At 67.0% G+C, this 54468-nt stretch carries 55 protein-coding genes, 6 tRNA genes and 4 pseudogenes (1 of these 65 only partly in view); 26 read left to right on the forward strand and 39 right to left on the reverse strand.

All coding sequences use genetic code 11. The annotated features are described in order from the left end of the window. The 3 genes from ACP7AS_RS11685 to ACP7AS_RS11695 all read right to left on the reverse strand — a co-directional run. Positions 1-119 (reverse strand): GTP-binding protein (locus ACP7AS_RS11685; RefSeq protein WP_426028911.1); only part of this gene is annotated, 119 nt, incomplete at its 3' end. A gap of 51 nt (positions 120-170) precedes the next feature. Continuing rightward, a tRNA-Gly gene (locus ACP7AS_RS11690) sits at positions 171-244 on the reverse strand. Between the two features lie 76 nt (positions 245-320). Next, positions 321-404, reverse strand: a tRNA-Tyr gene (locus ACP7AS_RS11695). A gap of 146 nt (positions 405-550) precedes the next feature. On the opposite strand from ACP7AS_RS11695, the gene rlmB reads away from it, so the two are divergent. Together rlmB and ACP7AS_RS11705 are read left to right on the forward strand one after the other, a co-directional pair. Next, positions 551-1468, forward strand: coding sequence for a 23S rRNA (guanosine(2251)-2'-O)-methyltransferase RlmB (rlmB, locus tag ACP7AS_RS11700; protein WP_426029043.1), 918 nt, complete (start codon positions 551-553; stop codon positions 1466-1468). Positions 1469-1539: 71 nt separating this feature from the next. Next, on the forward strand, positions 1540-2391 hold the full coding sequence (locus ACP7AS_RS11705) for a YjbE family putative metal transport protein (RefSeq protein WP_426029044.1): 852 nt from the start codon (positions 1540-1542) through the stop codon (positions 2389-2391). Here the strand turns inward: ACP7AS_RS11705 and ACP7AS_RS11710 are convergent. From ACP7AS_RS11710 to ACP7AS_RS11725, 4 genes are all read right to left on the reverse strand, one after another. After that, on the reverse strand, positions 2348-2797 hold the full coding sequence (locus ACP7AS_RS11710; RefSeq protein ID WP_426029045.1) for a hypothetical protein: 450 nt from the start codon (positions 2795-2797) through the stop codon (positions 2348-2350). The two genes, ACP7AS_RS11705 and ACP7AS_RS11710, sit on opposite strands and share 44 nt — an antisense overlap. Then, complete coding sequence (locus tag ACP7AS_RS11715; RefSeq protein WP_426029046.1) at positions 2754-2897, reverse strand: hypothetical protein; 144 nt, start codon at positions 2895-2897, stop codon at positions 2754-2756. Before ACP7AS_RS11715 ends, ACP7AS_RS11710 begins: the two co-directional genes overlap by 44 nt. A 2-nt stretch (positions 2898-2899) precedes the next feature. Then, a complete protein-coding gene (metG, locus tag ACP7AS_RS11720; RefSeq protein ID WP_426029047.1) occupies positions 2900-4606 on the reverse strand; it encodes a methionine--tRNA ligase in 1707 nt (568 codons plus the stop codon). A 186-nt stretch (positions 4607-4792) separates the two neighbouring features. Next, entirely contained in the window at positions 4793-6166 is a 1374-nt protein-coding gene (locus ACP7AS_RS11725) for an MATE family efflux transporter (protein ID WP_426029048.1), read from the reverse strand. 267 nt (positions 6167-6433) lie between these two features. On the opposite strand from ACP7AS_RS11725, the gene ACP7AS_RS11730 reads away from it, so the two are divergent. Continuing rightward, complete coding sequence (locus tag ACP7AS_RS11730) at positions 6434-8026, forward strand: carboxyl transferase domain-containing protein (protein WP_426029049.1); 1593 nt, start codon at positions 6434-6436, stop codon at positions 8024-8026. A 228-nt stretch (positions 8027-8254) separates the two neighbouring features. Here the strand turns inward: ACP7AS_RS11730 and ACP7AS_RS11735 are convergent. Then, positions 8255-8578 (reverse strand): annotated as a pseudogene (locus tag ACP7AS_RS11735) (DUF2200 domain-containing protein). Between the two features lie 33 nt (positions 8579-8611). Beyond that, positions 8612-8935 carry a hypothetical protein gene (locus tag ACP7AS_RS11740; RefSeq protein ID WP_426029050.1) on the reverse strand — a complete coding sequence of 108 codons (324 nt, stop codon included), beginning with the start codon at positions 8933-8935 and terminating at the stop codon, positions 8612-8614. A gap of 143 nt (positions 8936-9078) precedes the next feature. On the opposite strand from ACP7AS_RS11740, the gene ACP7AS_RS11745 reads away from it, so the two are divergent. Together ACP7AS_RS11745 and ACP7AS_RS11750 are read left to right on the forward strand one after the other, a co-directional pair. Further along, positions 9079-9975, forward strand: coding sequence for an enoyl-CoA hydratase-related protein (locus ACP7AS_RS11745; protein ID WP_426029051.1), 897 nt, complete (start codon positions 9079-9081; stop codon positions 9973-9975). A 116-nt stretch (positions 9976-10091) separates the two neighbouring features. Next, complete coding sequence (locus ACP7AS_RS11750) at positions 10092-11999, forward strand: acetyl/propionyl/methylcrotonyl-CoA carboxylase subunit alpha (RefSeq protein ID WP_426029052.1); 1908 nt, start codon at positions 10092-10094, stop codon at positions 11997-11999. On the opposite strand, the gene ACP7AS_RS11755 is transcribed toward ACP7AS_RS11750, so the two are convergent. Next, complete coding sequence (locus ACP7AS_RS11755; RefSeq protein WP_426029053.1) at positions 11945-12289, reverse strand: antibiotic biosynthesis monooxygenase family protein; 345 nt, start codon at positions 12287-12289, stop codon at positions 11945-11947. The genes ACP7AS_RS11750 and ACP7AS_RS11755 overlap by 55 nt on opposite strands. Positions 12290-12361: 72 nt before the next feature. Between ACP7AS_RS11755 and ACP7AS_RS11760 the strand changes: the two genes are divergently transcribed. Continuing rightward, complete coding sequence (locus ACP7AS_RS11760; protein WP_426029054.1) at positions 12362-12760, forward strand: DUF1489 domain-containing protein; 399 nt, start codon at positions 12362-12364, stop codon at positions 12758-12760. Between the two features lie 103 nt (positions 12761-12863). Continuing rightward, positions 12864-14714, forward strand: a complete 1851-nt coding sequence (locus ACP7AS_RS11765; RefSeq protein ID WP_426029055.1) for a patatin-like phospholipase family protein — start codon at positions 12864-12866, stop codon at positions 14712-14714. A gap of 130 nt (positions 14715-14844) precedes the next feature. On the opposite strand, the pseudogene ACP7AS_RS11770 reads toward ACP7AS_RS11765, so the two are convergent. From ACP7AS_RS11770 to murA, 14 genes and pseudogenes are all read right to left on the reverse strand, one after another. Next, a pseudogene (locus ACP7AS_RS11770) lies at positions 14845-15402 on the reverse strand (methyltransferase domain-containing protein); the annotation flags it as partial. 29 nt (positions 15403-15431) lie between these two features. Next, positions 15432-15508: transfer RNA gene (locus ACP7AS_RS11775), tRNA-His, on the reverse strand. Positions 15509-15613: 105 nt separating this feature from the next. Beyond that, a complete protein-coding gene (locus ACP7AS_RS11780) occupies positions 15614-16360 on the reverse strand; it encodes a M48 family metallopeptidase (protein WP_426029056.1) in 747 nt (248 codons plus the stop codon). A gap of 114 nt (positions 16361-16474) precedes the next feature. After that, positions 16475-17191 (reverse strand): TonB family protein, encoded by a 717-nt coding sequence (locus ACP7AS_RS11785; protein WP_426029057.1) that lies wholly within the window; start codon positions 17189-17191, stop codon positions 16475-16477. A gap of 12 nt (positions 17192-17203) precedes the next feature. Further along, positions 17204-17641 carry an ExbD/TolR family protein gene (locus tag ACP7AS_RS11790; protein WP_426029058.1) on the reverse strand — a complete coding sequence of 146 codons (438 nt, stop codon included), beginning with the start codon at positions 17639-17641 and terminating at the stop codon, positions 17204-17206. 5 nt (positions 17642-17646) lie between these two features. Next, positions 17647-18537 (reverse strand): tonB-system energizer ExbB, encoded by an 891-nt coding sequence (exbB, locus tag ACP7AS_RS11795; protein WP_426029059.1) that lies wholly within the window; start codon positions 18535-18537, stop codon positions 17647-17649. 382 nt (positions 18538-18919) lie between these two features. Then, positions 18920-18995, reverse strand: a tRNA-Phe gene (locus ACP7AS_RS11800). A 64-nt stretch (positions 18996-19059) separates the two neighbouring features. Continuing rightward, positions 19060-19224, reverse strand: coding sequence for a DNA gyrase inhibitor YacG (locus ACP7AS_RS11805; protein WP_426029104.1), 165 nt, complete (start codon positions 19222-19224; stop codon positions 19060-19062). Between the two features lie 2 nt (positions 19225-19226). After that, positions 19227-20261 (reverse strand): ribonuclease E/G, encoded by a 1035-nt coding sequence (locus ACP7AS_RS11810; protein ID WP_426029060.1) that lies wholly within the window; start codon positions 20259-20261, stop codon positions 19227-19229. Beyond that, a complete protein-coding gene (locus ACP7AS_RS11815; protein ID WP_426029061.1) occupies positions 20258-20833 on the reverse strand; it encodes a Maf family protein in 576 nt (191 codons plus the stop codon). The genes ACP7AS_RS11810 and ACP7AS_RS11815 overlap by 4 nt, the downstream gene beginning before the upstream one ends. Positions 20834-20845: 12 nt before the next feature. Continuing rightward, the gene (gene infA / locus ACP7AS_RS11820) at positions 20846-21067 is read right to left on the reverse strand and encodes a translation initiation factor IF-1 (RefSeq protein ID WP_013269122.1); all 222 of its coding nucleotides are present in this window, start codon (positions 21065-21067) and stop codon (positions 20846-20848) included. A 226-nt stretch (positions 21068-21293) separates the two neighbouring features. Then, a complete protein-coding gene (locus tag ACP7AS_RS11825; protein ID WP_426029062.1) occupies positions 21294-21773 on the reverse strand; it encodes a UPF0262 family protein in 480 nt (159 codons plus the stop codon). Then, complete coding sequence (locus tag ACP7AS_RS11830; protein ID WP_426029063.1) at positions 21770-22246, reverse strand: DUF2948 family protein; 477 nt, start codon at positions 22244-22246, stop codon at positions 21770-21772. The genes ACP7AS_RS11825 and ACP7AS_RS11830 overlap by 4 nt, the downstream gene beginning before the upstream one ends. Further along, entirely contained in the window at positions 22236-23525 is a 1290-nt protein-coding gene (murA, locus tag ACP7AS_RS11835) for a UDP-N-acetylglucosamine 1-carboxyvinyltransferase (RefSeq protein WP_426029064.1), read from the reverse strand. The genes ACP7AS_RS11830 and murA overlap by 11 nt, the downstream gene beginning before the upstream one ends. A gap of 480 nt (positions 23526-24005) precedes the next feature. Here murA and ACP7AS_RS11840 point away from each other — a divergent pair. Then, positions 24006-24080: transfer RNA gene (locus ACP7AS_RS11840), tRNA-Thr, on the forward strand. A gap of 135 nt (positions 24081-24215) precedes the next feature. Here the strand turns inward: ACP7AS_RS11840 and ACP7AS_RS11845 are convergent. From ACP7AS_RS11845 to msrB, 3 genes are all read right to left on the reverse strand, one after another. Then, positions 24216-24440 (reverse strand): hypothetical protein, encoded by a 225-nt coding sequence (locus ACP7AS_RS11845; RefSeq protein WP_426029065.1) that lies wholly within the window; start codon positions 24438-24440, stop codon positions 24216-24218. Between the two features lie 224 nt (positions 24441-24664). Continuing rightward, on the reverse strand, positions 24665-25276 hold the full coding sequence (locus ACP7AS_RS11850) for a hypothetical protein (protein ID WP_426029066.1): 612 nt from the start codon (positions 25274-25276) through the stop codon (positions 24665-24667). A gap of 49 nt (positions 25277-25325) precedes the next feature. Then, positions 25326-25817, reverse strand: coding sequence for a peptide-methionine (R)-S-oxide reductase MsrB (gene msrB, locus ACP7AS_RS11855; RefSeq protein ID WP_426029067.1), 492 nt, complete (start codon positions 25815-25817; stop codon positions 25326-25328). Between the two features lie 78 nt (positions 25818-25895). Between msrB and ACP7AS_RS11860 the strand changes: the two genes are divergently transcribed. Continuing rightward, positions 25896-26072: a hypothetical protein gene (locus ACP7AS_RS11860; protein ID WP_426029068.1), complete on the forward strand. Its 177-nt coding sequence runs from the start codon at positions 25896-25898 to the stop codon at positions 26070-26072. A gap of 307 nt (positions 26073-26379) precedes the next feature. Here the strand turns inward: ACP7AS_RS11860 and ACP7AS_RS11865 are convergent, their stop codons facing one another. Next, complete coding sequence (locus ACP7AS_RS11865; RefSeq protein ID WP_426029069.1) at positions 26380-27873, reverse strand: hypothetical protein; 1494 nt, start codon at positions 27871-27873, stop codon at positions 26380-26382. 221 nt (positions 27874-28094) lie between these two features. Between ACP7AS_RS11865 and ACP7AS_RS11870 the strand changes: the two genes are divergently transcribed. After that, positions 28095-30107, forward strand: coding sequence for an acetyl-CoA carboxylase biotin carboxylase subunit (locus ACP7AS_RS11870; RefSeq protein WP_426029070.1), 2013 nt, complete (start codon positions 28095-28097; stop codon positions 30105-30107). Between the two features lie 117 nt (positions 30108-30224). Further along, on the forward strand, positions 30225-31457 hold the full coding sequence (locus ACP7AS_RS11875) for a sensor histidine kinase (protein ID WP_426029071.1): 1233 nt from the start codon (positions 30225-30227) through the stop codon (positions 31455-31457). Here ACP7AS_RS11875 and ACP7AS_RS11880 read toward each other — a convergent pair. Then, a complete protein-coding gene (locus tag ACP7AS_RS11880; protein WP_426029072.1) occupies positions 31384-33018 on the reverse strand; it encodes an ATP-binding protein in 1635 nt (544 codons plus the stop codon). The genes ACP7AS_RS11875 and ACP7AS_RS11880 overlap by 74 nt on opposite strands. A 145-nt stretch (positions 33019-33163) precedes the next feature. Here ACP7AS_RS11880 and ACP7AS_RS11885 point away from each other — a divergent pair, with 145 nt between their 5' ends. Next, entirely contained in the window at positions 33164-33640 is a 477-nt protein-coding gene (locus tag ACP7AS_RS11885; RefSeq protein WP_426029073.1) for a DUF805 domain-containing protein, read from the forward strand. A 20-nt stretch (positions 33641-33660) separates the two neighbouring features. On the opposite strand, the gene lipB is transcribed toward ACP7AS_RS11885, so the two are convergent. Further along, on the reverse strand, positions 33661-34377 hold the full coding sequence (gene lipB / locus ACP7AS_RS11890) for a lipoyl(octanoyl) transferase LipB (protein WP_426029074.1): 717 nt from the start codon (positions 34375-34377) through the stop codon (positions 33661-33663). A 30-nt stretch (positions 34378-34407) separates the two neighbouring features. On the opposite strand from lipB, the gene ACP7AS_RS11895 reads away from it, so the two are divergent. From ACP7AS_RS11895 to ACP7AS_RS11930, 8 genes and pseudogenes are all read left to right on the forward strand, one after another. Beyond that, the gene (locus tag ACP7AS_RS11895) at positions 34408-34704 is read left to right on the forward strand and encodes a FliM/FliN family flagellar motor switch protein (RefSeq protein WP_426029075.1); all 297 of its coding nucleotides are present in this window, start codon (positions 34408-34410) and stop codon (positions 34702-34704) included. A 173-nt stretch (positions 34705-34877) separates the two neighbouring features. Then, positions 34878-34964: transfer RNA gene (locus ACP7AS_RS11900), tRNA-Leu, on the forward strand. A gap of 61 nt (positions 34965-35025) precedes the next feature. Continuing rightward, on the forward strand, positions 35026-36438 hold the full coding sequence (gene mgtE, locus ACP7AS_RS11905) for a magnesium transporter (protein WP_426029076.1): 1413 nt from the start codon (positions 35026-35028) through the stop codon (positions 36436-36438). A gap of 176 nt (positions 36439-36614) precedes the next feature. Next, entirely contained in the window at positions 36615-37988 is a 1374-nt protein-coding gene (locus ACP7AS_RS11910; protein ID WP_426029077.1) for a glycoside hydrolase family protein, read from the forward strand. Between the two features lie 46 nt (positions 37989-38034). Next, complete coding sequence (locus ACP7AS_RS11915; RefSeq protein ID WP_426029078.1) at positions 38035-39198, forward strand: isovaleryl-CoA dehydrogenase; 1164 nt, start codon at positions 38035-38037, stop codon at positions 39196-39198. Positions 39199-39311: 113 nt separating this feature from the next. Next, the gene (locus tag ACP7AS_RS11920; RefSeq protein WP_426029079.1) at positions 39312-39944 is read left to right on the forward strand and encodes an exopolysaccharide biosynthesis protein; all 633 of its coding nucleotides are present in this window, start codon (positions 39312-39314) and stop codon (positions 39942-39944) included. A gap of 25 nt (positions 39945-39969) precedes the next feature. Next, a pseudogene (locus tag ACP7AS_RS11925) lies at positions 39970-40186 on the forward strand (hypothetical protein); the annotation flags it as partial. A gap of 24 nt (positions 40187-40210) precedes the next feature. After that, positions 40211-40357, forward strand: a pseudogene (locus ACP7AS_RS11930) (hypothetical protein); the annotation flags it as partial. 55 nt (positions 40358-40412) lie between these two features. Here the strand turns inward: ACP7AS_RS11930 and ACP7AS_RS11935 are convergent. From ACP7AS_RS11935 to flbT, 3 genes are all read right to left on the reverse strand, one after another. Beyond that, complete coding sequence (locus ACP7AS_RS11935; RefSeq protein ID WP_426029080.1) at positions 40413-41243, reverse strand: flagellin; 831 nt, start codon at positions 41241-41243, stop codon at positions 40413-40415. A gap of 200 nt (positions 41244-41443) precedes the next feature. After that, complete coding sequence (gene flaF, locus ACP7AS_RS11940) at positions 41444-41812, reverse strand: flagellar biosynthesis regulator FlaF (protein WP_426029081.1); 369 nt, start codon at positions 41810-41812, stop codon at positions 41444-41446. After that, positions 41772-42194, reverse strand: a complete 423-nt coding sequence (flbT, locus tag ACP7AS_RS11945) for a flagellar biosynthesis repressor FlbT (protein WP_426029082.1) — start codon at positions 42192-42194, stop codon at positions 41772-41774. The genes flaF and flbT overlap by 41 nt, the downstream gene beginning before the upstream one ends. 130 nt (positions 42195-42324) lie before the next feature. On the opposite strand from flbT, the gene ACP7AS_RS11950 reads away from it, so the two are divergent. Genes ACP7AS_RS11950 through ACP7AS_RS11960 form a run of 3 tightly spaced genes read left to right on the forward strand, consistent with a single transcriptional unit; the run spans position 42325 to position 44824 of the window. Beyond that, positions 42325-44112, forward strand: coding sequence for a tetratricopeptide repeat protein (locus ACP7AS_RS11950; RefSeq protein ID WP_426029083.1), 1788 nt, complete (start codon positions 42325-42327; stop codon positions 44110-44112). Positions 44113-44150: 38 nt separating this feature from the next. Beyond that, a complete protein-coding gene (locus tag ACP7AS_RS11955; RefSeq protein ID WP_426029084.1) occupies positions 44151-44612 on the forward strand; it encodes a hypothetical protein in 462 nt (153 codons plus the stop codon). Continuing rightward, positions 44609-44824, forward strand: coding sequence for a hypothetical protein (locus tag ACP7AS_RS11960; RefSeq protein WP_426029085.1), 216 nt, complete (start codon positions 44609-44611; stop codon positions 44822-44824). The genes ACP7AS_RS11955 and ACP7AS_RS11960 overlap by 4 nt, the downstream gene beginning before the upstream one ends. 308 nt (positions 44825-45132) lie before the next feature. Here ACP7AS_RS11960 and ACP7AS_RS11965 read toward each other — a convergent pair whose 3' ends face one another. Both ACP7AS_RS11965 and cysS read right to left on the reverse strand, forming a co-directional pair. Then, the gene (locus ACP7AS_RS11965) at positions 45133-45861 is read right to left on the reverse strand and encodes a hypothetical protein (protein ID WP_426029086.1); all 729 of its coding nucleotides are present in this window, start codon (positions 45859-45861) and stop codon (positions 45133-45135) included. Between the two features lie 1745 nt (positions 45862-47606). Then, the gene (cysS, locus tag ACP7AS_RS11970; RefSeq protein WP_426029087.1) at positions 47607-49016 is read right to left on the reverse strand and encodes a cysteine--tRNA ligase; all 1410 of its coding nucleotides are present in this window, start codon (positions 49014-49016) and stop codon (positions 47607-47609) included. A gap of 92 nt (positions 49017-49108) precedes the next feature. On the opposite strand from cysS, the gene folE reads away from it, so the two are divergent. Together folE and ACP7AS_RS11980 are read left to right on the forward strand one after the other, a co-directional pair. Next, positions 49109-49726 carry a GTP cyclohydrolase I FolE gene (folE, locus tag ACP7AS_RS11975; RefSeq protein WP_426029088.1) on the forward strand — a complete coding sequence of 206 codons (618 nt, stop codon included), beginning with the start codon at positions 49109-49111 and terminating at the stop codon, positions 49724-49726. 163 nt (positions 49727-49889) lie between these two features. Then, the gene (locus ACP7AS_RS11980) at positions 49890-50330 is read left to right on the forward strand and encodes a biopolymer transporter ExbD (RefSeq protein ID WP_426029089.1); all 441 of its coding nucleotides are present in this window, start codon (positions 49890-49892) and stop codon (positions 50328-50330) included. Positions 50331-50408: 78 nt separating this feature from the next. Here ACP7AS_RS11980 and ACP7AS_RS11985 read toward each other — a convergent pair whose 3' ends face one another. The 4 genes from ACP7AS_RS11985 to ACP7AS_RS12000 all read right to left on the reverse strand — a co-directional run bounded on the left by ACP7AS_RS11985 (position 50409) and on the right by ACP7AS_RS12000 (position 53746). Beyond that, positions 50409-51386: a MotE family protein gene (locus ACP7AS_RS11985; RefSeq protein ID WP_426029090.1), complete on the reverse strand. Its 978-nt coding sequence runs from the start codon at positions 51384-51386 to the stop codon at positions 50409-50411. A gap of 67 nt (positions 51387-51453) precedes the next feature. Continuing rightward, positions 51454-51999, reverse strand: a complete 546-nt coding sequence (locus ACP7AS_RS11990) for a DUF6468 domain-containing protein (RefSeq protein WP_426029091.1) — start codon at positions 51997-51999, stop codon at positions 51454-51456. Further along, positions 51999-53084, reverse strand: coding sequence for a flagellar motor switch protein FliM (fliM, locus tag ACP7AS_RS11995; protein WP_426029092.1), 1086 nt, complete (start codon positions 53082-53084; stop codon positions 51999-52001). The genes ACP7AS_RS11990 and fliM overlap by 1 nt, the downstream gene beginning before the upstream one ends. A 2-nt stretch (positions 53085-53086) precedes the next feature. Next, complete coding sequence (locus ACP7AS_RS12000) at positions 53087-53746, reverse strand: flagellar basal body-associated FliL family protein (RefSeq protein ID WP_426029093.1); 660 nt, start codon at positions 53744-53746, stop codon at positions 53087-53089. A 175-nt stretch (positions 53747-53921) separates the two neighbouring features. On the opposite strand from ACP7AS_RS12000, the gene flgF reads away from it, so the two are divergent. Then, a protein-coding gene (gene flgF, locus ACP7AS_RS12005; protein ID WP_426029094.1) for a flagellar basal-body rod protein FlgF crosses the window boundary here: on the forward strand, positions 53922-54468 show its 5' portion. Its footprint extends 188 nt past the window's final position; the window shows 547 of its 735 coding nt (coding positions 1-547); it begins with the start codon at positions 53922-53924; its stop codon lies beyond the right edge, outside the window.

The following is a 54468-nucleotide window of genomic DNA, read 5'->3' on the forward strand; positions in this document are numbered from 1 at the left end:
CTCGCCTTGGCCAGCGCCATCGTGATCGCCGCCGTCAGCGTCGTCTTGCCGTGGTCAACGTGACCAATCGTGCCGATGTTGCAGTGAGGCTTGTTACGTTCGAACTTTTCCTTGGCCATGGCCAAACTCCTGATGGCCCGGGTTGAGGGGCGCTGTCTGCTTCAAAAACCTGGAGCGGGTAGACGGAATCGAACCGACATATTCAGCTTGGAAGGCTGCTGTACTACCATTGTACTATACCCGCACGGAGACGGCCTCGGGCCCGAAAGCCGTCGACCGCCGACCCGATATGGGGTCCGGCCCCTCGTTCCGAAAGCGCGTGGTGGGGGAAGCAGGACTCGAACCTGCGAAGCTTACGCAGGGGATTTACAGTCCCCCCCCTTTGCCACTCGGGACATTCCCCCAGCGCGTTTTCGAACCGTCGGACCGATGCCTCGGCAACCTTTCGGTCGTCGAAACAACAAAAGCTCTCGGTGTCCTGCGTCGCCTGGTTTAGGAGGGGCGCCAGACCCGAAAGCCCTCAGGGCTCCAAATCGGAGGGCGTCTTATAGTGTCGAGAAATCCAGAACGCAACGACCGGAAATCGGGCAAAAAACCGGCTTTCGGCGACAAGTCCGCGCCCCGCTCCGGCGGGCCCGGAGCGGGTGCCAAGGGTCCGTCCGCCAGCGGTCCCGACCGGGGCGGCTGGAACCCCAATCCCAAGCCGAAGGCCTTCTCTGATTCTGCCCCGCGTCCATCGCGGGCCAAGGCGGACGCCGACAATTTCGTCTGGGGCCGCCACCCGGTCCTGGCGGCCCTCGCCAACCCGGCCCGCAAGGGCATGGGCCGGCTGCTGGCGACCGCCGACCGCGCCGCCGAGCTGGAGCGCGACAAGGCGGCGAACGGCCACACGATCGAGGTGATCGAGGCCCAGGCGCTGGACCGTATGCTCCCGCCCGGCGCGGTGCATCAAGGCCTGGCCTTCAAGGTTCAGCCGCTGGAAGGCGTGGCGCTTGAGGACATCGCCGGAGACGGCGGAGTCATCGTCATGCTGGACCAGTTGACCGACCCCCAGAACGTCGGGGCCATCTTCCGCTCGGCCCTCGCGTTCGGGGCGAAGGGCATCGTGGTCCAGGACCGGCACTCGCCCGCCCTCGCCGGGGCGCTGGCCAAGGCCTCGGCCGGCGCGACCGAACGCCTGCCCTGTGCGCGGGTCACCAATCTCAGTCGCGCCCTGGAAACCCTGGCCGACATGGGCTGGCGCGCCGTGGGTCTGGACGGCTCGGCCGAACTGACGCTGGAACAGGCGCTCGACGAGCGCCCGACCGTTCTGGTGATGGGCTCGGAAGGCGACGGCATCCGCCGTCTGGTGGCCGAGCACTGCGACGTGCTGGCGAAGATTCCCATGCCCGGCGGCTTCGAGAGCCTGAATGTGTCGAACGCAGCGGCCGTGGCCCTGTATGAGGCGACCCGCAAACAGGCATCGTGACCGTGTCCTGCCGGTCGCTTGTGATGGCGAGGACCCTTGGCGCATCCGCTCTCCCCCGCTAGAGAGCGCCCATGGAATTTCTTTCGTCTCCCGAACTCGCCAGCCAGGCCGCCGCCCTCGGCCAGGTCCTGATGATCGATCTGGTGCTGGCCGGCGACAACGCCGTCGCGGTCGGCCTCGCCGCCGCCGCCCTCGCGCCCGAGCAGCGCAAGAAGGCCATCCTGATTGGTCTCGCCGCCGCGGTCGTGCTGCGCATCGGCTTCGCCCTGATCACCGTGCAGCTGCTGGCCATTATCGGCCTGCTGCTGGCCGGCGGCATCCTGCTGCTGTGGGTGTGCTGGAAGATGTGGCGCGAACTGCAGGAGCAGCGCACCCACGACCAGGCCGAGGCCGAGGCCGAGCTCGAGACCGCCCTGTCCGCCCACCACGGCGGTGGCCCGCCGCCCGAGGCCCTGGGCATCAAGCGCAAGACCTTCGCCGCCGCCCTGATCCAGATCATGATCGCCGACGTGACCATGTCGCTGGACAACGTCCTTGCCGTGGCCGGCGCGGCGCATGAACACCCCTGGATCATGGTCTTCGGCCTGATCCTGTCCATTGCCCTCATGGGTGTGGCCGCGACCTTCATCGCCAAACTGCTGACCAAGCACCGCTGGATCGGCTACGTCGGCCTGGTCATCGTCCTCTATGTGGCCCTGCACATGGTCTGGGACGGCTACCGCGCGACCACGGTGCGGGCCCTGGCCGTGGCCCAGCACAACAGCTTCGCTCCGGCCTTCCTCGACATCGGCGCGGAAGAGATCGGAAAATTCTGCAAGCCCGAGGTCGGTGCCAAACTCACCGTCTGTATGGCGCAGGCCGGACCGGTGCCGGTCGCGGTCACTCCGGCGGCAGCGTCCCCCAGCGGCGCATCGCCCGCCTGAGTGAGTCCGGAGCACCGCCCGGATCGGGCTGCGGGTCGGTGATGGCCGCAGCGCGAGCCTGCATATCAGCCAGGGTCGGCACGTCATTGGCCAGCCGCTCGGCGTCGGTGGTCGCCGGATCGACGTCCCACAGGCGCCAGCCGATCCCATCAGAGACGATGTTCGTGCCGAACTTCTGCGGCCGATCCGCATACATCAACGACCGGTCAAGCGCCGCCGCGGCCAGCCATCGCGCACCGGGGCGGCCCAGTTCCGCAGCGCGGGCCGCCAGCCGGCTGCCCAGCGCCGCTTCTTCCGACAGGTCTCCATGGTTCAGGACCCAGGCGGCGGCGTAGAGGGCGTCGGCGTCCTCGGGCCAGCCGTCAAGCCAGCAGCTCCAGCACCGCCTCCCGGCGAGCACGATCACGCGTACGCAGGGCGACATAGGCAGGCTGTCCGGTCAGCACCGCGCGATCCTCGGCCCGATCTTCGGCCAGCAGCCTGACGAGGGCGGCGGACCGGTCCACGGTCAGGCGTCCGCGCCGCCGAACCGTTCCGACCACTCGGCCACCTGCGTGTCCTCGATCTTGATGAACAGCACCCCCGTCGCCGCCACGGTCTGGCCGCGCGGCAGCACGTCCAGCAGGGGTTCGTCAGCCGCCGGCCAGCTCAGGTCCGTCGCCCCGACGGCGGCTGCGATCTTCACCGCTGAATCCGGCATGACCGGTGCCGCCAGACGGGCGAACAGGGCGACGAGGTTCAACCCCGTTCGCACCCCGACCGCCGAGCGCTCGACATCGGTCTTGTAGGCCGTCCAGGGCGCGGCCTCCTGCAGATACTCATTGCCCAGCACCCAGACGGCGCGCAGGGCCACGGTCGCTTTCCTGAACTCCATCGCCTCGAACTGGGCCGTCGCCTCGGCGATGCCGGCGCGCAGATCGGCCTCCAGCTTCGCTTCCAGCGGCCCGGGCTCGCCCGCGTCCGGCACCACGCCGCCGAATTTGCTCTCGGCGAACTTGACGATGCGGTTGACGAAATTGCCCAGCACATCGGCCAGGTCCTTGTTGGTCGTCGACTGGAACTGCTCCCAGGTGAAGGCCGCGTCGGAATGCTCCGGGCCATAGGCGGTCAGATGCCAGCGCCAGTAGTCCGCGGGCAGCAACTCCAGCGCCTGGTCCATGAAGACGCCGCGCTTCTGGCTGGTCGAGAATTTGCCGCCGTACCAGTTCAGCCAGTTGAAGGCCTTCAGCGTGTCGACCGTCTTCCACGGCTCACCTGATCCCAGAAGAGTCGCAGGGAATACAACCGAGTGGAAGGCGACATTGTCCTTGCCCATGAACTGGACGTAGCGGACGTCGTCCGCCCCCTCATCCGTGCGCCACCAGTCGCGCCAGGTCCTGCCCGTGGCATCGGCCCATTCCTCGGTTGCACCGATGTATTCGATGGGGGCATCGAACCAGACATAGAAGACCTTGCCCTCCATGCCCGGACGCGGTTCGCCGTCAGGCCCGACCACCGGCACGCCCCATTTCAGATCGCGCGTGATTCCGCGGTCGATCAGGCCTTCGTCGAGGTGTTTCAGGGCGATCGACCGGGCCAGCGTCTGCCAGTCGGTCTTCGAGTTGATCCACGTCCGGATACGGTCGGCCAGTTTCGTCTGCAGAAGATAGAGGTGGCGCGTATCCCGCACCTCGAGGTTCTTCGACTCCGAAACGGCCGAGTACGGGTCGATCAGGTCGGTCGGGTCCAGCAGCCGTCCGCAGTTGTCGCACTGGTCGCCGCGCGCGCCGACATGGCCGCAGTGCGGGCAGGTGCCCTCGACATAGCGGTCCGGCAGGAAGCGCGCGTCGTCGACCGAATAGATCATCCGGTCGACCCGCTCCTCGATCAGACCCCTGGCCTCGAGCACGTTCGCGAAATGCTGGGTCAGCCGTCGGTTGGGCGCGTTCGAGGACCGCCCGAACCAGTCGTAGCTGAGGCCGAAGGCCTGACCCGCTGCCCTCTGGACCTCGTGCTGTTCGTCGCAATAGGTCCGCACGTCCTGACCGGCCGCGGCGGCGGCCAGCTCGGCCGGGGTGCCGTGCTCGTCGGTGGCGCAGATGTAGAGGACCTCGTGACCCTGGCCGCGCTTGAAGCGAGCGTAGACATCCGCCGGCAGCATCGAGCCCGCCAGATTCCCCAGATGCTTGATGCCGTTGATGTACGGCAGGGCCGAGGTGATGAGGATGCGGGCCATGCGGAGTCCGGTCGTGAAATGGATGCTGGATATAGAGGCCGAAGCCGCCTGCGGCAAAGCCCGTGTCCTTCCCCCCTTGCGGGAGAAGGTGGCCCGCCAAGCGGGTCGGATGAGGGGTCACGCGGCGGTCACCTCGCCGGGCACCCTCGACCGCTAGCCGGACAGGCGATTGCGACCCCTCATCCGTCAGGCCTGCGGCCTGCCACCCTCTCCCGCAGGGGGAGAAGGGAGGCGTCCGGCCACCCGAACGAACCGCCCGGTCAGCAGCACCGACGACACCAGGCTGGCGATGATCACGGCCCAGACGAGGCCATTGACGCCGATCTCATGCGCGAACCACCAGCCCAGCGGCATCATGATCGCCGTATAGCTGACGAAATGCATGATCGTCGGCCACCAGACGTCGCCGGCGGCGCGGTTGGCCGAGGCCGAGACCACCTGGATGCCGTCGGCGACGAAGAACAGGGTCGTCAGCACGAGGGCCGGGATTACCACCGCCAGCAAGGCCGGATCGCGATTATAGGCACTGGCGATCAGGGGCGCGCCCGGCCACACGACCAGTGCGACCAGCAGCGTCAGGGCCGTCACCACCCCGATTCCGACCAGGCCCGCCCTCAGCACACCGCGTCCGTCGCCCGCGCCATGGGCCCGCCCGACCAGCACCGCCGTCGCCGAGGCCAGCCCCATCGGCAGCATGAAGACCATAGCCGTGACATTCAGCACGATCGCCCAGGCCGAGGTTTCGATGGCCCCGAGCCGGCCGGCGATGAAGGTCATGGCGGCGAACGCCCCGACCTCGATGAAATAGCTGGAGCCTGCGCCGTAGCCGATCTTGCGCTGTTCGCGCTCGGCGGGGAGGTCGCGCTTCGGACGGCTGAAGATCCCCAGCGCCCGCGCCTCGGGCAGTCGCAGGATATAGAGGATCAGGAACACGGCCAGCGAGGTCCGCGCGAAGAAGGTGGCCCAGGCCGAGGCGATGGCTCCGTCGATCCCGAGGCCGAGAATATCGGGCACCAGCAGCAGGTTCAGCGCCAGATTGACGCCGTTGGCGATCCACATGGCCCACATACCCGCACGCGGCCGGTGCAGGGCCTCAAGGAAGAACTGCGCCGCCACGCTGACCAGATAGCCCGGCATCGACAGGGCAAAAACCACCAGCACCGGCGACGCACCCTCGCCCAGCCCCGGAGCCAGTCCCATGTGCTGCAGCGCCCACGGGCCGATCAGGATCAGGCCGATCATCGAGATCAGGCCCAGCTGCAGCGAATAGGCCACGCCGCGCCGCAGCACGCCGCCGACCTCGCTGCGCCGTCCCTGACCGATCAGGCGGGCGGTCAGGACCTGCACCCCCATCATCAGGCCGACGGCCGTGGTGATGATGATGGAGGTCGGTGCCAGCGCCAGCGAACTGTAGGCCAGCTCCAGCCCCGACCAGTTGCCGACCACGATCACATCTGTCAGCCCCATGGTCATGATGCCGATACGGGCCAGCACGACCGGCCATGCCAGATGCAGCAGCTCGCGCAGGGTCGTCCGGGTCTGGATGTTGAAGCCGATCATGGGAGGCGCGTCAGGCCATGGGGACGCCGCGAGGTCAACTGGATTTGCTGTCGGGTGACATAAGGAAAATGCGGTCTCCCTCCCCCTCCGGGGGAGGGTGGTCGCGCAGCGACCGGGTGGGGAGGGCTCGGCGACACAAACACCGGCGTTGTCTCGCCGAAGCGCCCCCACCCCGCCGCCGCTGCGCGGCGCCGACCCTCCCCCGGAGGGGGAGGGAGAACCGCCTGATGACTTTCCCGCGCCCGCGAACACCCCTAAACCTCCCCCATGCCCAAGCTGACGTCCGCCATCGATCCGTACAGCCCCGCCTTCAAGGCGCTGGACGCCCACAACCGCGTCCTTCGTGACGAACTCCACGCCCGGGTCGCCAAGGCCGCGCGCGGCGGTTCCGAGGCCAGCCGCGACCGCCACGTCGCGCGCGGCAAGCTGTTGCCGCGGGACCGCGTCGAACGCCTGCTGGATCCGGGCTCGCCCTTCCTCGAAGTCGGCCAGCTGGCCGCCAACGGCATGTATGGCGATGAGGCCCCCGGCGCGGGCATGATCTGTGGCGTCGGCCGGGTCTCGGGCCGCGAGGTCATGATCGTCGCCAACGATCCGACGGTGAAGGGCGGCGCCTATTTCCCGATGACGGTGAAGAAGCATCTGCGGGCGCAGGAAATCGCCGAACAGAACAACCTGCCCTGCGTCTATCTGGTGGATTCCGGCGGTGCCAACCTGCCCCACCAGGCCGAGGTCTTCCCCGACCGCGACCATTTCGGCCGCATCTTCTTCAACCAGGCCCGGATGTCGGCGAAGTCGATCCCCCAGATCGCCTGTGTCATGGGCTCGTGCACCGCCGGCGGGGCCTATGTCCCGGCGATGTCGGACGAGACCGTCATCGTCCGCAACCACGGCACCATCTTCCTGGCCGGCCCGCCGCTGGTGAAGGCCGCCACCGGAGAGGTCATATCGGCCGAGGAACTGGGCGGGGCCGAGACCCACGGCCGCAAGTCCGGTGTGGTCGACTATGTCGCCGAGAATGACGAGCACGCGCTGGAGATCGTCCGCACCATCGTTGACAGCCTGAACACGGTGAAGTCGGTCGACATCGACGTGCGCGAGCCGCGCGCCCCCGCCTTCGACGCAGAGGACCTGTACGGCCTGATCCCCGACGACGTCCGCGCCCCCTATGACGTGCGCGAGGTCATCGCCAGGCTGGTCGACGGCTCCGAGTTCGACGAGTTCAAGGCCCTGTACGGCACCACCCTTGTCTGCGGCTTCGCCCGCATCTGGGGCTATCCCGTCGCCATCCTAGCCAACAACGGCGTCCTGTTCTCGGAGAGCGCGCTCAAGGGGGCCCACTTCATCGAACTGGCGTGCAGGCGGAAGATCCCGCTGGTCTTCCTGCAGAACATCTCGGGCTTCATGGTCGGCGGCAAATACGAGGCCGAGGGCATCGCCAAGAACGGGGCCAAACTGGTCACCGCCGTCGCCTCGGCCGAGGTGCCCAAATTCACGGTCCTGATCGGCGGCAGTTTCGGGGCCGGCAACTACGGCATGTGCGGCCGCGCCTTCGGCCCGCGCTTCCTGTTCACCTGGCCCAACAGCCGGATCAGCGTCATGGGCGGCGAACAGGCCGCGGCCGTCCTGGCCACCGTCCACCGCGACGCCGACAGCTGGACCCCGGACCAGGCCGAGGCCTTCAAGGCTCCGGTGCGACAGAAATACGAGGACGAGGGCAATCCGTACCACGCCACCGCCCGCCTCTGGGACGATGGCATCATCGACCCGGCCCAGACTCGCGATGTCCTGGGCCTGGCCATCTCGGCCTCACTGAACGCCCCGATCCCGGAGACGACCTTCGGCGTGTTCAGGATGTAGTGCCTTGTCATCCCGGACGCCGCGAAGCGGTGATCCGGGACGACTCAGCAGACAACGAAACTGGCCCGGAAGCTGCGCCAGCAGCTATCCGGGCCACAGGTCAGGTCGGCGCGATGGCCGCCTGTCTCCCGGACAATCGAAGGCGATTTCCGGGAGCCCGCATGAAGCAACGCACTCCGTCCCGGCTCTTCGCTTCGCTTCGGCCGGGATGACAAGCAGCGATCACCCCTACCGCAGCACCTTCTCCATCGCCTTCCCCTTCGCCACCTCGTCGACCAGTTTGTCGAGGTGGCGGATCTCTCGCATGAAGGGGTCCTCGATCTCCTCGACGCGGTATCCGCAGATCATGCCTGTGATCAGGAAGCGGTTCGGATTCATGGCCGGCGCCTCGGCGAAGAAGGTCTCGAAGTCGGTCTTCGCCGCCAGCAGGGCTTCCAGTTGATCCCGAGAATACCCCGTCAGCTAGCGGATCACCTCATCCACCTCGGCCCGTGTCCGGCCCTTGCGTTCAGCCTTGGCGACATAGTGGACGTGGACACTGGCCACGCTCATCCGGCGGACGCGGTCGTTTGAGCTGGCCAGCACTCAGAACGTAATCACCGACCGGACCGGCTCGCCCAGGGCCCAGCGGTAGGACTCCGGCCCGAACGGCAGGTCGAACAGCCGGGGTGCCCCGCTCTCGGGGTCCGGGTCGACATGCAGGTAGAAGGCGGACAGCAGGGCCCGGCGCGCGCGCTCGGCCGCCGGCCCGGTGACACCCTTGCGGTGCAGGATGCTGGAAATGACGACTTCGCGGTGGGCCGCGCCACCCTGGACCAGCAACTGCTGTCGAATTTCAGCCGCCAGTCTGGCCTTGGCCGGCGTCAGCCGGGCGGGCTTGCGGTTTCGGGGGATGGGTGCGTTCGCCATGCGGACCTGGCCACTCTTCGTTAACCACCGCTTTCAAGACCCCGACGACGGCAGTGTCAAGATAACGTCGGTATCCATCGGTCAGGGCGATGCCTTCCATCGGTCCATGCGTTACACATCGGTCAAGCGCCAAGGGAACCACCATGACCGATCCGACCGAAGCCGATCTCAACGCCCTCGACATCACCGATGCGGAAGCCGCCGAGATCAACGCCATCTCGCACCCGCTGCTGGCGGATCCGGCACCCGATGCCAATGACGACCTGGTCCAGATCGACTCCACCGCCGACGGCATCGTCTTCATCACCATCAACCGGCCGGACAGGCGCAACGCCTTCGACGCCCCGACCATCGCGGCCCTGTACGAGGCCTTCGAGACCCTGCACGGGGCCGACAATGTGCGTCTGGTGTTTGTGCGCGGCGCGGGCGGGACCTTCAGCGCCGGGGCCGATCTGCAATGGATGGCCGATGCGGCGGGCTGGTCGGAAAGCGACAACCGCAGCGACGCCATGGGCCTGGCGAAGATGCTCAAGGCCCTGCATGACGTCCCGGCCCTGACCTGTGCCATCGTCGAGGGCGCGGCCATGGGTGGCGGGGCCGGCATCGTCGCCGCCTGCGACATGGCCGTGGCCGTCGAGGGCAGCCGCTTCGCCTTCTCCGAGGTCAAGCTGGGCCTCATCCCGGCGACCATCGCCCCCTATGTCGTCGAGGCCATCGGGGCCCGTCGCGCCCGCCAGCTGTTCCTGTCCGCCAACATCTTCGACGCCGACTATGCCGCCCACGCCGGGCTGATCGACATGGTCCTGCCCGAAGGGTCGGTCGACGAATTCATCTCGATGCTGACAGACAGCATCAGCGCCAATGCGCCGGGCGCGATGGGCGACGCCAAGCGGCTGGTCAACGATGTAGCGGGCCAGAAGATCGACAGCGGCGTGATGGAAGAGACCGCCAAACGCATCGCACGTGCCCGCATCTCTCCCGAGGGGCAGGAGGGGGTGCGCGCCTTCCTCGACAAGCGCAAGCCGCACTGGGCGGAGTGAACAGGGTGAAGAGTGGCGAGTGGCGAGTGACGAGGAAAGACAGGGCGAGACATCCTCCGCCGGAGCCTCACAACTCGCCACTCGCCACTCGTCACTCGTCACTCTAATAAACTCCCATGTTCAAATCCGTCCTGGTCGCCAATCGCGGCGAGATCGCCTGTCGCGTCTTCCGCACCGCCCGCCGCATGGGCATCCGGACCATCGCCGTCTATTCCGAAGCCGATGCCAGGGCGCTGCATGTCCGCGAGGCCGATGAGGCGGTCCTGATCGGCCCGGCGGCCGCCCGCGAATCCTACCTCGACGGCGCGAAGGTACTGGCCGCCGCCAAGGCCACCGGGGCCGAGGCCATCCACCCCGGTTATGGCTTCCTGTCCGAGAACGCCGAATTCGCCGAGGCGGTGACCGCCGCCGGTCTGGTCTGGATCGGCCCGCCCCCGGCCGCCATTCGCGCCATGGGGCTGAAGGACGCGGCCAAGACGCTGATGATCGCGGCCGGCGTGCCCGTCACCCCCGGCTATCTGGGCGAGGACCAGTCCGAAGCGACCCTGACCGCCGAGGCGGCACGCATTGGCTATCCGGTGCTGATCAAGGCCGTCGCCGGCGGTGGCGGCAAGGGCATGAAGCGCGTCGACAAGCCTGAGGATTTCGCCGCCGGTCTCGCCAGCGCCCAGCGCGAGGGCCAGTCGTCCTTCGGCGATCCGCGGGTCCTGATCGAGCGCTACATCACCCGTCCCCGCCACATCGAGGTGCAGGTGTTCGGGGACAAGCACGGCACCGTCGTCCACCTGTATGAGCGCGATTGCTCGCTCCAGCGCCGCCACCAGAAGGTGATCGAGGAGGCTCCCGCCCCCGGCATGGACGCCGCCACCCGCACGGCCGTCACCGACGCCGCTATCAAGGCCGCCAGGGCTGTGAACTACGAGGGTGCGGGCACCATCGAATTCATCGCCGACGCCTCTGACGGGCTCAAGGCCGACCGCATCTGGTTCATGGAGATGAACACCCGGCTGCAGGTCGAACACCCGGTCACCGAGGAGGTCACCGGCGTCGATCTGGTCGAATGGCAGTTCCGCGTCGCCGCGGGCGAGCCGATGCCGCTGAAGCAGGACGAGATCACCCTGACCGGCTGGGCCATGGAGGCCCGGCTCTACGCCGAGGACCCGGCCAACGGCTTCCTGCCCAGTATCGGCAAGCTCGAGCATTTCGTCATGCCCGACGGCATCCGCGTCGACACCGGCGTCGATCAGGGCGGTGAGGTCAGCCAGTTCTACGACCCGATGATCGCCAAGCTGATCGTGCATGCGGAGACGCGGCAAGAGGCGGCCGAGGCGCTGGCCGAGGCGGCCAGCCACGTACAGGTCTGGCCGGTGAAGACCAACGCGGCATTCGTGATGCAATGCCTGGAGCATCCCCGGTTCGTCGCCGGCGACGTTGATACCGGCTTTATCGCCGCTGAAGGGAGCGACCTCGCCGCCGAGCCTCTGTCGGAAATGGGAATCGAGGACGCCGCCCACCGCTTGCGCCACTTCGCGGCCAGATCCGGGGACAGCGCCGACTCGCCATGGCACAGCCTGACCGGTGCGGTCGGCTTCAGAGCCAACGCCCCGACCCGTATCACCCAGGCCGTCGTCGTCGATGGTGAGGCGCATGTCGCCCGAATGCTCGACGACGACGATCATCCGATGACACGCCTGATCGGTCTGTCAGTGACCCGGGTGATCGCCTTCGAGAACGGGTCAGCCTTCGATGTCAGCGCCTTCGCCCGGGGCGGGTCAGGGGCCGGCAACCCCGCCTCCGACGGTTCCCTCCGCGCCCCCATGCCCGGCAAGATCGTCGCCACCCCTGCCAAGGCTGGCGACACCGTCACCAAGGGCCAGCCCATCGTCGTGCTGGAAGCCATGAAGATGGAGCACGCCCTCGTCGCCCCGTTCGACGGGGTGGTCGGCGAGGTCGGGGTTTCGGTCGGCGATCAGGTCGTCGACGGGGCCGTGCTGGCAACCGTCGCAGTGCCCGACGCCCGCTGAGGCAGGCCGACGCCGCCCACGGGTTCGGTGATGATGGGGTCGTGGATGGTGGCGACCCAGGCCAGGGCGTCCGCCACGCCCGCCTTGATATCGGGTCGCTGCAGGGCCGCCCGGTGGGCCTCGGCGTCGGTCCAGACTTCCGTCACCCACAGGACGTCGGCGTCCGTCGGATCGCGCGCGACGACATGGCTAAAGCACCCGTCGGGCGGCTGGCGTCCCGCTACAAGGCGGTCAATGACCGACTCGCGGCGCAGCGGCACGATGGTTAGTTTGGTGATCAGCCCGTACACAACGCCCCTCCACCCGGCCTCGTCTGCTCTCCCATAGCATTTACATGCCTGCACAGGTTGAAATTCCCCCGCATGCCTCTCCACATAATCAAGCTCTGCGTCGGCGTCGCCAAGGTCGAGACGCTGGAGCGCCGCGCGGCCAAGGGCCAGTGGCTGACGGTCGACACCCGGATGACGCCCAAACGCGCGGCCGAGCTGGAAGACGGCGGCTCGATCTACTGGGTCATGAAGGGCTCGGTCACCTGCCGGATGCCCATTCTGGACATCACCACCCATGGCGAGGGCAAGACCTCGCACTGCCGGATCAAACTGTGCCCTGACGTCGTCCGGACCGCGCCCCAGGCCCGTCGCCCCTTCCAGGGCTGGCGCTATCTGGAGCCCAAGGACGCACCGATGGACCTGTCCACCCTAGACGCCGGTGAAGTGCCGGAGGAACTCGCGATGCGGCTGCGCGAGATGGGGGCGTGGTAGAGGTCAGGGAGCAGGGCTTAGGGAATAGGGATTGGGGGGAGATGTGCGACGATCGTTACTGCATCGATTCCCCGAACCTAAGCCCTAAGCCCTCGAACCTCCCATGCCCGCTGTCCGCTCCGACCGGTTGGAAGACGCCCTCGCCCGCATCTTCGAGGGTGGCAGGAACACGCGTGCCAGCTGGTTCGCCCTGACCGGCGGCGAGACTCTGTTCGCCGAGGGTGACGCCGCCGACACCCTGTATCTGTTGCGCAGCGGCCGTCTCGGCGTGTTTCGCAGCGATCCCGACGAGGACCGCCCGCCCCAGTTCGTCGGCGTCATCCGGCCGGGACAACCCGCCGGCGAGATGGCCATGCTGGCGGGCACGACCCATACCGCCGACGTGGTCGCCCTGCGCGACTGCGAGGTGCTGGCCCTGCCCCGCGAGGCCTTCTTCGAGGCCGCCCGCACCGAGCCTGACCTGATGGTCGAGCTGTCACGGCTGATGATCCAGCGCGCGCGTGACCGCCGGTCCGGCGGCGGCGAACCCAGCGTCTTCGGCTTCATCGCCGCCCGGCCCCAACCCATCCGCGCCTTCGTCGAACGGGTCGCCGCCGCGATCGCGGCCGATGGATTCACCTGCCAGGTCATCGACCAGACCGCCCTCGCCTCGGCCGCCGACTGGTTCAGCCGGGTCGAGGACGCCCACGATTTCGTCCTCTATGTCGCCGAACAGGACGAGCCCGCCTGGGCCGCCCTGTGCGCGCGCCAGGTCGACCGGGTGTTCGTGGTCGGCAACGGCCTGCTGGCCCCGCCCAACCGGCCCATGCCCCATGCCGGGGTGCTGGACGCCCAGCGTCGGACGGATCTGATTCTGCTGCGCGACCCGCGGATGTCGCGACCCGCCAACACCGCCGTCTGGCTGGATGCCGTTCAGCCCGGCCGCTGGTTCCAGTGCGTCGAGGGCGACCAGGCCGACGCCGACCGGATGGCGCGGGTCGTGACGGGGTCCGCCGTAGGCATCGTCCTGTCGGGCGGCGGGGCCCGGGCCTATGCCCACATCGGCGCGCTCAGGGCGCTGAAAGAGGCGCGAGTGCCGATCGACTTCGTCGGCGGCTCGTCCATGGGAGCGGTGATCGCCGCCGGCCCCGCGATGGGCTGGTCACAGGAAGAACTCGAGGCGCGGATTCGCAAGGCCTTCGTCGAAAGCGACCCGCTGTCGGACCTGGCCTTCCCCATGCTGGCCATGACCCGGGCACACAAGGTCGACCGGCTGCTGCAGGAAGCCTATGGCGAGACCGATCTGGCGGATCTGACCCGGCCCTTTTTCGCCGTCTCGACCAATCTGACCAGCGGACGGATCGAGGTCCACCGGCGCGGTCTCATGCGGCGGGCGATCCGCGCCTCTATCGCCATTCCAGGCTTGCTGCCGCCCATCGTCATGGACGGCCAGGTGCTGGTCGACGGGGCCGTGCTGAAGAACCTGCCGACCGAGGTCATGCGCCAGATGAACGGCGGCCCGATCATCGGCATCGACATGTCCGAGACCCGCGGCGTCGATCCGGCCCTGATCGAACACCCGCCGTCGATCTGGCGGATGATCGTCACCGGTGCCTGGCGCCGGGGCCCGCCCATTGTCTCGATCCTGATGCGGTCGGCCACCCTGACGACCGACGCGGACATAGAAAGCTCGCGCGCCGCGACCGACATCCTGGTCCAGCCCATGCCGGATGGACTGGATATCCGCGACTGGAAGGGGTTCGAGCCCGGTGTGGCCTCGGGCTACCACGCCACCCATGAGGTCCTGGCGATGCTGGATCGCCCGGTGACGGCCCTGCGCCGGCGCGTGTCGATCAGCGAATCCGCGCAACCAGAAAAAGCCGTGGAAACGGCAACAGCGTCGCTCCGTCCCGACATGCTGGAAATGCTTCGGCGAGGCGCGCGCCGAGGGCGGAAACAAATGCCGCGCCCATAGCGGCATCGTCCGCGAGCACAGACAGGTACGGCCGCAGGGCTGTGCCCTTCATCCACTCCAGCACCGCGTTCGGGCCGGAGAGAACGTGCAGATATCGCGTCGACCAGATGTCGATATCCTCGCAGCTGGCGTCCGACAGCAGCCGGTAATAGGCTTCAGCGGACAGCAGGGGCGCGAGGGTTGGCACACGGGCCAGCCGATCCGACCACGGGCCCTGCCCGGCCACCTCGCGCATCAGCGTGTGATGCGGCGTCTCGTGGGCCATCGGCATCTGCACGGCGATGATGCCGCCGGGTGCGAGCGCACCTGTCAGCCGGGGCAGAAGCGCTGCGTGATCCGGAACCCACTGCAAGGACGCATTGGCGAAGATCAGCTCCGCCGGAACCTCGGGGCTCCAGTCGGCGAGATCGCCGAGCCGCCAGTCGATCCGGGGCTCCGCCAGACGCCCCTGCTCCAGCATGTGCGGGCTTGAATCCAGCCCGTGTACCGCGGCATCCGGAAATCGCCGCTGAAGCTGAATGGCGTGCAGGCCGGTCCCGCAGCCGAGGTCCCAGATCTCTTGCAGGGCCGGTCCTGTCGGCAGACGTGCCATCAGGTCCTGTGCGGCGCGGTCGCGCTCGGCCTCAAACCGCTGATACTGCGAAGGGTCCCAGCCTGGCCGGGCATTCGGGAGGGGCGTATCGGTCATGCCGGACAACGCCCTCCACACAGGGAAGATGGTACCGCCTCTCAGGCTTGAACTGAGGACCTCCGGTTCCACAAACCGGCGCTCTAACCAACTGAGCTAAGGCGGCGCAGAGCCCCGGACCGGGGCGACGCGAGCGGCGTATCTACCGGGCCGCGCGCGCGCGATCAAGCAACCTGTCCGGATTATTGCGCCTGTCGTGGCGTCGGGTCGCTCAGCGCCATCCACGGCTGGCGATATACTGCTCCAGCGCGGCGATGCGGCTGGCGTCGGACGGGTGGGTGGACGCGAACTCCGGGGTCGATCCCTGACGCTGTTGCGACATCAACCGCCACAGGGCGACCGCCTCTGCGGGCCGATAGCCGGCCCCCTGCATATAGTCCACGCCCAGACGGTCGGCCTCGAGCTCGTCGCGCCGGGAGTAGGGCAGCAGCACGCCGTATTGGGCCGCCAGCCCGCCGATCGAACCGACGGCCTGGGCATTGTCGCCGGCCGCCCCGCGCAGAACCTGCAGACCGACACTGGTCAGGGCGGTGTTCGAATAGCGTTCGGCGGCGTGCCGCCCGACGACATGCCCGACCTCGTGGCCGATCACAGTCGCCAGCTGATCGTCATTGCGGACCAGCGCCAGCAGGCCGGTGGTCACGCCGATCTTGCCCGACGGCAGGACGAAGGCGTTGGGACTGTCACTGACGAACAGGGCGTATTCCCAGCGGCGATCCGTGAGACCGGCGGCCTGCACGATCCTGTCGCCGACGCGACGGATGCGGGCATTGCCGGCGGCATCCGACGAGACGCGCTGTGTCCTCAAGGCTTCAGCCCAGGCGGCGTCTGACTGCTGGGTAAGGGCGCTGTCATCGACGATCAGCAGCTGGTTGCGGCCCAGCGTCTCGTTATAGGCGCAGCCGCCCAGCGTGGCGGCAGCACAGGCCGCGAGGGCGGCGGCGGCGAGGATCTTCATGGGGTATCTCCGAAAGCGTCACGGCTTAATGACCGAGTATCCGAAAGGCTCCGCCGCAAACAAAAACGCCCCGGAGGCGGACCTCCGGGACGTCTTGCAGAAGCCGTGAGGCTCCTATTCTTCTGCGGCGCGGAACCGCGTCGTGAACGTGACGCGCGCTCCCGTGGCAGCACCGTCGACCGTACGCGGCGACAGCCGGGCCCGACGGGCCCCCGCTTGCGCGGCCTGGGCGAACCCGGCACCCGCAGGTGTCTCGGAGACCAGGTTGCAGTCCGAAAGGCTTCCGTTCGGGCTGACGAGGCAGTTCAGAACGACGGCACCGCTCTCGATACCGCGCGACATGGCGCGTTCCGGGAACTCACCGACCGGCTGGCGGGACCAGCTGGGGTTGGTGATGACCGACGGCCGCGGCGGAGCCGGCGGAGCCGGCGGCGGCGGCGGTCCGGGGACGATCACGGGCGGACCCGTGTATTCGACCCGGTCCTCCTTCTTCGTCGGCTCGATCGGCAGCGTCACCGGCGGTGGCGGAGCGTTCGGGACGACGACCGGGGGACGCACCTGCAGCTTGGGCGGCGGGGGCGTGTCCGGCGGAGGCGGCGGCGGCGGCGGCGGCGGCGGGGGGATCGGCTCGATGATCTCCACGTCGACCGCGTCGTCGGAGTAGTTGATCTCCTTCAACGTGAACCGTGCGTTGATGAAGTAGAACGCCAGCACGGTGAACAGAAGCGCGACGACCAGAAGGCTGCCCAGAAGGACCCTCGGCGGGACCCCGAACAGACCCTTCGGCTTGGGCGCGTCGTACCTGGAGCGGTGATATTCAATATCAGTCATGATTCACCAACCTCACTTCGGCGCGTTGTCTTCACCCACCAGGGCAACGCTATAGAAGCCGTTGTCCTGCAGCGAGTTCATGACCTGCATGAAATCGCCGTAGCGGGTGCCGCGGTCGGCGCGGATGAAGATCCGCTCGTCCGCAGGATTGCGACGGCCGATCTGCCCCGTGAGTTCGGGACCGATCTCTTCCAGTTCGACCGGGAAGTCGCCGAGATAGGCCCGACCATTGCTCGTGATTGAGATATAGATCGGGACGGGCGGGTTCGTCTGAGGCGGAGCGACAGCCGTTGGCAACTTCACTTCCACGGACGGGGTCGCCAGGGGCGCCGCGACCATGAAGATGATCAGCAGAACAAGCATGATATCAACGAACGGTGTGACGTTGATCTCACTGTTCTGCTCGACCTGATACTTGCCGCCGCCGCCGCCTGAAAGTTTGGCGGCCATCTGGCTTACGCTCCCTTGTCGAGGTTACGCGAGATGGCGTTGGTCAGCTCGGCGCTGAAGCCGTCCGAACGGGTGCCGTACGCCGAGATGCGGGTGTTGAAGTAGTTGTAGAAGATAACCGCGGGAATAGCGGCGAACAGACCGATACCGGTGGCGAGCAGGGCCTCGGCGATGCCGGGGGCGACGACGGCCAGGTTGGTCGTGTTGGTGTTCGCGATACCAATGAACGAGTTCATGATGCCGTAGACGGTGCCGAACAGACCGATGAACGGACCGGTCGAACCCACCGAAGCGAGGAACTGCTGGCCGCCCGAAAGGCGCTTGGCCAGGCCGGCCTGAACGGCGGCAACGGCTTGCTGGGCGCGCATCAGGGCCGAGTCGGCGTGATCGCCGGTGACCGAGAGGCCTGCCTGACGCGACAGCTCGATTTCGTCGGTCGCCGCGGCGGCCATATCGGCCAGCGGGTTGCCGTCGAACTCGTCCGACGTCGCGACCTTGCGCATGTCGGCGATGGTGCGGGTCTGACGGAAGGATTCAAGGAACTGGTCGGTCTTGCGGTTCAGCGAGCTGAACTCGAACAGCTTGATGAGCAGCAGCACCCAGGAGAAGACCGAGGCGAGCAGAAGGCCAACCATGACGACCTTAACGACCGGGTCGGCCGCCATGAACATGCCGGCCGGGGTCAGTTTGCCGTGCTGTTCGCCGCCGACGACGGCGGGCTCGGGCTCGGCGGCGGCATCAGCGGCCGGGGCAGCGGCGGCGGCAGCAGGAGCTGCGGCGGCGGCCGGGTCGGCGGCTGGGGCGGGGGCATCCTGCGCGAGAACCGGCGTGCTGGCCATGAGGACGGCGGCGCCGGCCATGGCCAGGAGGATGTTGGTCTTCTTCATATCGAACATAGTTCGCCAGTTCCTGCTGTTTTAGTCTGACTTGTGGAACCCAAAAGAACGGCCGCAGACGACGACCGTCCTCGATGAAATACTCGCCCTCAGCGACAGGGTTACGGAAACCCTGGTCTGCGGAACGCCTGGTAACGCTTCCGGTTGCCAACTGGCACCCGGCGCGGCGTCGACGAACCGGGAAACCGTTTTCCCTCTCCGCCGACCGCCCGCAAAGGAAAGCGGTCAAGCTCCTTTGGCGAACGCATACCAGAGCGTCAAGTGCGGGACGGTGCTTTTCCCCTCGCGGGGGAGCCAACGTCTCCACAACCGATTCTTCCGGCGCGAAAGCGACATTTTCGTGATGATCGGGGACGGCTTCGACTCTTCGTCAGAAGGGCGATGGTGCCTGGGGGCGGATTCGAACCACCGACACGTGGATTTTCAATCCACTGCTCTACCAACTGAGCTACCCAGGCGCACGCGTCGCGGCGCGGAGGCGGCGTCTATAGGCGAGCACTCCGGGGGTGTCCAGCCGTCAGATCAGTCTTCTTCGGGGTCGTCCCTCGGAACGTCGCCGCCGCTGTCCGGCAGGACATATCCGCCCGTGAACCAGCGCTGCAGATCCACGTCGGCGCAGCGCTTCGAGCAGAACGGCCTGTAGGCCTCGGCCGCGGGGTGGCGGCGGCAGATCGGACAGGTCGCCATGGTCATACCGCCTCCAGCACGAACGCGCCGGGTGCCAGCGCGGCGTCCGCCACAAGATCGGCGCGCGGCCCCAGTTTCGCCACCCCCGGAGTGGCCAGCCCGGCCTCGTCCGGGGCGCAACGGGCGCGGACGCGGGGCGTGGTCGTGTCGGACAGCAGATGGGCCCTCAGTGCGCGCACCACGTCCTGCGCCCGCTGTTCCGGTCGGCGGCGGCCCCCGGGCCCGTTCAGGATTTCTTCCAGCGGCGTCAACCGCCACGGCAGCGACAGCTGCAGCACGCCGAACCGGTTGACCGGACCAAAGGCGACGTCCGGGTCCATTCCGAACGCCTGCCGCGCGGCCCCCAGAATCGCCTCTCCGTCATGTCCCACGCCGATCAGGTCGATCGCCACCAGCCCGCCCCAGCGCTTGAGCCGGATCGAACGCGCCGCCTCGACCAGTCCCTGACGATTGGCTCGCGCCCGCGCCGGTGCCCCGGACGAGACGCCCGGCACCGGCGACAGGTCCAGGTCGACCGCGACCAGGGCGCGCGTGCGCTCGACCCGCAGGTCCAGCCCGGTGTCGGGGAATATCCGTCCGGCCGCCATGGCCTCTTCCTCGGCCTCGAGACCCGCCTCAATTGCGGCCAGGCCCGTGATCACCGGCACCCCGGGAGCGAGCCGGGCCAGCGTGTCCGCCACCGTCGGGCCTTCGACCAGCACGCGCGGGTCGCCCTGCCCCGGCCCCATCAGCCGCAAGGTCGGGCCCTTGCGTTCGCGCGGCTCGGCCACGACCTCGACCTCGACCTTCTGGCCGACCGCGAGCGGGTTCGGACCCCTGAACGGAAGAAAGCCCGGCAGCGGGCCGGTGCCCAGATCGACGAAAGCGCCCTTCAGACCCGGTTGCACGTCGATGATTCGACCGACCGACCGGGTGCCGAGGCGATGGCCGGCGACCGCGTCGTCGCGCTGGAGCAGCAGATGATGGAAACGGCCGTCCCGCGAGACCATGCCCCGGACCTCGCCGGGGGTGTCGTCAAGGAAGACCTCGACGGTCACGCCCGCCAGCCCGCGCCATTCAGAAGATTGACCGCCTCAAACAGGGGCAGGCCCATGACGGCGGGATAGCTGCCGACCAGACGGGTGACGAAGGCCCCTGCCCGGCCCTGGATGCCGTACCCGCCGGCCTTGCCGCGCCATTCGCCCGCGGCGACATAGGCGGCGATCTCGGCGTCGGCCAGGACCTTGAACGACACCCGGGTGTCGACCACCCGGTGCGTGGTCCTCACCCCCGCGGTCACCGCCACACCGGTGAAGACCCGGTGGTTGCGGCCGGACAGCAGTTTCAGGAACCGGACGGCCTCGGCCTCGTCGGCGGGCTTTTCCAGCAGGCGTCGACCGACGGCCACCACCGTGTCGGCGGCCAGCACCACCGCATCGGGCGCCCCGGCCGCCACGGCCTCGGCCTTGGACACGGCCAGACGCGCGGCGAGGCGCGACGGCGTCTCGTCCTTCAGCGGTGTTTCGTCGATGTCGGCGGGTTCGACGCGATCGGGGGTGATCCCGACCAGCGCCAGCAGTTCGATGCGGCGCGGGCTGGCAGAAGCCAGCACGAGTTCCGGACGGCTCATTCGAGCCCGTCCTTACTTGAAGCGATAGGTGATGCGGCCCTTGGTCAGGTCATAGGGCGTCATCTCGACCAGAACCTTGTCGCCGGCCAGCACGCGAATGCGGTTCTTGCGCATCTTGCCGGCGGTGTGGGCGATGATCTCGTGGTCATTGCCTTCGAGCAGCACGCGGAACGTCGCGTTCGGCAGCAGTTCGCTGACGACGCCGGGAAACTCGAGCAGTTCTTCCTTAGCCATGCGGCCTCTCGCGCCCTGCAAATACAGGCTTGTACGCGCGCCGGGCGAAAGCGCGCGTCATTAAGGAGCGGGCCTATGCATGAGATCGCGCCAAAAGTCGAGGTGAAGCAGAAGAGTGGCTAGTGGCTGGTGGCGAGTGATTGAAGCGCACCTGCTTGCGGAAGGTTGACCCTGGCAGTCCGGCTCCGACGGCGTCAGCCAGCCACCAGCCACTAGCCCCTCGGCGTCATCCCCGCCGATAAAGCGCCGTCACCAGGGTGAACAGCCGCCGAGCCGTTTCGTGGTCGATGTCGATCTTGCCGTCCAGGCGCGCCTTCAGAAGCTCGGCCCCTTCGTTGTGCAGGCCGCGGCGGCCCATGTCGACGGCCTCGATCTGGGCGGGAGATGTGCCGCGCAGGGCTTCGTAATAGCTGTCGCAGATGGCGATATAGTCCTTCACCACCTTGTTCAGCGGTGTCAGCGACAGCCCGTGGACCCGGTGAAAATCCGGTCCCGTGATCTCGAACGCCAGCCGTCCGTCCACCATCGCCAGCTTCAGCGCATAGGGACCGCCGGCGGCACCCGCGGGCTCGAAGCTGTTCTTCTCGACCAGGTCAAAGATCGCGACCCGCCGCTCATGCTCGATTTCGGCGGTCGCCGACGACAGGGTCGCGGCGTCCAGATCGATCGAAGTCAGCCAATGTTTTCCGGAATTGGGATCGCTCATGCCGGGTCCGCCTCTTCGCCGGCGTGCGTCGGGGCCAGCCGGGCCGGCCAGCGCTCGGACAGGTCGGTCAGGACCGCGTCGAGGCATTCTACGTCGATCCTCAGGTCGCCGCCGCCCGCGAACATCAGAATGACCCGTCCACCGGGAGCCTCATCTGGCGCGAATTCCATGGCCAGCAATTCCAGCGCGCTTTCCGGCAACCGCGGCAGACGGCGGCTCTTGACCGCCGTCACATCACCGAACTGCATCGCGGCCATCACCCGCGTGCCGCCGCATTCCCAGCAGAACCGGCTCAGCTTCAGCGTCACCCGCCGCGCCGCCGGCTCCCAGACGATATCCACGGGCCGCATGATGGCGTCCTGCAGGGCCGCCGAAATGATATGCAGGTCGTCGGCGTCCTCGGCCAGCAGGCGCAGCGGCTCGGGCGGCGTCACCGCCGCTTCGCTGCCCTGTTCGTGGGCCTCAGTGCTCATTCCCGTCGTCCTTGATCCGGCGGATGTCGGCACCACAGGCGCTGAGCTTTTCTTCCAGCCGCTCGAAGCCGCGGTCCAGATGATAGACGCGTCCGACGGTGGTCTCGCCCTCGGCCGCCAGACCCGCGATCACCAGACTGACCGAGGCCCGCAGGTCGGTGGCCATCACCGGCGCCCCGTGCAGCACCGGCACCCCCCGCACCACCGCCTCACCGGCGTGAACCGAGATGTCGGCTCCCAGCCGCGCCAGCTCGGGCGCGTGCATGAAGCGGTTCTCGAAGATGTTCTCGTGGATGACGCTGTCGCCCTCGGCCGTCGTCATCAGGGCCATGAACTGCGCCTGCAGGTCGGTGGCGAAGCCGGGATAGACCTCTGTCGCCACATTGACGGCCTTCAGCCGCTGCGCCGGGTCGCGCTTGACAATCACGCCATCGGCGGTCGGTGTCACCTCGACCCCGGCCTCGATCATCTTTTCGGTCAGCGCCGTCATCAGCTCGGGCCGCGCCTTCGTCAGCCGCACCTCGCCCCCGGCCATCGCGGCCGCCACGGCGTAAGAGCCCATTTCGATCCGGTCGGGAATCACCGACCAGGTCGCGCCGCCCAGCGACGTCACCCCCGTGATCGTCAGCACGTCGGTGTCGATCCCCTCGATCTTCGCACCCATGGCAGTCAGGCAGCGCGCCAGATCGCCGATCTCGGGCTCGCGGGCGGCCTTGCGCAGGACCGTCGTCCCCTGCGCCAGCACAGCGGCCAGCAAGGCGTGTTCGGTCGCCCCGACCGAGACGAATGGAAACTCGATCTCGGCCCCCTTCAGCCCGCCCGGTGCGCGGGCAGTGACATAGCCCTCGTCCAGCTCGATCTCGGCCCCCAGAGCCGTCAGCGCCTGGAGGTGCAGATCCACCGGACGGGCACCAATGGTACACCCCCCCGGCAGCGAGACCTTGGCCTCGCCCGTCCTTGCCAGCAGCGGGCCCAGCACATTGAAAGACGCCCGCATCTGGCGAACCAGATCATAGGGAGCAAAGGTCGAGGTGATCTGGCCGGCGTGGAACAGCGTCTCCTGGCCGTCGGCCCCGTCGCGCTGATCGACCTCGACGCCCAGCTCACGCAGCAGGCGGCCAAGGAATTTGGTGTCCGCCAGACGCGGCATGTTGGTCAGCAACAGCGGCTGATCGGTCAGGATCGAGGCGGCCATCAGCTTGAGGGCGGAATTCTTGGCGCCGCTGACCGGAATCGATCCGTTCAGGCGGGCGCCCCCGATGATGGCGATACTGTCCATGTCGTCTCTTGCGACCCCTGCGGGAGGCAAGGGGATCGGCTATCTAGCCCGGACGGTTGCGATTGCGAAAGGCCGGCGACGTCTCCGGCGATGACATTCAGTTGCGCGGCGCGGCCGTCTTCCCCGGGTGGCGGGCCGCCTTGCGCCGTCGCAGATTGTCGCGAAGCGCCGTGGACAGCCGTTGGGCCCGCGCCGTGGCCGGGGTTTTCGGCGCGGCCAGCGGGTCCGGCAGACTCGTCGGCAATTCGGGCTTCGGCCCTTCGGTCTTCGACTCATCCATGAGTCGAGGAGAGCCCGCGCCGAACTTTTCCGCAAGCGCCTGAAACGCTTCTGTTATGCCTTGAAGGACGCTGGCCGTCAGGGTTCGGGCCGTTGGCCAATCGGCGTTCGGACCACTTTTGTGGCTTATGCGAAGCAAAAGTCGTTCAAGGGCTTCCCCCGTCGTCCCCGGTTGGCTATATCGCCGCTTCCTCAGAACAGGCCGCCGTAGCTCAGTGGTAGAGCGCATCCTTGGTAAGGCTGAGGTCGTGGGTTCGATTCCCCCCGGCGGCACCACTCTGAAACCCTGACGGGGCCTGACCTTGCGGTCAGGCCCCGTTTGCGTTCGCCTCCTGAGTTTTCACGACCCGCACAACGAAAAAGCCCCGCCGGCTGTACCGGCGGGGCTCTCATCACGCGTTGTCGCGAGAATTAATCGCTCTCGGAATCGTCGTCCGAGGCAACCACGACGGTCGCCACGATGACGGCCGCACCGATGAGCAGCACCGGCAACGGGATACCGGAGAACTCGCTGGCCTCATCAGCCGAGGCGCCCACGCGGTCGCCGACGCGAACGGTCGACACATTATTGGCTGCAGCCGCTTGACCGGCGACCAGCAGCAGACCCGCCGTGACGGCGATGATGGTTTTCTTCATGGCGACTACTCCTGTGGCCGGGTTGGTATTGAACGCCTGAGTTGGCATCAGGCATCATGCCATACAACTCATGGCATTGACGATCTGCGTAACAGCCCAACACGACAGAATTATCAAGCTGAGGCTTTCAGACAACGCCCGACGCGAGAAACCGTTGCCCTGTGTCGAGCCGGTAACGAAATTCCACGCGGTGGCGACGCAATTGCCCCGCGATCCGTCTGCGCTTACCGGGAGTCGGGCAGTTGCGGTTTGACCCGTGGCTGAGGATTCGGCGGCCCCCCGGGCCGCATGACGCGGGCCTCAAACTGGGCTGCAGCCCCCGGGCGATTTCCCGGGAAGGCGTAACCGCTGTCGTCAAAAGCCGCGCCACCGAACGGCTGACCGTCCAATCCACCATAGCCATAGCCGTAGCCGTAGCCGTAGCCATAGCCATAGCCATAGCCACCGTAGGGATAGCCGTTCTCGACCTGACGGTAGCTGAGACTGAACCGGCCGTTCTCGCCGATGGGGCCGGATACCGCCACGCCATAGTCGCGATAGCCGCCCGTTCCGATGGATACGCTGACCTCGCCATGCGGCTTGCCGTCGTCAAGCGCTGGGCGCGACTCACGGTCATAGGGCCTGTCGTCTGCGGAGCGGGTGGCGATCCAACGGTCGATCTGCTCATCGGTCGACAGATTATGTGGCACGCCTGCCTGGGCCGCGCCGACGACCGACGGCACCGAAGGCTGGATGGTGGCGGCCAGATCAACGCTGGTCGCGGGGGCGGTGGTGACGACGCCGTCAGGATCTCCGGACGCGAATGCACCGGCCATCAGCATTGCGGTGATCAGCATGGGCCCAACTCCTGTACGGTCGTCACACTAGCAGCAAATACGGCCAAGATCAGGCGTCTCCATCGCCCCTGCCCAGGGGGTCCGGCAGCGGCGAACCCTCGGGGACGAAGCTCAAGGCCACCGAATTGATGCAGTAGCGCAGGCCGGTCGGCCCCGGTCCGTCGGGAAAGACATGACCCTGATGGCTGTCACAGCGTGCGCAGCGGGTCTCTGTCCGCGACATGCCCCACGAGCGGTCGGTAATCGCCTTGACGTGCGTCGGGTCGACCGGCTCCGTGAAACTCGGCCAGCCTGTCCCGCTCTCGAACTTGGTCTCGGTACGGAACAGCGGCAGCCCGCATTCGCGGCAGCAGAAGACCCCCGGCCGTTTCTCGCCCAGCAAGGTCCCGCAGAACGGCGCCTCGGTGCCATGGGCCAGAAGCACGCGCTTCTCCTCGGCGGACAGATCGGCCTCCAGCGCGACGCGTTGCCCGTCGCTGGGCGGCGTCAGGTCGTAACCGGACGGAGAATGCAGGCCGGGGGCGATGTCTGTTTCAGTCATGTCATCCACTTAGGAACCGGTCGGGTCATGCGCAAACCGGGTGCCGGAACTCGCACGTCCGCAAACCGTTCTGGCTGTATGCGTAAGGATGCCGACAAGGACCTGATCACTCAGCCGCTCACGCCGACGGCGAAGCACGGCATCGTGGTCGTCAAGGATCCGCCGTATGCGGCCATGAGCCTGTCCCCGGACGCGGCCGAGATTTCGGGCCTTCGCCTCGTCGATGCCGCTGACCGGGCGCGCAAGCGCGACTAGGTCCAATCCACATTCGGCCGCTCCGCTGATTATCCATCAAACACCGTCTTTCCGGGGCCGCGGAGCGGAACCCGGAATCCAGGAGACCGGACTCGCCATTGGGCCGTGGGGCGGGCGGCGGCGTCCAGACTCCTGGATTCCGGGTTCTTGCCCCGGCTACCCCGGTCCCAGCCCCGGAATGACGGGGAGTGATAGCGGGGTACCGACGTCTGAATGTCGATTGAACCTCGGCGACTCACATATCCCGAAGAAAAAGGCCGGCCAGGGTTCCCCCTGACCGGCCTTTTCTGTGGTGTTGGCGGCTGGATCAGGAGCCGAACAGGCTTGCGACCCAGGTCCTCACGGCCGTCTCATCAGCCGGGTTGCCGGTGTAAACCAGGCCCTGCGCCGGGGTGTAGGGCTGGTTGTTGGCACGCGGGCGCGAGGTCCACGCCTTGTGGCCGTAGCTGAGGTCCGAATAGTTCGACGGCAGCCGCATCACGGTCGGCTCGACAAAGATCGAGTCCGTGGCCGTAGTCGAACCGACGATGCGCACGTTCGGCAGCTTGGACAGCAGGTCGAGCGTATCGAGGCAACCGCCCGAGCAGCCGGCGTCCACCAGCACAACCACCGGACCGGCGACCGGGTTGGCGGCACCCGTGTCGGCCACCGCGGCGCGTCCCGCCAGGGTGAAAGTCGGCTGGCCGGCGGCGATGGCGGCGTCGAAGGCGGTTACGATCTCGCGGGTCTGCTCGATCACGGGTCCGGCTTCCTGCACGAACTGCGGGTCCGCCTCCATGCGACCCAGCGCGGCGGCGTACCAGTCACGATTCCCCTGGGTAGCGCGGTAGGTCAGTTCGCCGGCGGCCGGTTGACGGCTGACGGTGAACTCCGGCGTCCAGATGCGGTTGGCGAGGCCATAGCCGCGCGCGGTCGAGGAGTTCAGGCCCGAGCCCGAGGCGGCGCGCAGGTCCAGCACGAAGCCCTGGGGTCCGCGCAGGGTCGCGGCCTGACCCTCCACGGCGGCGTTGAACGCCTGCCAGCCGGCGCTGTCCGCGAAGGAATGGACGTGCAGCCACGGGCGACCGTTGACGGTCTCGACCGCCAGCGGGGTTGCGGGCGGCATATAGACGGTCGCGCGGTACGCGGCCTCCAGATCACCAGCGACCAACGGCACCGGACGGATCTGGATGTCGCGCGGACGGCCCCGGCCCGACTGGAAACTGCACATCGACGGCACGCCGGCGGCGAACGGGTTATTCCGGTTCCAGAACAGATAGGGCGCCGAGGTCACACGGCCGGCTTCCGTTTCGAGGTTGCCTTCCCAACGGTCCAGCTTCTTGCGGGCGAATTCCTCGATCGGGGTGAGGTTACACTCAACCACCGTGTCGCCGACCCGGGGCGCACCGCTGACGCCTTGCTTCACATAGGTGACGACATATTTGCCGCCGCGCCAGCCGGTCGTGAAACCGGGCCAGCTGGTGCCGAAATACGGGCCCATCCCCTCGAAGGTCGGGGTGATGGCGATGTTGGAGTCGCGGAAGCCGGCGGCATAGTAGCGCATCAGATAGGCGTGGGCGTCGCCGCTGTTGGCTTGACCGGCGCGGCCCAGGGCATCCTGAAGGCCCGTGTCCAGCCAGCTCCGGAAAGCCTGGCTGGCCGCACCGGGCACGGCGGGGGCGGGATGGTTGGCGGCCAGTTCGTCATGCGCCCTCTGCAGGTCCTGACGGGCGAGAGCGCGGAAGTCCTGGGCCGCAACCGGGCCGGCGCTTGCCGCCAGGGTCAGTGCCGCAGCAGCGGCGAAAGTCAGGAAACGGGACATCAGGTCAGGCTCCGGGCCAAATAAGCGGGACGGGGGAGTGGACGAAAATGATCGGGCGTCGATGAACGGGACTGGAACGGCTTTAACCCCATCGGTACAGGCTTTGCCAAGCCCGAACGCCGGTCGGTTGAACGCGGCCTCGGTTTACTCCCGCCGGAACGCGGCCTAATCGGGGCGAACCCGCCCCGCCGCGATCACGTTCGCTTCAGATTCAAAGACACATGTTCTCAAAGATCCTGATCGCCAATCGCGGCGAAATCGCTGTCCGCATCATCAAGACCTGCCGCAGGATGGGCATCCGGACCGTCCAGGTCTATTCGGAAGCCGACGCCGGCTCGCTGGCCGTCGAGATGGCCGACGAGACCGTCCTGATCGGCCCCGCGCCTGCCGCACAGTCCTATCTGTTGCAGGACAGGATCGTCGAAGCCGTGCGCCAGACGGGTGCCGAGGCCGTCCACCCCGGCTTCGGCTTCCTCAGTGAGAACGCCACCTTCGCGCGTCGGCTCGAACGGGAGAATGTTAGTTTCATCGGTCCCAACCCCCATGCCATCGAGGCCATGGGCGACAAGATCACCTCCAAGAAATTCGCCGCCGAGGCCGGCGTCTCCACCGTTCCCGGTCACATGGGCCTGATCGATACGCCCGCCCACGCCGTCGAGATCGCCAACCAGATCGGCTATCCGGTCATGATCAAGGCCTCGGCCGGCGGCGGCGGCAAGGGCATCCGCGTTGCCCACTCCGACGCCGACATGGCCGAGGGCTTTGCCGCGGTGAAGGCCGAGGCGCTCAACGCCTTCGGCGACGACCGGGTCTTCCTCGAGAAATTCATCATCGACCCGCGCCACATCGAGATTCAGGTGCTGGGCGACAAACACGGCAACATCGTCCACCTGTTCGAGCGCGAATGCTCGATCCAGCGCCGAAATCAGAAGGTCATCGAAGAGGCCCCGTCCCCCCTCCTCGACCCCGAGACCCGCGCCGCCATGGGGGCCCAGGCCGTCGCCTTGGCGCGGGCCGTGAACTACGACAGCGCGGGCACAGTCGAATTCGTGGCCGGGCAGGATAAATCCTTCTTCTTCCTCGAGATGAACACACGTCTTCAGGTCGAACATCCGGTGACGGAACTGATCACCGGCGTGGATCTGGTCGAGCAGATGATCCGTTCGGCCTGGGGCGAAAAACTGGCCTTCGGGCAGGAGGATCTGGCCATCAACGGCTGGGCCATCGAAAGCCGCATCTATGCGGAAGACCCCTACCGCGGCTTCCTGCCCTCGATCGGCCGTCTGGTCCGCTATGAGCAGCCCGAGGAAGGCCCCCATCCCGACGGCTACACCATCCGCAACGATTCCGGCGTCCGCGAGGGCGACGAGATCTCCATGTTCTACGACCCCATGATCGCCAAACTGTGCGCCTGGGGCCCGACCCGCGATGCGGCCCTGACCGGCATGGCCCGCGCGCTGGAGGACACCCATCTGGCCGGCGTCGGCCACAACGTCCCCTTCCTCGCCGCGGTGATGGACCAGCCGCGCTTCCAGAGCGGTAATATCTCGACCAGCTACATCAAGGACGAGTTCCCCGACGGCTTCCACGGCCTGCTGCCCGATCGTCGCCAGACCGACATCCTGATCGCCGCCGCCGCCGCGATGAACGAGATCGCCGCTGAACAGTCCGGCGACCCGTCTGACCGCACCGACTGGATCGTGCTGATCGCCGCCCAGGGCCAGGGCACCTCAGGCCCCGGCGAGGCGCACGGCGTCTCTCTCGGCTATGACGACGACGAGGCCCTGTCGCTGGAGCTGGCGGGCGAAGACCGCGCCCTGCATCTGTCCGACATCGACTGGCGGCCCGGACAGGCCCAGTTCCGCGCCACCCTCGACGGCCAGCCCTTCACCGCCGAGGTCGCCCGGGTCGCCGACGGCTTCGTCATCCGCCACCGCGCGGCCCGCGCCCGCGTCCGCGTCCTGACCCCGGCCATCGCCGCCCTCTACGCCCGCCTGCCCGAAAAGGTCGCTGCCGACACGAGCAAGCTGATCCAGTCCCCCATGCCCGGCCTGGTCGTTGCCATCCCCGTGACCGTCGGCAAGGAGGTCAAGACCGGTGAAACCGTCGCCATCATCGAGGCCATGAAGATGCAGAACATCCTCAAGGCCGAGCGCGACGGGGTCGTAAAGGCGGTCGGTGCCAGGGCCGGTGACCCGGTCGCGGCGGATGACGTCCTAGTGGAATTCGAATAGATTCGGCAGGCTCACAGCGTATTGATTTCCTGACCAAGCGGCGGCTAGTAGGGAAACTTGCTCGCGCGCCACGACGGGTATCGGCTGAGATCTGTTTTGGCTCGTCAGGGGATCGGGTTGACCAAGGACTCCTTCCGCCGGTCGCGCGTGTACGGTTACGGTCTCGCCATCGTGGCGTGGGCCATAGCCTTTGTCGTCCGGTTCCTGCTCTCGGACTGGTTTCCTCAGGGCTTCCCCTATCTGACCTTCTTTCCGGCCGTTGTCGTCGTGGCCTATTTCGCCGGCGTTCGACCCGCCATTCTGACCGCGGTATTGTCTGGCCTGACCGCGTGGTGGTTCTGGATCGGAACAGCGGGTTTTGATCTCGGCCCTGCGACGGCTGTGGCGCTCGGCTTCTATGTGGCCGTAGTGACGGTCGACATCTTCTTCATTGTCGGAATGGACTCCGCGACGCGCAGGCTGGCGGTTGAAGTCGAACGAAGCGCAGCCCTCGCCAACAGCCGGAATCTGCTCCTCAAGGAGGTGCAGCATCGGGTGTCGAACAATATCCAGGTGGTCAGCGCGCTGCTTCGGCTGGAAGCGTCGGCGACCCAGGACCCCGGGGCCCGTCGGGCGCTCGACGAAGCCTCCGCGCGCACCGCCACGATCGCGCGAATCCAGCATGGACTGGCTGACGTCGACGGCCGGGCCACGCCGTTCGACTCGTTCGCCCGACCGATCGTAAGCGACGCACTGGCGGCCGCCGGTCGGACCAACGTCACCTTCGAGATCGCGCCGACCACAATAGCGCTCGACGCCGAGGAGGCGACGCCGGTGATGCTCACCATGCTCGAATGCGTCAACAATGCCCTGGAGCACGGGCTGGCGAACCGCGGCGGGCGCATCTCCATCATCCTCACGGATGACGCAGGGGAACGTCGCCTGCAGGTTGTTGACGACGGGGAAGGGTTGAAGAAGGACTTCGCCCTGGCGACCAGTGGAAGTCTCGGGCTGCGTATCATCGCCGGTATGGCAAGACAGCTGGGCGGGTCCTTTACGCTTGAGGACGCCCATCCCGGTGTTGTGTCGCGGCTGGCCTACCCGTCTCCGGTGACGGCAGGGGTCGGGATGCCGCTCTCGCCACTGCGGTCGCACACGGCAGATCCAGGGCCGCAGCGCGCCACCGAGCCAGGGACGACCACAACCGGACTAGCCATGAGTCCACAGCGCTTGGTAACGCGCTTAGGGCGTTCGAAGGGCGGTGGGGCCCCGGCCTCGTCTCAAGCCGGTCGGTGGGCTACAGCGTCGCCGTCATCGTGTCCGCCGGTTGAACCGCCGCCTCGATGGCCGCCATCAGGGATCCCGGCGTGATCGGCTTGGCCAGATGGCTGTCGGCACCGGCGTCGGCGGCGTCCTGCAGGTGCTGGGCCATGGCATTGGCGCTGAGCATGATCAGGGGCGTGCGCGGGCGGCCCGCGGACTGTTCGGCGGCGCGGATCGCGCGGGTAGCGGTCAGGCCGTCCATGACCGGCATCTGCATGTCCATCAGAATCAGGTCGAACGCGCCCGCGGTGAAGGCCTCGACCGCCTGTGCGCCGTCGCCGACGGTCGTCACCTCCATGCCGCCGCCGGACAGGATGGCCTGGACGACCCGCTGGTTCACGGGATGATCCTCGGCCAGCAGCACTTTCAGCGGTGCGTCCCCGATCCACGGCGTCCGGCCGACGGCGACGGAGACCTGTTCGGCGGCACGCGCCTTTGCGGCGTCGGCGGCGGCGTCGTGGGCGGCGACCGAGCGGGTGCGCGACAGGGGAATGGAGACGGTAAAGCAGCTGCCCTCGCCCGGCTGCGACTGAACCCTGATCTCGCCGCTCATGATCTCGACCAGGGAGCGGCAGATGGACAGGCCCAGGCCGGTGCCGCCGAAGCGGCGGGTGATGGTGCTGTCTGCCTGGCTGAAGCGCTGGAACAGGGTCTCCCCGGCCTCCGCATCGAAGCCGACGCCGGTGTCGCGAACCGCGAGCGTCAGCATGGCGACGCCGGGCTCGGGGGTGTCGTCGGCAACCTCGATCAAGACCGCGATCTCGCCCTCAGGGGTGAATTTGACGGCATTGGACAGGAGATTGGACAGCACCTGTCGAATGCGGGTGGCGTCGCCGAGGAAGTCGCCCCGCGCGCCGGGGCCGCGCTCGACGTGGAAGGCCAGACCCTTGGCCTCGGCCTTGACGCGGGCGGTGCCGATGACGCCGTCCAGCTCGCGCTCGAGATCCATGTCCCCGACCGAGAAGTCCAGATGGCCGGCCTCGATCTTGGCCACGTCGAGGATGTCGGACACCAGCCGCTCGAGGGTCACACCCGACTGTTCGATCAGCTCGACCAGTTCGCGCTGGGCCGATGTCAGCTCGCCCTGGGCCAGCGCGCCGATCAGTCCGATGACCCCGTTCAGCGGCGTGCGGATCTCGTGGCTCATATTGGCCAGAAAGTCCGTCTTGGCCTGGTTGGCGACCTCGGCCGCAGCCTTGGCCTCCAGCAGTTCGCGTTCGGCCGCCACCCGGTCCGTGACGTCGCGCGCCACCCCGTAGATGCGGTCGCCGACCCGGCGCGCCCGCCACTCCAGCGTGCGGTACTCGCCGTTCTTGTGGCGATAGCGGTTGATGAAGCCGGTCACCGGATCGGCCGGACCCCGGTTCTCGACCTCGATGACGCTCGCCTGCGTGGCCGCCTGGTCGTCGGGATGGAGCAGGCGAAGGAGCGGCAGGCCTTCCATCTCATCGGGCCGGTGACCCAGGACGGTCTCCCAGGACGGACTGGCGCGGACCACCCGCCCGTCCAGTTCACGCACCACCAGCAGGTCCAGCGAGACCTCGAAGAAGGTCCCGAGGATGTCCAGCCCGTCGACATCCGGATCGGTTCGTGTCGCGAGCGAGGGCATCGTGCCGGGAACTCCTGCTGCTGTCAGACTCCACCCTTCACACGTCCGGGTTAACAACGGACTGCGTCTGGGCTCGGCAGAGTGAGGCCCAGCACACTTGTGTCTTTGGCGACGTCGGCTACCTTCGGTAGGCACGGAGGTTGCCATGACCCACCACCCATTCCGCGTCGACGGTCGACTCTCGCGCCTGCCTTATTTTCTCTGGCTGCCAGCTTGGGCAATCGCGCTGTTGCTGGCGCAACCGGTGGTTCTGGGTCTATCCGGCTTTGCAGAGAGCGGCCTGATGCTCGACCAGCTTCTGAAGGGCAACTACGAGGCCTATGGTGCCGCTGTGGATCGTGCGGTTCACGCGACCGACGCCTGGGCCATCCGTTATCTTGTTCTGGGTCTCTTGTTTGTCGGCATGTTCGGCACATTCCTCGCCCTGACGGCCCGCCGCCTGCACGACATCGGACGGCCGGGCTACTATGCCTGGATTTCAATCATCCCCTTCGTGGGCGTCCCCGCCGTCTTCGCCGTCCTGATTCTCTTGCCCGGCGACGCCGCTGCAAACCAGTACGCGCCCGCGCCTCGCGGGCGCGGCCTGCAGCCAGCCCGCGGTGCCTCCCCGGCAGAGGCCTGACGTCATCGGTCAGGGCTGTCTCAAATCAGTCCCACGCCATCCACCACAGCCCCGAACACCCGCCCGAAGCTCGCCTTGAGTGCTTCGTCCGCCTCGTCCATCGTCGCCAGCACGCCCAGATCGACCAGGCTGGTCACGCCGTGTTCGGCGATGCCGCACGGCACGATGCCACCGAAATGGCTGAGATCGGGCTCCACGTTCAGGCTGATCCCGTGGAAGCTGACCCATTTGCGGACCTTGACGCCGATGGCGGCGATCTTGTCCTCGCGTGACCAGCCGGGCCCTTTCCGCTCCACCCAGACCCCGACCCGGCTCTCCCGGACATCGGCCGGCACGCCGAACTCGCCCAGGGCACCGATGACCCACTGCTCCAGGCCGCGCACGAAAGCCCGCACATCCTTCCCGCGCGTGTTCAGGTCCAGCATCACATAGGCCACGCGCTGACCGGGCCCGTGATAGGTGAACTGCCCGCCCCGCCCCGTCCGGTGAACCGGAAACCGGGTCGCATCCAGCAGATCGTCGTCCTTCGACGAAACACCGGCGGTGTAGAGCGGCGGATGTTCCAGCAACCAGACCAGTTCGGCCGCCTCGCCCGCGGCGATGGCCGCCGCCCGGGCCTCCATGGCCGCCACGGCCGCCTCGTAGCCGACCAGCCCCTTCGAGACCGCCCATTCGACCGGCCGACCATCGGCGCGAACCAGTTTTGACGCGGCTGAACTTAAGGCTTGGGAAAGCATGATGCCTCCAATGTGGGGACCGGGAGCACCATGCAAGTCCAGACCGCCCAGTCAGAGCCAGTATCAGAGTCCCCCTTGAGCCAGATCGAAGCCGTCGAAGTCGAGATCTCGGTCGTCCTGGGGCGATCCGTACTGCCCATGAGCCAGCTCCTGCGGATGGGCCGCGGGGCCGTGATTCCGCTCGACGCCTCCGAGACGGACGAGGTCTGGATCCTGGCCAACAACCACCCGGTGGCCCGCGGCGAGATCGAGATCCGCGAAGACCGCATCGCCATAACCGTGACGCGGGCAGCGGACGTCTATGATTTCATGGCGGGTGCCGCCTAGTCGTGGCTAGTGGCTAGTGACTAGTGACTAGGTCGGGCCACGAACCAGAATTCCCGTCCAGTCGCCCCTCGGCGAAGCCGGCTCAAACTGGCCACCAGCCACCAGCCACCAGCCACTCACTTCTCCCCTTCCCTTCCCCGCCGACCTCCGCTATCAGCCCCCCTCCGATGCGAGCGGTCGTGGCGGAATTGGTAGACGCGCAGCGTTGAGGTCGCTGTTCCTTAACCGGAGTGGAAGTTCGAGTCTTCTCGACCGCACCATCGAAACAACAGGGCGAATTTCGGCTGGAATTTGAGCTGACATAAACAGGGGAGGCCGAGCGTGATTACCACCGCAACAGCCCCCCTGCCGCCTTCTCCCGACGACGACATCGACCACGACGCCCTCGACGAGGACTACGTCCTGACGGCGTCCTTCGTCGAAAAGGTCGTCGATGCCTCCGACGCCGGCGACGGCCCCAAGCTCCGTTCCCTGCTCGAAGACCTGCACCCGGCCGACGTGGCCGATCTGATGGGCTTCCTGACGGCCGAACACCGCGCGGTCGTGGTGCTGTGGCTGCCGGCAGACCTGCTGGCCGAAACCCTGCCCGAGCTGGACGACAATATCCGCGAGGAGGTGCTCGAGCGGGTTCCGCACCTGATTCTGGCCGAGGCGCTGCAGGAACTGGATTCCGACGACGCCGCCGCCGTGGTCGAAGACCTGGAAGATGACCAGCGCGAGAAGGTGCTGGCGGCCATGCCCGAGGTCGACCGCGCCGCGATCGAAAGCTCGCTGCGCTATGCCGAGGATTCCGCCGGCCGCCTGATGCAGCGCGAGGTCATGGCCGCGCCGTCGTTCTGGAACGTCGGCGACACCATCGACCACATCCGCAAACAGGGCGAGGACCTGCCCGAGCTGTTCTTCGACATCTATGTCGTTGACCCGTCGAACAAGCCCGTGGGCGGCCTGCCGGTCAGCGGCCTGCTGCGCGCCCCACGTTCCGTCGCCCTGGTCGACCTGATGGAGCCGATCAACGAGATCGCCGTCGACCAGGACCAGGAAGAGGTCGCCTACATCTTCGAGAAATACCACCTGATCTCGGCGCCGGTCATCGATGCGGCGGGCCGGCTGGTGGGCCAGATCACCGTCGATGACATCGTCAACATCATCCAGGAAGAGAACCGCGAGGATATCCTGCGTCTGGCCGGCGTGTCTGACGAGGACCGGGGTTCATCGGTGTCGGAAATCGTGCGCGGCCGCGTGCCGTGGCTGGCGATCAACCTCGCGACGGCGGTGCTGGGCTCCATCGTGATCTCGTGGTTCGAGGGGACGATCAAGGACGTCGTCGCCCTTGTCATCCTGCTGCCGATCGTCTCGGCCATCGGCGGCAATGCCGGCACCCAGGCACTGACCGTCACGGTGCGGGCCCTCGCGACCCGCGAGCTGAACAGTTCGAATACCTCGCGCACCTTCCGTCGCGAACTGGTGGTGGGGTTTGCCAACGGGCTGGTGCTGGCACCGCTTATCGGGACAGCGGCGGGACTTTGGTTCCAGGACTGGCGGGTCGGAGCTGTCATCGCGGCGGCCATGGTGCTGAACCTGCTGGTCGCAGCCACCGTCGGCGTGCTGACGCCCGTGACCCTGTCGAAGCTGAAGTTCGACCCGGCCGTGTCCTCGGCGGTGTTCGTGACCGCGACCACGGACTTCTTCGGGTTCCTGATCTTCCTTGGTCTCGCCACGCTTGTCCTGATCTGATCGCGGCCGGAGCGAAATCGGTCGAGCTGGACGTCGTCCAGCTCGGCCCGGATTTCGCTCCAGCATGATGCTGGACCATTTTCCGGGTTCGGGTCCTTCGACCCGAAACAAGCATGGTCCGGCCCTTGCTGGTTCTCTCAACGGGCGAGCAAGCCCGTCTCGATTTGGGTCAATCCGTGTCCGAAGCGACCACGCCACGTCTGAAAGTCTCCCGCGAGGGGGTCGTCCTCATCAAGAGTTTCGAGGGCTTTCGGCCGCACGCCGTGCGCTCCGGGGATGGGCGCTGGGTCATCGGCTATGGCCACACGGCCTCGGCCCGCGAAGGCCTGAGTGTGGGCGAGCAGGACGCGGAACTGCTGTTGCAGTACGACCTGATGCCGGTGGTGAAGGCGCTGAACGAGCGCGCGCCCGTCGGCCTGAACCAGCATCAATTTGACGCCTTGGCCAGTTTCTCCATCTCGGTCGGAGTCGACCGGTTCCTCGGCTCGGACGTCCTTCAGCGGCTGAACGAGGGCCAGGCCGGGCTGGCCGCCGACGCCCTGATCGGCTGGCCCGAGCCGTCGTCACCCGATGCCCGTCTGCGCCGCCGCGCTGCGGAACGTGCCCTGTTCGTGGCCGATCCGGGTGCCGCGGTGACGCTCGCCGACTTGCTGGCCGCGCCGCTGCCGACCCCGCAGATCGCGGCCGGGAGTGGCGATGTGTTCCGCGAGGTCGTGGCCGATCCCGCCCTGCGGACCCCGGTGATCGACGCCGGGAGCGTCGCATCCGATGCGCGCGCCGCGGCTGTCGCCGCACTGCTGGGCGAAACGGGTCAAACCGAATCCTCATCCGGCGAGGAAGGGGTGCCGGAGCCGGCCGGGCTGACACCAACCCTGCCGCTGGCAGGCCCCACCAGCGCTGTCCCGTTCGGCCGCTATTCGCCCTACGGGGCCGCGATCATCGGCCCCCTCCCCGGCTTCGCAGCCCTTGTTGAGGCGCCCGCCGACGAAGCGCCCGTTCCCGCCGCCGTGGACCCCGACGAGCCCGTCCAGGCTGCTGGCGAAGCCGCTGTTGAGGTGCCACCGGCGTTCGAGCACCAGCCGGCAACGGTTGCCTTTGAGCCGGCAGAAACCTCTCCAGTGATTCCGCTGGTGTCTCCGGGTCCGGTGACCTCGCCGTTTCCGCCCATGGACCAGCCGCTGGTCCTGACCCCGCTGACCGAAGCCGACATCGCTGCGACCGAACGTCCCGTCTGGCCCGAAGAAGACCGCGCCGGACCGGCCGCGAACAGGGAAACCGTTCTCTTCGAGGACGAGCCGACGCTGTCGGTTCTGCGTCACGAGATCGAGCCCGCCCAGCCGCGCCGGTTCGACTGGAGCGAGACCGGGGCCTTCCTGATCATGGGCGGCGTGGGCCTGGCGGCCTGCGGCGCATCGGCGGCCGCCTTCCGCCTGGCTGTTGAACAGCCCTCGCCCATGGGCGAGACCACCGTCATCGCCTGGGCCCTGGCCCTGATCGGCGTGATCTGCGTCGGCGTGTCGTCGTGGAACCTCTACGTCCGCTGGGGCTAGCCGGACTGACTTTGCCTCCGGTGCGCGTGGTGCTACGCCCCCCGCCATGAGCATTCCCAACGCCCCCCAATCCATGGAATTCGGCCTCGGCGAAAACGCCGACATGATCCGCGAGACCACCGCCCGCTGGGCGACCGACCGCCTGGCGCCCCTGGCCGCCGAGATCGACGAGACTAACGCCTTCAAGCGCGAGCTGTGGCCCGAGATGGGCGAGCTGGGTCTGCACGGGATCACGGTCGAGGAAGAATACGGCGGCCTCGGCCTCGGCTACCTCGAACACGTGGTGGCGATGGAGGAGGTGTCGCGCGCCTCGGCCTCGATCGGTCTGGCCTACGGGGCCCACTCCAACCTGTGCGTCAACCAGATCCGCCGCTGGGGTACGGAAGAGCAGAAGCGGAAATATCTGCCGAAGCTGATCTCCGGCGAGCACGTCGGCTCGCTGGCCATGTCCGAGGCCGGCTCGGGCTCCGACGTCATGTCGATGCGCACCCAGGCCCGCAAACAGGGCGACCGCTACGTCCTGAACGGCACCAAATTCTGGATCACCAACGCCCCGCACGCCGAGACCCTGGTGGTCTACGCCCGCACCGGCGAAGGCAACGGCGGCGTCACCGCCTTCCTGATCGAAAAGGGCATGAAGGGCTTCAGCGTCTCCAAGAAGCTGGACAAGATGGGTATGCGCGGCTCGGACACGGCCGAACTGGTGTTCGAGGACTGCGAAGTCCCGGAAGAGAACGTCATGGGTCCGGTCGGCGGCGGTGCCGGCGTGCTGATGAGCGGGCTCGATTATGAGCGCGCGGTGCTGGCGGCCGGGCCGCTGGGCATCATGCAGGCGGCCCTCGACGTGGTCCTGCCCTATGTCCGCGAGCGCAAGCAGTTCGGCAAGGCCATCGGCAGCTTCCAGCTGATGCAGGCCAAGGTCGCCGACATGTATGTGGCCCTGAACTCGGCCCGGACCTACGTCTACGCCGTCGCCCGCGCCTGCGACGCCGGCAAGACCACCCGCTATGACGCGGCCGGCGCGATCCTGCTGGCGTCCGAGAACGCGGTAAGGGTCAGCCTCGAGGCGGTGCAGGCCCTCGGCGGTGCAGGCTATACGAAGGAATGGCCGGTCGAACGTCTGGTCCGCGACGCCAAACTGTATGACATCGGGGCGGGGACGAACGAGATCCGACGCTTCCTGATCGGGCGGGAACTGCTGGGCGGCTAGGGAACCGCTCGCGTGTTCCGGGATTGCGCGTGTGTCGATGGACGATTGTTAAGTGGCGCTGTCACAATGTCGTGCCTAGATCGCATCTCACTCCGTCCGGACACCCGTCGCCGATGCCCGACTACGACTACCACAGCGACGCCCGCCCCTTCTCCCGGGTCATTGAGGACCTCGGTGCCAGGGACGAGCCGAAGCTCTACCTCGGCGAACTGGTCAATGCGTTCGGAGAGCGCGGCTTCGGGGCCTTGCTGCTGTTTCTGGGGCTGATCAACGCCCTGCCCCTGCCCCCGGGTTCGACCACCGTTCTCGGTGCGCCGCTGCTTCTGGTGTCATTGCAGGTGCTGGTCAGAAGCGACCAGATCTGGCTGCCCCGATGGGCGCTTAAGGGCTCGATCGACCGTGCGGGCTACCGCAAGGCCAGCGCCCGGATCATCCGGCCGTTGCGCCAGATCGAACGCCTGTCCCGGCCCCGGCTCCTGGCCATGACCGGTCCGACATCGGAAATGGCGATCGGACTGATCTGTTCGATTCTGGCCTTCATCCTCGTCCTGCCGATTCCCTTCGGCAACATGGCCCCCGCGATCACCATCGCCATTTTCGGCTATGGGATGACCCAGCGCGACGGGATCGTGATCCTGCTCGGCTGGATCGGGGCCGCGCTGTGCGGCACCATTCTGTTCGTCGCCTGGCAGCTTATCGCCACGGGACTGGAAAACGCCCTTCGCTGGGTCGGCGGCCTCGTCTGAAACCGCAGCGCCGAGCAAGGCGTCAGTGGCTCTGGCGCATCCCTGCGCCCACGGCTGGGTTCCCTTTTCGCGCGGAGCGCTGAAGCCCACCTCCCATCCCCACGCCGGGGCGCGCACCTTTTCGCAGGTCCTCAATGATCCCGGTCAGGGTGTCGGACCCCGGCTGACGCTCCAAGAAGTGGTGGAAAGCCTTGGGGAACGCGGCTTCGGGGCCCTGATCCTGGGCCTGTCGCTCGTCACCCTGGTGCCCTGGCCGCCCGGGGGGGAAGGCCTTGTTCGGGATCGCCATGATCCTGTTCGGCCTCGACCTCATGTCACGCGACGGCGCGATCCTGATCTTCGGCTGGTTGTTGGCGGTGGCGAGCTTGGTCATTTTCGGCGGTCTGGCCCGCTGGATCGGGCTGGCCGCCTGAAATGCGAAACGCCGGAGAGGTCTCCCCCTCCGGCGTCTGCAAGAACCTGTAGCCGTCAGCCGCGGAAGAGCGACAGCACCAGCTGCGGCGTCTGATTGGCGATACCCAGAGCCTGAACCCCCAGTTGCTGCTTCGTCTGCATGGCCTGGAGCTTGGCGCTTTCCTTCGCCAGATCGGCATCGACCAGATTGCCCACCCCCGCCTCCAGCGCGTCCGACAGCTTGCCGACGAACGTCAGGTGGGTCGAGAGCGCCTTCGACTTGGTGCCCAGCCGCGCGAGCGAGGCCGAGACCTTGTCGATGGAGGTGGTAACGGCCGTAAGCGAGGCCGCCGCCTTGGTCAGGGTGTCGATCGACTGCGTCGCCGCGATCGTCACGTTCGCACCACCCAGAGCCAGAACCTCGGCGCCGACCGTGATCGACGACGTACCCGCCACATTGGCCAGTGCCTGGAACCCCGTCGCTCCGGTCTTCAGCAGGTTGACCCCGTTGAATTCCGCATTGGACGTGACCGTGGCGATCTGGTCGCGAAGGGCCTTGAAATCCTCGTTCAGTGCAGCGCGGGCCGACGTCTTGAGTGACGCATCCGTCGCCGAGAGTGCCTTCTCCTTCAACTGGAGCAAGAGGTCTGAGACCGTCTCGCCCGCTGCCAGGGCCACATCGACCGCGGCGATGCCACGATCGAGCGACTGTTTGACCGCTCCCAGCGCCCCGATATCGGCGCGTTGCCCCTGGGCGATAGCCCAGATGGCACCATTGTCCTTGGCGCCGGCGACAGACTTGCCGGTACTGATCCGGTTCTGCACCTGCGACATGGACGCGTTGGTGGCGTTCAGGTTCTGGAGCGCGATTTGCGCGCCCGTGTTCGTATTAACCGACATGGTCATCGGCGGTCCTTCCATTCTGGTCGGGTGAAGAACGGCCTTCTGGCCGTCGAACCAGTTCTGGTCCGCGCACGTACACGCAAGGATCAGGCCGGTTTCCGGCCCCATCCTGTGTCAATCTTTTCAGAGACTTGGCGGATGTCCGGGCGTCGCCCGGCAGGTCTGACCGACTCCGCAGGCCCAGCCTTGCCTACCCCCGGCGCTCAGGCAGCCTGCGCGGCTCCGGGGCCGGACAGACCCTGCATGACCATCTTGTTGATATCGATCAGGGCTTCAAAATCGTCCTCGCCGCGCATGATCGCGGACGAATGACGGCTCACGAACAGGCTGATCGAGATGATCTGGGCGCGCAGGCTCTTGTCCATCGCATTGTCCGGATTGGCGCAATCGGTCGCCAGCGCCGACCAGAGCCGGCGATTCCAGTCGAGCGCGTCGATCCGGGTGGGCACGTCGGAAGGATCCACCGTAGAGGCGTGAATCAGCGCCCGGGTGACCTGGCCGAACAGCCGGTATTCCGTTTCACGCGGGTTTTCAGCCCGCGTGGCCGCGGTCTTGTACGCCTGCAGCGACATTCGCCAGCCCTTCCTCGTAATCCACCAGTTTCCGGGCCGCCATCAGGGCCTTGTAGTATTCACGCGCCATCACGTGACGTGACGCCGCAATGCAGTCCGCCAGCACCTGGGGATTGCGGGTCGCACTCATGAACTCGGTCAGGCGCAGGGCGAACTCATCATAGACCTTGGCCGCCGAAGCCTCGTCCAGGTACATCATCATGACCGGGAAATAGACCCGGGTCGCAGGACTTTTGACGTCATCAGGCTGCAGAATATCCTTCTCGCGCAGCACCGAGGCCTTGTTCTGAAGAATCAGCACGCCGCGCCGATCGCCGTTCTGGACGACCGCGCCGTTGAGCACGAATTTCTCGCCCGGTTTGAGCGACAGCTTGAGCGGCATGGGCGGGAGCGTCTCCTGACAGGCTCGCGGCGACGTTAGGAAGCCGGGAACAAACACAGGTTAAACAGGCGTGGTTAACCATGTCTTGTGACCCGGCGGCCATCCTCGGGCATCACCTCGGGAATCGTCCATGTCCGCAGCCGATCTGGCTTCAGAATTCGTCCACGCTCCGGGCCTCGCGGCACAGGGAATGGTGGGCGATTCCGCCTCGCCCGAGGCCATCCGAAAGCTGTCGCGCCAGCTGGCCAGTCCGAAACTGGCGGTGAAGGCCCAGCGCAAGAGTCTGGAGAAGCTGAAGGCGGCTCTGATGGCGATTCGCGCGGGCGACTTTGCGCTCGGTGCCAAACGGGCGCTGGACGCCCTCCAGATTGACGAGACCAGCGGACTGGCCTGGCATGTCCTGGCGATCTGCCGCGAGAAGTCGGGTGATTTCGGCCAGGCCCTGCTGGCCTATGAGGCGGCGCTGAAGCTGTTGCCCAACGAGACCGACGTCGCCCACGACCTCGGCCGGCTGGCGCAGCAGATGGGCTATCTCGACATCGCCGAGAAACTGCTCCTCAAATATCTGGGGGGCGATCCCGGTCATATCGAAGCCACCAATAATCTGGCCTGCGTGCAGCGTGACCAGAAGCGCTATGGCGACGCGGTCGAGACCCTGCGCGCCCTGCTGGGTGTCGAGCCCGAATCGCCGGTGCTCTGGAATACCCTGGGTACGGTGCTGAGCGACCAGGGCGACATGACCACGGCCCTGACCTTCTTCGAGGAGGCGCTGCGGCATGATCCGGGCTTCTCGAAGGCCCGCTACAACCGCGCCAACGCCCGTCAGCCGCTGGGCGACGCGCTCGGGGCGCTGGAAGATCTGGACGCGGCCCTGCCCGGCGCCGAAAGCCCCTATGAGCGGGCCATGATGACCATGGCGCGGGCCATGCTGCTGATGACCCTGGGCCGGATCCCCGAGGGGTTCGAGGCCTATGAGGTGCGGCTCGACCCCCACCTGCCCGAGGCCATGCGGGTCGCCGTGAAGGCCCCGCGCTGGGATCCGAAAACCCAGGACGTTCGCGGCCGGCGGCTGCTGATCGTGGGAGAACAGGGGATCGCCGACGAGATGGTCTTCGGCACCTGCATCGGCGACGCGGTTGAGGCCGTCGGGCCGGAGGGGCAGGTCTTCGCCGCGGTCGAACCGCGCCTGATCGGCATGTTCCAGCGCGCGTATCCGACCGTGATCTTCGGCGCCCACAGGGCCGTCAAGCTGGAGGGGCGGATCACCCGCTACGTGCCCTTCGTCGAGGAGATGGAGGACGAGGTCGATCTGTGGAGTCCCATGGCGTCCCTGCTGGCCGTCTATCGCCCCTCGATCGACCGCTTCCCCGATCGACGGGGCTATCTGAAGGCCGATCCGGACAAGGTCGCCATCTGGCGCACCGAGCTGGAAAAGCTGGGTCCGGGCCTGAAGGTCGGCCTGCACTGGAAGAGTCTGGTGCTGACGGGCGCGCGCGCGCGCTATTTCTCCAGCTTCGACCGCTGGCGGCCCGTGCTGGAGACGCCGGGCACCGTCATGGTCAATCTGCAGTGCGGCGACGTCACAGACGATCTGGCGGCGGCCGAGGCGGCGGGCGTCTCGATCTGGACCCCCCCGATCAATCTGAAGGACGATCTGGAGGATGTCGCGGCCCTGTCCGTGGCCCTCGACGTGGTGATCGGTCCGGGCATCGCCGGGACCAATCTGGCGGCCGCCGTCGGGGGCACGGCCTGGATGATCACCGCGCCGGACGACTGGCACTATCTGGCGACGGACAAATATCCCTTCTATCCGCATGTGAAATTCTTCCCGCGCGACAGTTTCGACGCCTGGGAGGGCGCGATCGAACGGGTTCGCACGGCGCTGGATGAAGCGGTCGAAGTCGGGAACGCCGGATAGCGGCGGGGCGTTGATCTTCCGAACAGGGAGACCGTCTCATGCCCGAACGCGACGACGATCCGGACGATCAGGACCAGGCGGAAGTCTATGACGAAACCCACATCGATGATGAGGGCGACGGCGACATCCTGCTGGACGAGGCCGATCCGGTCCTCGACGTCACCCAGGCCGCCGGCGACGCCGACGAGGAAGAATTCGACGAAGACGCCGGGGACGACCTGGACGAAGTCCAGGGCGCTTCGGGTATCGAGGCCGAGGCCGACGCCCTGCTGGGCCTTGACGGCGAACGCCTGACCGAGATCGACGGCGAGAGCGCGGGCGGCCGCGGCCCTGACGAGGTCGAGCTGGTCTATACCGGCCTGATGCGCAATGTCCGCGGGGCCCAGGCCAGCGCCGCCCACTGGGAGGCCAAAAGCCTCTCGGACGACGATATCGCCAGCCTGGGCTACGGCCCTGACGCCGACGACGACCATCCCGTGAAACAAGGAGAGCCGACATGACCGGCCCAACCGACCACACGCTGCCGACCGCCCGCGATGACGACAACCCCGACACCCCCTACGCCCGCAAGGCCCCGCCCGAACACGGCAAGCCGGACCAGTTGCGCGAGGCGCAGCGCGAGTCGGAGGACCGCCAGGAAGCCCTTGTGGACGAGGGTCTGGAAGAGACCTTCCCCGCCAGCGATCCGGTCTCGGCCAAGCGGATCACCTGAAGCCGCGGTGTCCCCTGCCCCTGGGGGTGCAGGGGGGGGGGGCGATGGACGTCGTTCGGTCGGGACGGAAACCACCGCAGCCCGTGTCTCACGCGGGGCCCGCCCGACGGGTTGACCTGCGCCTGTAAAGCCCCTCCCCGGGATGGCCAGGCCGCCCGGGCACGGCCGCGCGTGAAGGCCAACAAGGGTCAACACCACGGTACAAGCACCTCGGGCACCGAACGCGGACACGCGAAACGTCCGCTGTGGGGGGGGGGGGGGGGAGCGGCCTTCAATGCTGGGCACACACACCGCGCCTGTCAGCCTCGCTATGAAGCGTCGGGTGTCAGCAGTCTTTCCATGGCCGTGAAGTCAAGACAGTCGCCATAGGCGGCTATCATCTCGGAACGGTATTCCGGAAAACCCTCATCGTCATCGAGGAATTGACGCACGTCCTTGCCGATCAGTTGTAGGGAAAGGGCGTTCTCCACGATCTGTTCGCTCGCGGTTGCGATAAGCGCTTGATGGCGGTCGAGATTGGAAATCTGTTGAAGCGCGTCGGCGCGAACTTCGGCGTCCATGTTCAGCTGACTGTAGGCGAGCGGAGCGAGGCCCATGGCGGCGAGGAACTCCGCATCATTGAGTTCCTGCTGTTTCCTGATCTGGGCAAACAGGGACGCGTACTCCACTGCCCTGTCGGCAGGAATGCGTTTGAATGCTTCACTGCCCAGGGCGCGATCAAAGCTTGAAGTCACCCAGAGGCGGGTGGGCGAACGATAGATTTGTGGGGTGGCGAAGCCGAACCCGCTTGATGAAGCCTCGACAGGCTCCAGATCCCCGGTCGCCGCATCGACCCGCTCCGAGAGCACACGCAATCTTTGGATGAGGCACGGCGTTACGGCCTGACGCTCCAGAGAAAGGAAGGCTGCGCGCGACACATCGTCAACGAACGCGCGTTCGAGGTCGCGTGCGTCTGTGCGGAAGCGGGCCTCCTGAACGAGATTTTCGAGGCCAAGGGCGACAAGCACCCCCAAGACGACGACGGTAAACTCGACCATTCTCTGTCGGCTGATCGAAATTCGGATTTTCCGCTTCGGAGGCGGGTCCGGTGTAGGCTCTGACATGAGTGCTGTTCCCCGAACGTCACTCTATGCGTGTGGGAGGCTGAGGCAATAGCGTCGGTTGCAATGTCCGCTACAGGTAGGCAGCCGACAGTCGCCTGAAGGTGGAAAGCGGCTGTTGACGGAGGCTGGCTTCAGAGCCGAAAACCTTCAATCATGAACATCGGGAATGGCTACGATCCGTCATGGTTTCGAAGGCTCTGGCGGCTCGTGCTGATCCGGTGGCTGCTCTTCTCCATGATCGCAGCCGCGCTTTTAGCGATGAGTATGAGCGTCTGGTCAGCCGTCTTCTTAGGTTTCGTAGTCGGCGCGTTCGTTAACGTGGCTTGGTTTTGGGTAGCCTAACCGACGACCGCGACACGAGGGCGTAACGTCCACTATGGGTCGGGAGCCGACATCACCTTCCTTGCCGATACCGGACAGTCGACGGCTTCGCCAGGAGCCGATCTCGGGTAGCGGGTCTGGTACACAGATTCAGGTCTGCATCATTGAGATCAACGCGTCAGCAGCATCCGGTTTCGGACACGGCACGTCCCTGCGTCTCCGCCAGACCGTCCGGCAAAACCGCCGGTGCCGTCTCATCCGTGCATCCCCGCGAAGGCGGGGACCCAGGCTTTGGCCTCACCGCCGGTGTCGGGTTGAGCCGGGGTTCATTCAGCCCGTCCCGTGGCCGCTCAAACCTGGGTCCCCGCCTTCGCGGGGATGCACGGTGTTTTTAATGACGGAAATTCACCGTTTCCCTGCTTTCGTCATCCTCCGGCAAGCCGCGCCTTCGCGGCGCAGACCGGGGGACCCAGCGGCGCGCGAGAGCGCGAACCTGTCGCGGACCTTGTCAGCAACCAGGCCGCGTGAACAGATCACCTTCGGCGCCGCTGGGTCCCCCGGTCTCGCGGAGCCTGTCCTCGGGCCAAGCGAAGCTCGGACCCGGGGGCTCGCCGGAGGATGACGAAAGAAAAGTGCGAGCAATAAACGCTCAGCCATACAGGTTCTTTCGGCTAACCAATTGATCGATAATGATATAAAGTCTGAACCACCATCATCTCCCAGCCGCATCTCCGCCCCGTGCGACACTGCTTCCCGTCCCGTCGCAGGGAGGCTCGCTCGGCCGGCGAACCGAAGCGGCGGCGGGAGCGGAGGGAGCGGGCCGTGACGGAGCGATCCGGATGCGGAGGCCCGGAGGCTGCAACGCCCCCAGGTCAAGGGACGGGGAACAACCCCCGTCCGGTCCAGGAGACGGTCGTCGCCGTCCCTGCCAGCGGCGCGCGGACCGGGTCACCTGCCAACAACAGGCGACGGCCCCGGCGTGTCGAAAACCAGCCGCGCGGAGCGTCTGTCTTTCGCCGAAACGGTATTCAAATCTCGATCATCCGGGCGAAGGCCCGGGCGCTCCGCCAAGCCTCCCACGCCCCTCGCCAGAGAGGCCGCATCCGCATGCCCGAACGCGACCGACGTCCAGGTTCAATCGACATTCAAACGTCGGCACCCCTTCTCCCTCCCCCGTCATTCCGGGGCTGGGACCGGCGTAGCCGGGACAAGAACCCGGAATCCAGGCGTCTGGAAGCCGCCGGCCGCCCCACGATCCCGTGCCGAGTCCGGTCCCTTGGATTCCGGGTTCCGCTCCGCGGCCCCGGAAAGACGGTGTTTGATGGGCGTTCAGCGGGTCCGCTGAGTGTCGATTGACCCTACCCCTTGACCCGCCAGGTCGCGCCGGTCGGACCATCCATGACCACGACCTTGAGAGCGTTCAGCCGGTCGCGAATCCGGTCGGCCTCGGGCCAGTCCTTGCCGGCGCGCGCCGCAGCGCGCTGTTCCAGCAATGTTTCGACCTCGGCCTTGAAGGCGTCGTCCACGCCCGCGTCGAACCAGGTCGCCGGATCGGCCTGAAGCACGCCCAGAATGGCAGCCGCGGCGATCAGCTCGCCCTTGGCCCGCGCGACGACGCCCTCGTCGCCCGCCGTCATGGCGCGTTCAATCTCGCTGGACAGGGCGAACAAGGTGGCCATGGCCCCCGGGGTGTTGATGTCGTCCTCGATGGCCTTGAGGAAGTCCTCGGGCGGTTCGTCGCCGTTTGCCGGGACGCCGGCGGCCCGGTGCAGGGCCCCGTACAGCCGGTCCAGGGCCTTGCGGCTCTGGTCCAGCAGCGACTGGTTCCAGTCCAGCGGCTGGCGATAGTGGGCACTCAGCAGGGCCCAGCGCACCACCTCGCCCGGGATCGCCTGCACCAGATCGTGCAGCAGCAGGACATTGCCGATCGATTTGGACATCTTCTCCGCGTCAACGGTCAGGAAGCCGTTGTGCATCCAGTAGCGGCTGTATTCCGCATGGGCGTCGGGAGAATGCGCGTGGCCATGGGCGCAGACGCCTTGGGCGATCTCGTTCTCATGGTGCGGAAACACCAGATCGATGCCGCCGCCGTGGATGTCGATCGGCAGGCCCAGCGTCTCCTCGATCATCGCCGAGCATTCGATATGCCAGCCGGGGCGGCCCGCGCCCCAGGGCGACGGCCAGGACGGCTCGCCCTCTTTCGACGGCTTCCACAGCACGAAATCGTGCGGATTCTTCTTGTAGGGCGCGACCTCGACGCGCGCCCCGGCGATCATGTCGTCCAGATTCCGGCCCGACAGCCGGCCGTAGGTCTCATAGGACGAGACGTCGAACAGCACATGCCCTTCGGCGGCGTAGGCGCAGCCCTGGTCCATGATCGCGCCGATCTGGGCGACGATCGCGTCCATGTGATCGGTCACATGGGGGGCGATGTCCGGCGGCGAGACGTTGAGCCGGCTCATGTCCTCCAGATAGGCGGCCTCGTACCGGGCGGTGACGTCGCCGATCGGCGTGCCCTCCTTCGCCGCCTTCGCATTGATCTTGTCGTCCACGTCGGTGACGTTGCGGGCATAGATCACGGCACCCGGTCCATAGGTCCGGCGCAGCAGGCGAACCAGCACATCGAAGACCACAGGCGGCCGGGCATTGCCGATGTGGGCATAGTCATAAACGGTGGGGCCGCAGACATAGAGGGTCACCCGGTCGGGATCCCGGGGGGTGAACACCCGCTTTTCGCGGTGCAACGTGTCGTGGAGGGTCAGCGACATAGTGAGGCGGCAGCTTTCAGTTTTCTTGCAGGACGGACCTGCCGTCCCATATAGCCGTCCTGCCGCACAAGCGAACAGCGTCGAGAACGATCATGAGCGTTACCCCCGTCAAGCCGGTTCTGGTTGGAGACAACGACCCCGCCCCGCGCCCCTCGCGCGAAAAGGCGCTGGAGGCCGTACGCACCCTGCTGGCCTGGGCCGGCGACAATCCCGACCGTCCCGGCCTGGTCGACACGCCGCGCCGCGTCGTCGACGCCTATGGCGAATGGTTCGACGGCTATGACGCCGATGTGGAGAAGGAGCTGAGCCGCACCTTCGAGGACGTGCAGGGCTATGACGACATGGTCCTGCTGCGCGACATCGAGGTCGAGAGCCACTGCGAGCACCATATGGCTCCGTTCCTCGGCAAGGCCTATGTCGCCTACATCCCCACGGGCAAGGTCGTGGGCATCTCCAAGCTGGCCCGGGTCGTCGAAATCTTCTCGCGTCGCCTGCAGACACAGGAAGTGCTGACCAACCAGATCGCCGACGCCATCGACGCCCACCTGCAACCCGCCGGCGTTGCCATCCTGATCGATGCCGAACATCAGTGCATGACTACCCGCGGCGTGCACCACCGCCATGTTTCGACCATCACCACCCGGTTCACAGGGGCCTTCAAGGCCGACGCCGCGCTGAAGGACCGGTTCCTGAAGCTGGCGAAGGGCTGATCGGCTCGCCCCTGAGGCGTATTTCGCGCAATCGCAGCGCTCCGGAACCTCTACGGGCCCGAAGCCGCTTTACAAGCGAGTTGCGGGACGCCAAGAGACGAACCGAACGTCATAGCTTACGCTCGCCGCACACGCGCCGGGCCGGATGGAGAGACTGAAGCACATGGGCTCCAAACTTTCAGGTCCCGGTGGCCAGGGCGGCAAGACCATCGAGCAGAACGCGGACATCAACGTCACGCCGTTCGTCGACATCATGCTGGTTCTGCTGATCATCTTCATGGTCGCCGCGCCGCTGGCCACTGTTTCGATCCGCCTTGACTTGCCGCCGGCAACGCCGCCGCCCCCGGGCGTGGTGAAGGAGCCCGTCTATGTCACCATCCAGGACACCGGCTCGATCTTCATCGCCGAAAAGCAGACCACCATCGAAACCCTGATCCCCGACGTTTGCGCGGCCCTCGGTGGCGGCAATCCGGGCTGCAAGGAAGAGCGCGTCTTCGTCCGCGCCCAGCCGGAAGTGAAATACGACCAGTTCATGGAGGTCATGAACGCCCTCCAGGAGCAGGGCTTCTACAAGGTCGGCCTGCTGAACGAAGACATCGAGTAGGGCTCACGCCTCGTCAAACGAATCAGGGCTGCATCCGGAAGGATGCGGCCCTTTTTCTTGGCCGGGCGACGCTTGCGTCTACTGGACCGACTGGCGAGGCGCAGGCGCTGCGGTGGCGGCCGCCGTCGCGGCCGGTTGATACGGACGCTCGCCGGCCGGTTCAGCTCGGGCTGCCGTGGGCGACGCGGCCGGGGGCGTCGAGGCCCGGGCCGCCGGACGCGGGGTCGGACGGCGGGCCGGCGGACGGGCTGTGGCCCGGGCCGGCGTCGGACCAGAAGCCCTCGCCGGAGCCGCTGCCGGCGTCGCAGCGGGCGTATTCGCCGCAGCGGTCTGCACCGGCACGGGCGTGGCTGCAGCGGCCGATCCGGCAGCGACCGGTCCCGGTGTGCTCGTCGCGGGGGCGGTCGCCGTCGGTGCCGCGACGGACGCCGCCCGTGCCGCCAGCTGCTGCCGGGCCTGGAAGCGATGGGCCAGTTTCTCGGTCAACACCCGGGCGGCGGCGGGGTCCATCTGGGCCAGGATCGCCGCCAGCGACCGCGGCCGCATGGCGGCGGCGACGGGCAGGCGGACATCGTCATCCAGGGTCGCGAAGACCCGTGCGGCGTCCTTGGGCCGCATGGCCGAATAAACTGCGACCATCCGGTCGTTCTCGGCCTTTTCCTGTTCGCTGACCTGGCCCAGCAACACCTGGACCTCGGCCTTGACGGCCTCCAGGGCCGCGACCTTGGCATCGAGCTTCTGTTCGGCGGTCGCCATCAGCGGCAGCATGGCCGCCAGATCGGCGTCACGGGCGTCCAGTTCGGTGCGGCGACCGGACAGCGACTGCAGGATACGCAGTTCGGCCGGCGAGATACCCGCCTGCTTGGCCAGTTGTTCGGGCGTCAGGGCGCAGACCGCGGCCGCTGCGGCGACGGCTGGAGCCGCGGCCGGCACAGCCTCCTCGGCCCAGGCTTTCGCGCCCTCGAACATGCCGGGAGCGACGCCGACGGCGCGGACGGCGACCACCCCACCGATGGCGATGGCGATCAGGGGCAGCAGACGGGGAATCTTGCTCATGAGCGGTACTCGGTGCGGCCCTCATGTCGGCGGCCGGCGTGCGCCGGCCACAGGGCCAGGGGATGGGTCAGGCGGCGAAAAGGTCTTCGTCGAGGCTACGGCGTGCGCGGTTGATGTTTTGCTTCGCAGACTGGTTAGCGGTCAGTGCCCCCAGGATAGCGGCGACATTGTTTCCGCCCGGAACCGGTGCCCGCGCACGGGCAGCACCGGGTGCCATGCCGTGGATCCGGTCTGCCAGGGCCGCCATTCGCAGGGCGCGCTCGTCCTCGACCGATGCTGCAGCAGTGACCACGGTCGGAGTTTTGATCCGGTCCGGCTGGACGGGGGCGAGGGCCGGGGTGCCCCCTCGGGCGATCAGGGCCTCCAGCTGGGCCTTGACCTCCCGCGCCTTGATGATCCGGTCATGGAGCAGGTCCGTCTCCTGACCCGAGGCCCGCAGGCTGGCCAGGGCCGCTTCGGCGCGCCCGGCGGCCATGTTCAGCTCGGTGACGGCAGAGGCAAAGGCCTGCTGGCCGGCACGCAGGACCGAGAGCTTCTTCTCCAGCCGCACGCCGTAGCCGAGCGCGACGACCAGCAGCAGCATCAGAATGCCGTCCAGGATGATGCCCGTCATCAGCGTTTTCCCTTCGTCAGACTGGTCGCCGCCTCGATGCTGATCGGCGCTTCGACGCGGACGGCGATATGCTGGCCCTTGCGGCCCATCTTGCCGGTGGTGACCGGGATCGATCCGCAGCAGACGGTAATGTCGCTGTCGGGCGTGGCATTGAGCATCAGGGTATCGCCGACCTTCAGCCCCAGAACCTTCGACAGGGGCAGTTGCTGCTCGTCGAGCACGGCCCGGACCTCGGTTTCCGTGGTCCAGAGCTCGGTGGCCAGGTGTCCTTCCCAGATGTTGTCGCGGCCGAATTTCTCGCCCATGAACTGCTGCAGCAGCATTTTCCGGATCGGCTCGAGCGTGGCGTAGGGCAGCAAGAGTTCGATGCGCCCGCCCCGGTCTTCCATGTCGATACGCAGCTTGACCAGGATCGCGGCGTTGGCGGGCCGCGCGATCGCGGCAAAGCGTGGATTGGTTTCCAGCCGGTCCAGGGTGAAATGCACCGGGGTCAGCGGCTCGAAGGCGGCACGGGCGTCGGCCAGCACGACCTCGACCATCCGCTCGACCAGAACCCGCTCGATCGTGGTGTACGGCCGGCCCTCGATGCGCAGGGCCGCGGTGCCCCGACGCCCGCCCAGCAGCACATCGACGATCGAATAGATGAGGTTGGAATCGACCGTCAGCAGGCCGTAGTTGTCCAGCTCCTCAGCCCGGAAGACCGCAAGGATGGCCGGCAGAGGGATGGAGTTCAGATAGTCGCCGAAACGGATCGACGAGATGTTGTCGAGGCTGACCTCGACGTTGTCCGAAGTGAAATTGCGCAGGGAGGTCGTCATCAACCGCACCAGTCGGTCGAACACGATCTCGAGCATCGGCAGACGCTCATACGAAACGAGCGCTGAGTTGATGATGGCGCGGATGCCCGAACGTTCGGATCCATCGTCCTCGCCGAGGTCGAAGCCGAGCAGGCTGTCGATCTCGTCCTGATTCAGGACCCGTTCCGACAGGGCCGCCGCGCCCCCCCCGTCCGCGCCGGCGTCAGCCAGCGGGTCGATGGTTTCCGCGAACGGATCGGCGTCGTCGGCGAAGGCCGCGTCGGTCATGCCTACTGCACCAGCATTTCTTCGACCAGGACCGCATCGACCTTGCCCGGCGCGGCGATCAGATTGACGCGGCGCAGGATCTCGGCCCGGAGCTGGAAGGTACCCGCCGATCCGGCCAGGTCTTCAGGGCGGAGCTCGCGCAGGAAGCCCTGGAACATGTCCTGCATCCGCGGCATCTCGGCCTGCAAATGCTCGGCAACCGCGGCGTCCTTGGTTTCCAGGGTCAGCTTGAGCTTGAGATAGGTGGGGCGGCCGTCGGGTGACTGAATGTTCACCAGCATGTCCGGCAGGGTGAAGAAGGTGACGCCATCTGGACCTTCTGCGATCACCCCCATGGCCGGATCCGCCGCAGCGTCGCCACCGCCGCCGCCGTGGCCTCCGCCCTTCTTCTCGTCCTTCTTCTCGTGGCCACCCTTTTTCTCGGCACCGTGGCCACCCTCGTCGGCAGCGGCCGGCTTGGGTTGCAGCAGGAAGAAGGCCGCACCCCCGCCCCCGCCGAGCACGAGAAGCGCCGCAGGAATGACGATGAACAGGAGCGGGATTTTCTTCTTCTTGGGGACGTCCGCCCCCTCATCACCTTCCGGCATGGGGGTATCGGACACAGCGGGCAGAGTCGCGTCGTCGTCTGCCTTCGCCCCCTTCTTCTTGCCGAATTTGAACATGCCACGTGCCCCGAGAATCTCTCGCCCCATACGACCGTTTTTTGGTTAACGAGCCGCTAAGAACCGGCAAAACCTGCCGGGTTCTTTGCAGGGCTCCACCGCTCAAATGCCCGCCGCTACTGGGTTAACTCTCCTGGCACGGTCGTTGCGAGGCAGGATGCGAAAGGAGCTGCCCGTGGAAAACGCCGCCTATGTTGGACTGTCACGCCAGATGACGCTGCGCCGCGAGCTCGACATCGTGGCCAACAACATCGCCAATGCGGACACGACCGGCTTCAAGGTCGAACAGCTGCTGCTTGGAGAGGAAGTCGGCGAGCGGGCCCGCAACGCCTTCATCCGCCCGGGTGTCAGCTTCGTGCTGGATAACGGCGTGGGCCGCGACTACGGCCAGGGGGCCCTCGCCCAGACGAGCCGTGATCTCGACTTCGGCATCGAGGGTGAAGGGGCCTTCTTCAAGGTCAATGACGGGGCGGGCGAAGCCTATACCCGCGACGGGGCGTTCACAGTCGACGCCGAAGGCAAGCTGACCACCCAGGGCGGCGCGGCCGTTCAGGGCGACAGCGGCGACATCATCCTGGATCCGACGCTCGGCGAGCCCGCCGTGGCTCCCGACGGCACCATCAGCCAGAACGGTGCGCGGGTCGGCCTCCTGTCGATCGTGCGCTTCGATACCCTGGCCGCCCTCGAGAAGGGCGGCGACGGCCTCTACCGCAACCCCTCCA

The organism is Brevundimonas sp. TWP2-3-4b2 (genome assembly GCF_049897345.1).
GTDB lineage: Bacteria > Pseudomonadota > Alphaproteobacteria > Caulobacterales > Caulobacteraceae > Brevundimonas.

Coding starts and splice junctions, on each gene's coding strand:
- ACP7AS_RS11705 (WP_426029044.1), top strand. CDS start 1,540: ATGGAATTTCTTTCGTCTCCCGAACTCGCCAGCCAGGCCGCCGCCCTC.
- metG (WP_426029047.1), bottom strand. CDS start 4,606: ATGGCCCGCATCCTCATCACCTCGGCCCTGCCGTACATCAACGGCATC.
- ACP7AS_RS11725 (WP_426029048.1), bottom strand. CDS start 6,166: ATGATCGGCTTCAACATCCAGACCCGGACGACCCTGCGCGAGCTGCTG.
- ACP7AS_RS11730 (WP_426029049.1), top strand. CDS start 6,434: ATGCCCAAGCTGACGTCCGCCATCGATCCGTACAGCCCCGCCTTCAAG.
- ACP7AS_RS11740 (WP_426029050.1), bottom strand. CDS start 8,935: ATGGCGAACGCACCCATCCCCCGAAACCGCAAGCCCGCCCGGCTGACG.
- ACP7AS_RS11745 (WP_426029051.1), top strand. CDS start 9,079: ATGACCGATCCGACCGAAGCCGATCTCAACGCCCTCGACATCACCGAT.
- ACP7AS_RS11750 (WP_426029052.1), top strand. CDS start 10,092: ATGTTCAAATCCGTCCTGGTCGCCAATCGCGGCGAGATCGCCTGTCGC.
- ACP7AS_RS11760 (WP_426029054.1), top strand. CDS start 12,362: ATGCCTCTCCACATAATCAAGCTCTGCGTCGGCGTCGCCAAGGTCGAG.
- ACP7AS_RS11765 (WP_426029055.1), top strand. CDS start 12,864: ATGCCCGCTGTCCGCTCCGACCGGTTGGAAGACGCCCTCGCCCGCATC.
- ACP7AS_RS11780 (WP_426029056.1), bottom strand. CDS start 16,360: ATGAAGATCCTCGCCGCCGCCGCCCTCGCGGCCTGTGCTGCCGCCACG.
- ACP7AS_RS11785 (WP_426029057.1), bottom strand. CDS start 17,191: ATGACTGATATTGAATATCACCGCTCCAGGTACGACGCGCCCAAGCCG.
- ACP7AS_RS11790 (WP_426029058.1), bottom strand. CDS start 17,641: ATGGCCGCCAAACTTTCAGGCGGCGGCGGCGGCAAGTATCAGGTCGAG.
- exbB (WP_426029059.1), bottom strand. CDS start 18,537: ATGTTCGATATGAAGAAGACCAACATCCTCCTGGCCATGGCCGGCGCC.
- ACP7AS_RS11805 (WP_426029104.1), bottom strand. CDS start 19,224: ATGGCGACCTGTCCGATCTGCCGCCGCCACCCCGCGGCCGAGGCCTAC.
- ACP7AS_RS11815 (WP_426029061.1), bottom strand. CDS start 20,833: ATGAGCCGTCCGGAACTCGTGCTGGCTTCTGCCAGCCCGCGCCGCATC.
- infA (WP_013269122.1), bottom strand. CDS start 21,067: ATGGCTAAGGAAGAACTGCTCGAGTTTCCCGGCGTCGTCAGCGAACTG.
- ACP7AS_RS11825 (WP_426029062.1), bottom strand. CDS start 21,773: ATGAGCGATCCCAATTCCGGAAAACATTGGCTGACTTCGATCGATCTG.
- ACP7AS_RS11830 (WP_426029063.1), bottom strand. CDS start 22,246: ATGAGCACTGAGGCCCACGAACAGGGCAGCGAAGCGGCGGTGACGCCG.
- murA (WP_426029064.1), bottom strand. CDS start 23,525: ATGGACAGTATCGCCATCATCGGGGGCGCCCGCCTGAACGGATCGATT.
- ACP7AS_RS11845 (WP_426029065.1), bottom strand. CDS start 24,440: ATGAAGAAAACCATCATCGCCGTCACGGCGGGTCTGCTGCTGGTCGCC.
- ACP7AS_RS11850 (WP_426029066.1), bottom strand. CDS start 25,276: ATGCTGATCACCGCAATGCTGATGGCCGGTGCATTCGCGTCCGGAGAT.
- msrB (WP_426029067.1), bottom strand. CDS start 25,817: ATGACTGAAACAGACATCGCCCCCGGCCTGCATTCTCCGTCCGGTTAC.
- ACP7AS_RS11860 (WP_426029068.1), top strand. CDS start 25,896: ATGCGTAAGGATGCCGACAAGGACCTGATCACTCAGCCGCTCACGCCG.
- ACP7AS_RS11865 (WP_426029069.1), bottom strand. CDS start 27,873: ATGTCCCGTTTCCTGACTTTCGCCGCTGCTGCGGCACTGACCCTGGCG.
- ACP7AS_RS11870 (WP_426029070.1), top strand. CDS start 28,095: ATGTTCTCAAAGATCCTGATCGCCAATCGCGGCGAAATCGCTGTCCGC.
- ACP7AS_RS11880 (WP_426029072.1), bottom strand. CDS start 33,018: ATGCCCTCGCTCGCGACACGAACCGATCCGGATGTCGACGGGCTGGAC.
- ACP7AS_RS11885 (WP_426029073.1), top strand. CDS start 33,164: ATGACCCACCACCCATTCCGCGTCGACGGTCGACTCTCGCGCCTGCCT.
- lipB (WP_426029074.1), bottom strand. CDS start 34,377: ATGCTTTCCCAAGCCTTAAGTTCAGCCGCGTCAAAACTGGTTCGCGCC.
- ACP7AS_RS11895 (WP_426029075.1), top strand. CDS start 34,408: ATGCAAGTCCAGACCGCCCAGTCAGAGCCAGTATCAGAGTCCCCCTTG.
- ACP7AS_RS11915 (WP_426029078.1), top strand. CDS start 38,035: ATGAGCATTCCCAACGCCCCCCAATCCATGGAATTCGGCCTCGGCGAA.
- ACP7AS_RS11920 (WP_426029079.1), top strand. CDS start 39,312: ATGCCCGACTACGACTACCACAGCGACGCCCGCCCCTTCTCCCGGGTC.
- ACP7AS_RS11935 (WP_426029080.1), bottom strand. CDS start 41,243: ATGACCATGTCGGTTAATACGAACACGGGCGCGCAAATCGCGCTCCAG.
- flaF (WP_426029081.1), bottom strand. CDS start 41,812: ATGTCGCTGCAGGCGTACAAGACCGCGGCCACGCGGGCTGAAAACCCG.
- flbT (WP_426029082.1), bottom strand. CDS start 42,194: ATGCCGCTCAAGCTGTCGCTCAAACCGGGCGAGAAATTCGTGCTCAAC.
- ACP7AS_RS11950 (WP_426029083.1), top strand. CDS start 42,325: ATGTCCGCAGCCGATCTGGCTTCAGAATTCGTCCACGCTCCGGGCCTC.
- ACP7AS_RS11955 (WP_426029084.1), top strand. CDS start 44,151: ATGCCCGAACGCGACGACGATCCGGACGATCAGGACCAGGCGGAAGTC.
- ACP7AS_RS11960 (WP_426029085.1), top strand. CDS start 44,609: ATGACCGGCCCAACCGACCACACGCTGCCGACCGCCCGCGATGACGAC.
- ACP7AS_RS11965 (WP_426029086.1), bottom strand. CDS start 45,861: ATGGTCGAGTTTACCGTCGTCGTCTTGGGGGTGCTTGTCGCCCTTGGC.
- cysS (WP_426029087.1), bottom strand. CDS start 49,016: ATGTCGCTGACCCTCCACGACACGTTGCACCGCGAAAAGCGGGTGTTC.
- folE (WP_426029088.1), top strand. CDS start 49,109: ATGAGCGTTACCCCCGTCAAGCCGGTTCTGGTTGGAGACAACGACCCC.
- ACP7AS_RS11980 (WP_426029089.1), top strand. CDS start 49,890: ATGGGCTCCAAACTTTCAGGTCCCGGTGGCCAGGGCGGCAAGACCATC.
- ACP7AS_RS11985 (WP_426029090.1), bottom strand. CDS start 51,386: ATGAGCAAGATTCCCCGTCTGCTGCCCCTGATCGCCATCGCCATCGGT.
- ACP7AS_RS11990 (WP_426029091.1), bottom strand. CDS start 51,999: ATGACGGGCATCATCCTGGACGGCATTCTGATGCTGCTGCTGGTCGTC.
- fliM (WP_426029092.1), bottom strand. CDS start 53,084: ATGACCGACGCGGCCTTCGCCGACGACGCCGATCCGTTCGCGGAAACC.
- ACP7AS_RS12000 (WP_426029093.1), bottom strand. CDS start 53,746: ATGTTCAAATTCGGCAAGAAGAAGGGGGCGAAGGCAGACGACGACGCG.